This is a genomic window from Thalassoglobus sp. JC818 (assembly GCF_040717535.1).
Taxonomy (GTDB): domain Bacteria; phylum Planctomycetota; class Planctomycetia; order Planctomycetales; family Planctomycetaceae; genus Thalassoglobus.
The window spans coordinates 1-57,671 of record NZ_JBFEFI010000009.1 but is presented as its reverse complement, the minus strand read 5'-3'; the positions used below and the strand labels follow the sequence as shown (position 1 = coordinate 57,671).

Annotated in this window: 42 protein-coding genes and 1 tRNA gene (1 of these 43 running past the window's edge); 26 read left to right on the top strand and 17 right to left on the bottom strand. The window is 52.8% G+C overall.

All coding sequences use genetic code 11. The annotated features are described in order from the left end of the window. The 12 genes from AB1L42_RS20395 to AB1L42_RS20340 all read left to right on the top strand — a co-directional run. A protein-coding gene (locus AB1L42_RS20395; RefSeq protein WP_367060631.1) for a hypothetical protein crosses the window boundary here: on the top strand, positions 1–1,054 show its 3' portion. 5 nt of this gene lie to the left of the window's left edge; the window shows 1,054 of its 1,059 coding nt (coding positions 6–1,059); the start codon falls outside the window, past its left edge; the stop codon is at positions 1,052–1,054. Positions 1,055–1,221: 167 nt separating this feature from the next. Further along, the gene (locus tag AB1L42_RS20390; protein ID WP_367060628.1) at positions 1,222–2,418 is read left to right on the top strand and encodes an NPCBM/NEW2 domain-containing protein; all 1,197 of its coding nucleotides are present in this window, start codon (positions 1,222–1,224) and stop codon (positions 2,416–2,418) included. Further along, entirely contained in the window at positions 2,415–4,193 is a 1,779-nt protein-coding gene (locus tag AB1L42_RS20385) for a trypsin-like peptidase domain-containing protein (protein ID WP_367060625.1), read from the top strand. The genes AB1L42_RS20390 and AB1L42_RS20385 overlap by 4 nt, the downstream gene beginning before the upstream one ends. Beyond that, positions 4,190–5,218 (top strand): trypsin-like peptidase domain-containing protein, encoded by a 1,029-nt coding sequence (locus AB1L42_RS20380; protein ID WP_367060622.1) that lies wholly within the window; start codon positions 4,190–4,192, stop codon positions 5,216–5,218. Before AB1L42_RS20385 ends, AB1L42_RS20380 begins: the two co-directional genes overlap by 4 nt. Beyond that, positions 5,218–7,212 carry a PDZ domain-containing protein gene (locus tag AB1L42_RS20375; protein ID WP_367060619.1) on the top strand — a complete coding sequence of 665 codons (1,995 nt, stop codon included), beginning with the start codon at positions 5,218–5,220 and terminating at the stop codon, positions 7,210–7,212. Before AB1L42_RS20380 ends, AB1L42_RS20375 begins: the two co-directional genes overlap by 1 nt. A gap of 75 nt (positions 7,213–7,287) precedes the next feature. After that, positions 7,288–7,557 carry a (2Fe-2S)-binding protein gene (locus tag AB1L42_RS20370; protein ID WP_367060803.1) on the top strand — a complete coding sequence of 90 codons (270 nt, stop codon included), beginning with the start codon at positions 7,288–7,290 and terminating at the stop codon, positions 7,555–7,557. A 115-nt stretch (positions 7,558–7,672) separates the two neighbouring features. Further along, complete coding sequence (locus AB1L42_RS20365; protein ID WP_367060616.1) at positions 7,673–8,332, top strand: alpha/beta fold hydrolase; 660 nt, start codon at positions 7,673–7,675, stop codon at positions 8,330–8,332. A gap of 397 nt (positions 8,333–8,729) precedes the next feature. Next, positions 8,730–9,530 (top strand): OmpA family protein, encoded by an 801-nt coding sequence (locus AB1L42_RS20360; RefSeq protein WP_367060613.1) that lies wholly within the window; start codon positions 8,730–8,732, stop codon positions 9,528–9,530. 18 nt (positions 9,531–9,548) lie between these two features. Further along, positions 9,549–10,271, top strand: coding sequence for a hypothetical protein (locus AB1L42_RS20355; RefSeq protein WP_367060610.1), 723 nt, complete (start codon positions 9,549–9,551; stop codon positions 10,269–10,271). 247 nt (positions 10,272–10,518) lie between these two features. Continuing rightward, positions 10,519–12,201, top strand: coding sequence for a hypothetical protein (locus AB1L42_RS20350; RefSeq protein ID WP_367060607.1), 1,683 nt, complete (start codon positions 10,519–10,521; stop codon positions 12,199–12,201). Next, the gene (locus AB1L42_RS20345) at positions 12,198–13,214 is read left to right on the top strand and encodes a bile acid:sodium symporter (RefSeq protein WP_367060604.1); all 1,017 of its coding nucleotides are present in this window, start codon (positions 12,198–12,200) and stop codon (positions 13,212–13,214) included. Before AB1L42_RS20350 ends, AB1L42_RS20345 begins: the two co-directional genes overlap by 4 nt. Positions 13,215–13,585: 371 nt before the next feature. Next, positions 13,586–16,477: a hypothetical protein gene (locus AB1L42_RS20340; protein WP_367060601.1), complete on the top strand. Its 2,892-nt coding sequence runs from the start codon at positions 13,586–13,588 to the stop codon at positions 16,475–16,477. A gap of 45 nt (positions 16,478–16,522) precedes the next feature. On the opposite strand, the gene AB1L42_RS20335 is transcribed toward AB1L42_RS20340, so the two are convergent. Both AB1L42_RS20335 and AB1L42_RS20330 read right to left on the bottom strand, forming a co-directional pair. Further along, positions 16,523–17,359: an RNA polymerase sigma factor RpoD/SigA gene (locus tag AB1L42_RS20335; protein WP_146509820.1), complete on the bottom strand. Its 837-nt coding sequence runs from the start codon at positions 17,357–17,359 to the stop codon at positions 16,523–16,525. A 376-nt stretch (positions 17,360–17,735) separates the two neighbouring features. Continuing rightward, positions 17,736–19,592, bottom strand: a complete 1,857-nt coding sequence (locus AB1L42_RS20330; RefSeq protein ID WP_367060598.1) for a 30S ribosomal protein S1 — start codon at positions 19,590–19,592, stop codon at positions 17,736–17,738. Positions 19,593–20,008: 416 nt separating this feature from the next. On the opposite strand from AB1L42_RS20330, the gene AB1L42_RS20325 reads away from it, so the two are divergent. Together AB1L42_RS20325 and AB1L42_RS20320 are read left to right on the top strand one after the other, a co-directional pair. Beyond that, positions 20,009–21,193: a hypothetical protein gene (locus AB1L42_RS20325; RefSeq protein WP_367060595.1), complete on the top strand. Its 1,185-nt coding sequence runs from the start codon at positions 20,009–20,011 to the stop codon at positions 21,191–21,193. 69 nt (positions 21,194–21,262) lie between these two features. Continuing rightward, entirely contained in the window at positions 21,263–22,327 is a 1,065-nt protein-coding gene (locus AB1L42_RS20320; protein WP_367060592.1) for an acyl-CoA dehydrogenase family protein, read from the top strand. Between the two features lie 49 nt (positions 22,328–22,376). Here the strand turns inward: AB1L42_RS20320 and AB1L42_RS20315 are convergent, their stop codons facing one another. From AB1L42_RS20315 to AB1L42_RS20290, 6 genes are all read right to left on the bottom strand, one after another. Further along, a complete protein-coding gene (locus AB1L42_RS20315) occupies positions 22,377–24,512 on the bottom strand; it encodes a DUF1553 domain-containing protein (protein WP_367060590.1) in 2,136 nt (711 codons plus the stop codon). Next, positions 24,509–25,063 (bottom strand): sigma-70 family RNA polymerase sigma factor, encoded by a 555-nt coding sequence (locus AB1L42_RS20310; protein WP_367060800.1) that lies wholly within the window; start codon positions 25,061–25,063, stop codon positions 24,509–24,511. The genes AB1L42_RS20315 and AB1L42_RS20310 overlap by 4 nt, the downstream gene beginning before the upstream one ends. Positions 25,064–25,135: 72 nt before the next feature. Further along, entirely contained in the window at positions 25,136–26,428 is a 1,293-nt protein-coding gene (locus tag AB1L42_RS20305) for a DUF1501 domain-containing protein (RefSeq protein ID WP_367060587.1), read from the bottom strand. A gap of 239 nt (positions 26,429–26,667) precedes the next feature. Continuing rightward, positions 26,668–28,311, bottom strand: a complete 1,644-nt coding sequence (locus tag AB1L42_RS20300) for a DUF1549 and DUF1553 domain-containing protein (RefSeq protein WP_367060584.1) — start codon at positions 28,309–28,311, stop codon at positions 26,668–26,670. A gap of 211 nt (positions 28,312–28,522) precedes the next feature. Beyond that, positions 28,523–28,906, bottom strand: coding sequence for a DNA polymerase ligase N-terminal domain-containing protein (locus AB1L42_RS20295; RefSeq protein WP_367060581.1), 384 nt, complete (start codon positions 28,904–28,906; stop codon positions 28,523–28,525). Positions 28,907–29,134: 228 nt separating this feature from the next. Next, positions 29,135–30,520: a Gfo/Idh/MocA family oxidoreductase gene (locus AB1L42_RS20290; protein WP_367060578.1), complete on the bottom strand. Its 1,386-nt coding sequence runs from the start codon at positions 30,518–30,520 to the stop codon at positions 29,135–29,137. Between the two features lie 244 nt (positions 30,521–30,764). Here AB1L42_RS20290 and AB1L42_RS20285 point away from each other — a divergent pair, with 244 nt between their 5' ends. The 5 genes from AB1L42_RS20285 to AB1L42_RS20265 all read left to right on the top strand — a co-directional run bounded on the left by AB1L42_RS20285 (position 30,765) and on the right by AB1L42_RS20265 (position 37,493). Further along, the gene (locus AB1L42_RS20285) at positions 30,765–32,324 is read left to right on the top strand and encodes a PDZ domain-containing protein (RefSeq protein ID WP_367060575.1); all 1,560 of its coding nucleotides are present in this window, start codon (positions 30,765–30,767) and stop codon (positions 32,322–32,324) included. Further along, positions 32,321–33,925, top strand: a complete 1,605-nt coding sequence (locus AB1L42_RS20280) for a sulfatase (protein ID WP_367060572.1) — start codon at positions 32,321–32,323, stop codon at positions 33,923–33,925. The genes AB1L42_RS20285 and AB1L42_RS20280 overlap by 4 nt, the downstream gene beginning before the upstream one ends. 93 nt (positions 33,926–34,018) lie before the next feature. Then, a complete protein-coding gene (alaS, locus tag AB1L42_RS20275) occupies positions 34,019–36,646 on the top strand; it encodes an alanine--tRNA ligase (protein WP_367060569.1) in 2,628 nt (875 codons plus the stop codon). After that, the gene (locus tag AB1L42_RS20270) at positions 36,646–36,954 is read left to right on the top strand and encodes a Rieske (2Fe-2S) protein (protein ID WP_367060566.1); all 309 of its coding nucleotides are present in this window, start codon (positions 36,646–36,648) and stop codon (positions 36,952–36,954) included. The genes alaS and AB1L42_RS20270 overlap by 1 nt, the downstream gene beginning before the upstream one ends. Next, positions 36,951–37,493: a phosphatidylglycerophosphatase A gene (locus AB1L42_RS20265; protein ID WP_367060563.1), complete on the top strand. Its 543-nt coding sequence runs from the start codon at positions 36,951–36,953 to the stop codon at positions 37,491–37,493. Before AB1L42_RS20270 ends, AB1L42_RS20265 begins: the two co-directional genes overlap by 4 nt. On the opposite strand, the gene AB1L42_RS20260 is transcribed toward AB1L42_RS20265, so the two are convergent. After that, the gene (locus tag AB1L42_RS20260) at positions 37,465–37,962 is read right to left on the bottom strand and encodes a hypothetical protein (RefSeq protein WP_367060560.1); all 498 of its coding nucleotides are present in this window, start codon (positions 37,960–37,962) and stop codon (positions 37,465–37,467) included. The genes AB1L42_RS20265 and AB1L42_RS20260 overlap by 29 nt on opposite strands. A 564-nt stretch (positions 37,963–38,526) precedes the next feature. Here AB1L42_RS20260 and aroA point away from each other — a divergent pair. The 4 genes from aroA (at position 38,527) to AB1L42_RS20240 (ending at position 44,610) form a co-directional block, all read left to right on the top strand. Next, positions 38,527–39,810: a 3-phosphoshikimate 1-carboxyvinyltransferase gene (gene aroA, locus AB1L42_RS20255; protein WP_367060557.1), complete on the top strand. Its 1,284-nt coding sequence runs from the start codon at positions 38,527–38,529 to the stop codon at positions 39,808–39,810. Further along, positions 39,807–41,264 carry a transcription antitermination factor NusB gene (locus AB1L42_RS20250; RefSeq protein WP_367060554.1) on the top strand — a complete coding sequence of 486 codons (1,458 nt, stop codon included), beginning with the start codon at positions 39,807–39,809 and terminating at the stop codon, positions 41,262–41,264. The genes aroA and AB1L42_RS20250 overlap by 4 nt, the downstream gene beginning before the upstream one ends. Positions 41,265–41,575: 311 nt before the next feature. Further along, positions 41,576–44,320, top strand: a complete 2,745-nt coding sequence (acnA, locus tag AB1L42_RS20245) for an aconitate hydratase AcnA (RefSeq protein ID WP_367060551.1) — start codon at positions 41,576–41,578, stop codon at positions 44,318–44,320. 219 nt (positions 44,321–44,539) lie between these two features. Then, positions 44,540–44,610, top strand: a tRNA-Gln gene (locus AB1L42_RS20240). A gap of 1,638 nt (positions 44,611–46,248) precedes the next feature. On the opposite strand, the gene AB1L42_RS20235 is transcribed toward AB1L42_RS20240, so the two are convergent. Continuing rightward, positions 46,249–46,602 (bottom strand): hypothetical protein, encoded by a 354-nt coding sequence (locus tag AB1L42_RS20235; RefSeq protein WP_367060548.1) that lies wholly within the window; start codon positions 46,600–46,602, stop codon positions 46,249–46,251. Positions 46,603–46,844: 242 nt separating this feature from the next. On the opposite strand from AB1L42_RS20235, the gene AB1L42_RS20230 reads away from it, so the two are divergent. After that, positions 46,845–48,629, top strand: a complete 1,785-nt coding sequence (locus AB1L42_RS20230; protein WP_367060545.1) for a sulfotransferase — start codon at positions 46,845–46,847, stop codon at positions 48,627–48,629. Between the two features lie 45 nt (positions 48,630–48,674). Here AB1L42_RS20230 and AB1L42_RS20225 read toward each other — a convergent pair whose 3' ends face one another. From AB1L42_RS20225 to AB1L42_RS20205, 5 genes are all read right to left on the bottom strand, one after another. After that, positions 48,675–49,442 (bottom strand): hypothetical protein, encoded by a 768-nt coding sequence (locus AB1L42_RS20225; RefSeq protein ID WP_367060542.1) that lies wholly within the window; start codon positions 49,440–49,442, stop codon positions 48,675–48,677. A 41-nt stretch (positions 49,443–49,483) separates the two neighbouring features. Beyond that, positions 49,484–49,759 (bottom strand): hypothetical protein, encoded by a 276-nt coding sequence (locus AB1L42_RS20220; protein WP_367060539.1) that lies wholly within the window; start codon positions 49,757–49,759, stop codon positions 49,484–49,486. A 139-nt stretch (positions 49,760–49,898) separates the two neighbouring features. Then, complete coding sequence (locus tag AB1L42_RS20215; RefSeq protein WP_367060536.1) at positions 49,899–51,263, bottom strand: hypothetical protein; 1,365 nt, start codon at positions 51,261–51,263, stop codon at positions 49,899–49,901. 206 nt (positions 51,264–51,469) lie between these two features. Continuing rightward, positions 51,470–52,201: an FkbM family methyltransferase gene (locus AB1L42_RS20210; protein WP_367060533.1), complete on the bottom strand. Its 732-nt coding sequence runs from the start codon at positions 52,199–52,201 to the stop codon at positions 51,470–51,472. Positions 52,202–52,206: 5 nt separating this feature from the next. Then, entirely contained in the window at positions 52,207–52,596 is a 390-nt protein-coding gene (locus AB1L42_RS20205) for a DUF6165 family protein (RefSeq protein WP_367060530.1), read from the bottom strand. A gap of 243 nt (positions 52,597–52,839) precedes the next feature. Between AB1L42_RS20205 and AB1L42_RS20200 the strand changes: the two genes are divergently transcribed. Then, positions 52,840–53,622 carry an FkbM family methyltransferase gene (locus AB1L42_RS20200; protein ID WP_367060528.1) on the top strand — a complete coding sequence of 261 codons (783 nt, stop codon included), beginning with the start codon at positions 52,840–52,842 and terminating at the stop codon, positions 53,620–53,622. Between the two features lie 129 nt (positions 53,623–53,751). After that, complete coding sequence (locus tag AB1L42_RS20195; RefSeq protein WP_367060525.1) at positions 53,752–54,933, top strand: nucleotide disphospho-sugar-binding domain-containing protein; 1,182 nt, start codon at positions 53,752–53,754, stop codon at positions 54,931–54,933. A 533-nt stretch (positions 54,934–55,466) separates the two neighbouring features. Here the strand turns inward: AB1L42_RS20195 and AB1L42_RS20190 are convergent. Further along, positions 55,467–56,225 carry an SDR family oxidoreductase gene (locus AB1L42_RS20190; RefSeq protein ID WP_367060522.1) on the bottom strand — a complete coding sequence of 253 codons (759 nt, stop codon included), beginning with the start codon at positions 56,223–56,225 and terminating at the stop codon, positions 55,467–55,469. Positions 56,226–57,305: 1,080 nt separating this feature from the next. Continuing rightward, positions 57,306–57,671 (bottom strand): TolC family protein (locus AB1L42_RS20185; protein WP_367060519.1); only part of this gene is annotated, 366 nt, incomplete at its 5' end.

The following is a 57,671-nucleotide window of genomic DNA, read 5'->3' as shown; positions in this document are numbered from 1 at the left end:
ACGACGTATTACAAATTATGTCTTCCTGTGCGGGTTCGGCCTTGTCGCCGTTCTGTCACAGTCGAAAGCCTGTCTCGCGGCCAGCGATCAGGTCTATTCCTCTCCGAGCGTCGAAGAGCTCCAGCTGGGAGTCAATGAATGGCTGACTCAGCGGGGATTGGAACGATCACCAGCTGTCGATGCAGTTCAACCTTTCTGGGAATTCTCGGGGACCCCCTCACCGGAGCAGAAGTTCGATGCTCTGATGCGTACGTTCTATCTCGCCGATGACCAGACACGAAAGATCGTGGACCAGTGTCAGTCATTCACCTTCGGACCGGAATTGCTTCGACTGCAAGCTGTGCCGTCTGATGTGACTGCCGCTGAACCGCTTTACAGCCACAACGTCAACTACTTCCTGGCGCGGCATCTTTCACTGCTCACGGCGTATTCCGAAGCTGTCGAGTTGTTCAAAACGATCGACCTCAATTACGTCGTCGATCCAGCCGGATGCCTGTTCTACCGCTCGGTCTGTGAACATCATTTGTTGCTCAGAAACGAAGGTCTCGATTCTCTCGAGAAACTTCTTGAAAGTACGGAGAGCATTCCGGTGCGTTATCAGGAGTTGGGAGAACTCATGAGAAACGACCTGCAGTCCGTCAAAGAAAAATCCCTCGGCGAAGTCGCAAGACAAATGCGGGACGTCGAACGTCGGTTGAATCTCGGTCGAACTGGGGAAGATGTTCAGGAAGTTGAAGAACGAATCATCGCGACGCTGGATGAGCTGATCAAGAAAATGGAACAGCAACAACAGCAGCAATCTCAATCTTCAGCTGGCTCTTCGAATTCATCAGCCCCTGAGAACGGAGCTGATGACACCTACCTTGGCGGAATTCAAGGAGAAGGTCTGACCGACAAAAAAGACATCGGCAACAAAGACAACTGGGGTGATTTGCCTCCGAAGGCACGTGAGGCAGCTCGCAATATGCTCGACCGTCAGTTCCCATCTCACTATCGCCAGGCTGTCGAACAGTACTTGAAGAAGCTGGCCGATCGACCAGCTCCGAGTCCGTAATCGGCGACTTACATAGTTCGTCGATGGCAAACGCTGCGAGTCAGAGTCTCTCGATCCGGTCGGGAACCGGATCGGTTGACACCGCGACAATTGAACTTCGTTTGCCTATACTTTCTCGAAGGAAGAGATGTCACCTCTCATCATTTCCAACGTGAAAGGACAATGGATTGAATACGGCGCTGCAACTGCTTGTAATGGCTGTTCTCTCGGGCGAACCTGCGACAGCGACAACGTTGGATGGGGAATCCATTCGAGGTGAGGTTCTCACACTCAATGATGAGCAACTCGTCATTCAGTCCGATGATGGTCGCTCGGAAATTGCGATCGACCAGTTAATGCTCGTGCAATTCGAACGCCCCGCAGAAGCGGTCGAAACGACTGATCGGTCGGTCGTTCTCGTCGATGGTTCGTCGATTCAATTCGAGACCGTGACAAGTGAACCGCAGGCGATGACCGTGAGTTCAAAAGTTCTCGGTGAACATGAACTGTCGACCGAGCAGGTCTCTCGAGTCCGATGGAGCCCGGTCGATGATCAAATCGCAGAGAGTTGGGCAGACCTGCAGACGCGAGGCTCTCGCGACGACTTGCTCGTTTTCCGCAAAGGTGATGTCCTCGATTACGTCGGAGGTACGGTCACACGGATCACCGACAAAGGGGTCACTGTTTCCGTAAAAGGTCGCGAACTGACTGCACCGCTCGAACGAGTCTTCGCGGTCATCTATTCCGGACGCGAGACGAAGAGTGGCTCAAGTGCAGGAGCATTGAAAACGACATCCGGAGATGTTTTGCAATTGAAGAGCTTGACGTTGAGTGAAGACGTCATGGAAGTGAAGACTGACTGGCTGGATTCGTTGACGATCCCGTCTGCTTCGGTCAACGAAATCGATTACGCTGGCGGTAGAATTCGGTTCCTGGCAGATCTCCCTTTTGACGAGTCAGCTTCTCAAAGTCCCGATACAGAATTTCCAGTCGTTTGGTTCACGGCGAAGAATTTCCCAGCCGGGTCAGGTGGACGTCGTCCGCTGCTGATTGGCGAGGAAAGATTCTCACGCGGACTGTGGATGCACTCCGGGGCGGTTGTTCGTTTTCGCCTCAATCGTCAATTCAGTGAACTTCGAACAACTGCCGGATTCGATTTGAACCACGCTGGCAACATGCCTCGGTTTGATCCCAAGGTGAAGCTCGTCATTGAAGGGGATGGAAGCCAACTCTACGAACATGCTTTCAATTGGGATGACCCTCCGGAGAAAGTACGAGTCGATCTTCAAGGTGTTCGTGAACTCGTGATTCGCGTGGAATCCAACGGTTCAGCTCAAGGAATCCTCGAACACTTTGCACTCGGTGATGCACAGGTGATTAAGTGAGAGATTGCAGCGCTCGTGAATTCAGACGAACGATTCTCGGATGCCTGATCGTCTTCGGTGTGGGCGTCCTTTTCACTCCGAAGATCTGTCCAGCGGCGGGGCTGACTGTTTCCGAAGCAGTCCTGCAGGCGGAACAGCAACGGATCGAAACGATCAGCCGTATTGCTCCAGCTGTCGTTGCCATCTTCGATCCCAGTGGGCAGGGTGGAGGCTCTGGTGTTCTGATCGACGAAACAGGATTTGCGATCACCAATTTCCACGTTGTTCAGGGACTCGGCGGGTTCATGAAGTGTGGACTGAACGACGGGAAAGTCTACGACGCTGTGCTCGTGGGAATTGATCCGACCGGCGATGTCGCGATGATTCAGCTGTTGGGCCGCGACGACTTTCCTCATGCGAAAGTTGGCGACAGTGACAAAGTGAAGATGGGCGACTGGACACTCGCTCTCGGGAATCCATTTCTCTTGGCGGATGATTTTCAGCCGACTGTGACTTACGGGATGGTCAGCGGAGTTCATCGCTATCAATATCCCGCAGGGACTTTTCTGGAGTACACCGACTGCATTCAGGTCGATGCTTCTATCAACCCGGGAAATTCAGGAGGCCCGCTGTTCAACGCTGACGGAGAACTGATCGGGATCAACGGGCGGATTTCCGTTGAGAAGCGAGGCCGCGTGAACGTTGGGGCAGGGTATGCAATCTCGATCAATCAGGTCATGAACTTTCTGGATCATCTTAAGAGCGGCCGCATCGTTGACCACGCCACGCTGGGAGCCACAGTCACGAGCTTGTCCGATGGAGCAGTTGTCGTCTCCAACATTCTCGAGACATCTGACGCTTATCTCAGCGGCCTTCGCCGCGACGATGAGTTGATTTCCTTCGCCGGTCGACCAGTACGAAGTGTGAATCAGTTCAAAAACATTCTCGGAATCTATCCAAAGGGATGGCAAGTTCCGTTGTCGTATCAGCGAGACGGAAAGAGAACGAACATCGTCGTTCGATTGGCCGGGCTCCATCGACGTGCGGAACTCGTTCCGGGTGGGCCAGTTGAACCGGGTCCAGACGAGCCGGACGAAAAACCGCCGATCCCGATTCCAATGCCTCACGGGATGGAGCCTAAGGTTCCCGAAATCCCCGACGAATACAAAGAGCTGTACGAGGACAGACCGGGATACGCGAATTACTACTTCAATCAGGTTCGCACAGACGAATTACTCAACGCGCTCGAACAACAGTTCGGAGATTCGTCTCGGCAACGACTGAACTGGATGTGGGCTGGAAACGTCAATGGCGAGACACCTGTGCAATTCCGGTTCTTGACGGACGTTGTGGCAGCCAAATTGGGAGAGGAGTTCGCTGTCCAGAATCTCGACGAAGATCCTCAGCCGGTGCCGGAAGCAACGGGTGGCCTGCTGACAGCACTACATCATTTCAAGAACCTTCTCCAAGATCCCGACGACTATTTCACAGAATTCTACTATGTCGGAAGCGAACCGCTCGATGGAACCGGCGAACGAGTGGATGTGTTGATTTCGACCAAAGGTCTGGTGACGTCACGCTGGTATTTTAACAGAGATGATCTGCGTCTGGTGGGGTTCGATACATCCATCGATGAAGATCATCAGCCGTGCGAAGTTCGGTTCGGAGAGATGACTGAAATCGCCGGAAAACCCGTCCCCGAAACGATTCATGTTCGTCATGCTCGAAGCGATTGGGGAACAATCGAGTTAGAGACATTCGAAGCGATCGCGCCAGAAGCGGAGGGGGATCAATGATTGTATCGCGACACTCATTCCTCTATTCGATTGTCTTGATGCTCATGCTCTTGGCAGTTGGACCGACGAGCAACGCGGAGTCGTTCTCGAACGCAATCGATCAGGTTCAGCCGAAAGTCGTCAAGCTTTACGGAGCGGGGGGACTCAAGAATCTGGCGAACTACGGCACGGGAGTTCTCGTCAGTCCCGATGGACACATTGCGACCGTCTGGAACCACTTGCTCGACTCGGATGTGGTGACGGTGGTTCTTCACGATGGACGACGGTTCTTCGGAAAGGTGATCGGAACGGATTCGAAAGTTGATCTCGCCATCATCAAGATCGAAGCTGAGGAACTTCCGTTCTTCAACATTTCGGACACTTCGGAAGTCGGTCCCGGTGCGCTGATTCTGGCATTCAGCAATGTGTTCAAGGTCGCCACCGGAGACGAACCGGTCTCCGTGATGCAGGGCGTCGTTTCTGCCAAGACAAAACTGGCTGCGCGACGCGGACGCTACCAAGCTTCTTACGATGGGGATGTCTATCTCGTTGATGCGGTCACAAATAATCCGGGGGCAGCAGGAGGCGTGCTGACGACCGCAGATGGAAAACTTCTGGGAATGCTCGGTCGTGAACTGAAGGGGACCAGCAACACCTGGCTCAACTACGCGATCCCATTTTCCGTGCTGGAGAAATCGGTCAACGACATCGTCGCTGGTCGTTTCAGTCGCACAGATGAACTTCTGGCAGCTGCGGACGAAACAGAATCCGCCGGCTTTCAGGCGATCGACTTTGGATTTCTTCTCGTTCCAGATGTTGTTGCTCGCACGCCCGCGTACGTCGATTCGGTCATTGAAGAGACAGAGGCAGACAAAATGGGGCTGCAACCTGATGATCTGATCGTCTTCGCGAATGGTGAGCTGGTGCATTCGATTCAGACATTGCAGGGAGTCTTTCAACGATTGTTGCCGGGCGACGATTTGCAGCTGATTGTTCGACGCAATAATGAACTTGTGACTTTCACCTTCGAAGTTCCTCGAAAGTAATGATGTCGAATTCGAAACGATGTTCCGTCAGCCGCAGCCCAAAGCATTTGACTCCATTTGGTCTCATGTTCCTGGCTGTGATGTTGCTCGTGCCAGCTTCCACCTCTTTCGGTCAGGGAGTTGCGAGAGAAGAGCAACTGGCGATTCAGCAGGCGATGGCCTATGTCAATCCGTCGATCGTGAGAATCGAAACTGTCGGCGGAGTGGACCTCGTTGGTGACCTGCTCGTGGGGACCGGCCCGACGAGTGGAGTCGTCATTCATGAAGATGGCTACATTATCACCAGTCGATTCAACTTCGTCGCCGATCCTGCGTCGGTGCTGGTGACGACTGCTGATGGAGAACGTTACGCGGCTGAAGTCGTCGCGACCGATTTCTCGAAGATGCTGACCTTGCTGAAAATTGATCGAACCGGTCTTCAACCGCTGCAGTCGGTTCCGGTCGACGAGATGCGTGTCGGTCAACGTGCGATTGCGTTGGGACGAACTTTCGACCCTGAGTTCCCGAATGTCTCTGTCGGAATTATCAGCGCTCTGAAGCGGATTCGAGGCAAAGCTCTGCAGACTGATGCCAAGACTTCTCCGGTCAACTACGGAGGGGCCTTGATCAATCTGAAGGGGGAATGCCTGGGAATTATCGTTCCACTGTCGAGTCAGCGCGATGAGGAAACCGCCGGTGTGGAACTCTACGACAGCGGGATCGGCTTTGCGATTCCTCTGGCCGATATTGAGCGCGTGATCGATCGCATGATTCAAGGCGAAGATCTGCACGCTGGACTGCTGGGAATCGGATTTGAAGCAGAGGGACCTGTCTCTGGCGAAGCTGAAATTGTTCGAGTTCGCCCTCGCTCGCCTGCTGACTCCGCTGGACTCGTCAAAGGCGATGTCGTCACAGAAATCGACGGTGTTCCGATTCGACGCGTGAACGATTTAAAGCAGGTCCTCGGAAACCGTTACGCCGGTGAGACCGTCAGTGTAACGATTCGCAGAGCTGATGATTCCATTCAGACTATGGTCACTCTCACCGATCAACTTGTCGCTTATCAGTTTCCCTCACTCGGAATCCTTCCTGCTCGATCGACCGATCCGTCTCGATCTGGCGTTGGTGTTCGATTCGTGTTTCCGGAGAGCGCCGCTGCGAAAGCGGGGCTGCAAGCTGGCGATATTATCACTGGTTTTCAGTCTGAGACTGTCGAGTCAAGAAGTGACGTTTCCTCGCTCTTGTCCAAGTTTGAAGTTGGCGACACCATCGAATTGAATGTCAGTCGTGATTCAGATTCCGTTGATCTATCGATCACGCTAGATGAGTTCCCCGATGGTGACAACCTTCCAAACATTCCTCCTCCGGTCATGGCACCCGGAAACCGACCCGAAGAGATTCAGGTGGGGCGATTTAATCAAAAACTTCCCGGATCTGATCGCCAGTTTTGGGTGCTTGTCCCTCAGGACTACCAACCGAATCAACCTCAGGGGCTGTTGTTATGGACGCATCCTGCTGGGGACACCATGGAAGCGGAAGTTGTGCGTTCCTGGCGAGATCTGGCGAGCGAGCGTGGACTGATTTTGGTGGGGGTGAGAGCCGAAGACGTCAGCGGCTTTTCTCAGACAGACGAAGAATACGCGAAAGATGTCGTGGAATGGGTCACGGAGAATTATGCGATCGATCCGGCTCGCGTGGCGGTGATGGGAGCAGACGACTCGGGTCCGTTTGCGACTCAACTCGCATTCAAGTATCGCGAACTCTTTCGGGGGCTTCTGGCCATTGATGCTCCTCTCCGGTTTCCTCCACCTGATAGCAATCCGGAGGCGCGACTTTTGATTGGTTTCGTTGTGGGCCCGGAATCTCGCAATAGCGAGCAGGTCATGAAATCGGTTGAGATTCTTCGCGAACGCGAGTTCCCCACCACTCTCATCGAGAACACCGAGCCGGAGATGTTCTCGTTCGATGTGGTTGACTTAATGGCCCAGTGGCTCGATGCACTGGACCGTCTATAAATGGATGATTGACCCGGATGCAATCGCATTTGCGATCTCAGGGAGATCGTTCGATTGTTCCACAAAGGGGGAAATGTGAAGCTTGATGATCCGATTTGTCTGTGTTTCCACGTCTCGAAACGCAAGATTCTGAATTTCATGAGAATCGCCAAGCCTCGCCGAGCCAGTCAGCTCAGCGAGTGCGGAGGTGCTGGGACGGGATGCGGCTGGTGTGTCGCTTACCTGAAACGCAACTTCAAGGATTTTCAGGCAGGCGTTTCCGAGGACGATGTTGATTCCACCGAGTACGCAGTTGGACGACAAAAGCATCTCGCGGATCGAAAGAAAACTCCTCCCACTGCGTGAATCTGATTGAAACTCGCAGCGAGGCTGAATTCGAGCCGACTGAGAAGCACGTTCCTCGTGTCGGATTGCCAGTGAAAAAATGCTGCGTTGGTGGATGGTTCAGGAATTGACGCGAATGCCTTCAACGGTTGCTGAAAAGACGGACTCAAAAAACCGAGAGCTCTCACACACCACAAGTGCGGTGCTGCTTCTCCCCGGAGTTCTGGTTCCCACTTGGGTGATGCGTCCATTCAGGAAGATGTTTCTGGAATCGGGGTATCACGCTGAAATCGGCGACTACCAGTCTTTCGGGAAAGATCTCGATTCGATCACTCGTGATGTTTCGGTTATCTGTGAACGCTTTCAGGAATCACTTCCAGACGGTGTGACCTTCGATCTGGTCGGTCACAGCCTCGGAGGAGTCCTCAGCCGCACGGTTTGTTTGACGAACAAGTTCGAGCGTCTGCGCCGGGTCGTGATGCTGGCTCCTCCAAACCGCGGTTCTCATGTTGCATCCCGTATTGGCCCGTGGGTGCGTCGACTTGTTCCCGTCATCGACGACATCGCTGATCGCGCGGACAGCTCTGTGAATCAATGGCCGCTGAAAATGACCGTCCCCACCGGTGTGATTGGTGCAGAGCCGGATTACGTCGTCAAAGATGAGTCTCTCCATCTCGAAGACGAGAGCGATTTCATCTCGCTGCCGGGGCCCCATTCGTCCCTGATCTTTCGTCGGGCTGCTTTCGAGCAAACCGTGCACTTCCTGGAATGTGGTTGCTTCCACCGTGAATCTTGAATGAAGCGGCGGCGCGCAACTGAAGTCAAAGTCTGAAAGAAGTCTTCGAGTGGCAGGATCCGCAGCTATCCGGCGTATCCTGCCGATCGTTGCAAGCCTTACAGGGTACTGTCTGCCCTGAATGCTTGCGGGTTGTAAGTCTTTGTTGTGATGTAGTTTGCGTTCTGTGCGTCGAGCCTGCTGGACGGTGCTGTCGGCGATTTGGTTTGTGGACTTGAAGGAAAAGGACTTCTCGCTCTGAGATTTTCCTCGTACAACCTAGCCCTCCAACGGCAGCATTCGCCTGTCCGAAATTCCCTCCAATTGACCTCACGAGCATCCTCTCCACCGATTCGGCAATGACTGCTGAAACGGGGCACCGGTTGCCTCACTGACATCCCAAGACAGGAGTCGTTCGATGTCGCAAGACATTCGAAAACTGTGTCTCATCTTCAGTCTGTTCAGCTTTGTTGGCTGTCACGGATATGCCCCAGCATGGCAGGTGCGACAAGCCCAACTACGCACTTACGAGATGTATCACGCCCGCCAGCACCTGGCGACTGAGCTTGCCGGGGCGCAGCAGTCGCTCGGACACATGGCGATGGAAAAGCAGCAGCTTGAGCAAAGCCTCGCCGCTGCCAACCAGCGGATCGATAATCTCGCGATGGAGCGAACTCGTCTTCAGGAGCAGTACAAGACGCTGCTGACAAATCTGCCTGAAGAGAGTCCTCTCAGCGGAGCAGCCAGCCGTCGCCTTCAGGAACTTGCCCAACGGTACTCCGAGTTCGAATTCGATCCTGCCACAGGGATCAGTCGATTCACGGGAGACCTCCTGTTCGCCACCGGCAGCGATCAGATTCAATCGGGTGGATCGAATGTGCTCAACGAGTTTGCCGCGATCATGAACTCTTCGGATACCCGCGACTTCAACATCGTTGTTGTGGGGCACACTGACGATCAACCTGTCAGCAAGCCGTCCACTCGAGCACGACACGAAACGAACTGGGAACTCTCAGCACACCGGGCAACAGCGGTCGTGAAGACGCTTGCCAAAAATGGACTGGCTGAGCCAAGAATGTCGATTGCCGGATACAGCATGTACCAGCCAACAGCTCCGAACTCTGACGAGTCGGGTCGACAACAAAATCGCCGCGTCGAAATCTTTATCGTTGCTCCAGACACCTCCATTGCATCAAATGGCGGCTCACCGATGAAGTAAGTCTTGCGAAGGGTGACGATGCTCAACGACTGGTTTCAGGATATCAACTGCGAGATGTCCTGGGCGACGTTTCAGAAGCTCCCGCGTCACCCCGCCTTCCGCTACGAATACCTATCGGGGCGGTGCCGTGTGACTCCTCGTCCGCAGTATTATCATGCACGGCTTCCTCTGGAGTCGTGGGAACCGATCTCGAAGGACATTGTTGAACGCGAGGCCGTCGTTGTCAAACCTCTCAGTGAAGTAACCTGCGACGACTTGCACGATTCATTCATTCAAGCCTTCGCTCGTACAGTTCCGTTCCATCAGCTGAGCGAAGCCGAGCGTCAGCGAGCTGCTGCCGAGTTGATCGAAAGAACATTCTCAGGTTCAGACGGACCGTTTCACCGCGATTCATCTCATGTGCTGCGCGATCGGCATTCCCGAGATATTCTCGGCGCAAGCCTGATCACTCTTTTGCCATCTGAGGATCTGGAACACTTCGATCATCCGGGCTGGCGAACGTCTCCTCCGACCGATGCTGCAGAAACGGACTGGGGATTTCCTCATTTGACCTGGATCTTCGTCGCATCTAGCCGGCAACGACGAGGCTTGTCCAGTTGCCTCTTGGACGCCACAGTCTCCGCTTTGAAAGATCGCGGAGACAAAACGCTCCTCAGCACGTTCTTGCTCGGTCACGATCAAAGCTTGCTTTGGCACTGGAAAATGGGCTTCCAACTGATGAGCCACGTCTCCTCGGCGTAGAATCTCTTCCTGCATTAACCGAGTGTGCCTGAGTCGTTTCCTTGAGATCAACGATGTTTTGTCGTTTGTGAGCATCTGAAACTTTTCCCGTCGCGATGAATCGGGAGATGAGTCCGCTGGGAGATCTTGAATTCGATGTTTCGCACATGATTCTGGCCGAAGCACAAGAGATTTTCTCGAAACGCCTCTATAATTCCGGTTCATTCTCCCTTTTTCTCGGAATTCCGGATCATTCAGGATTCGTCACATGGTTGACTCCAACAGGTCGGTTTTCAGCAGTCTCCCGGTACGAATTGTCGGAAGTCTTGCAGCGATCGGAGTGATTGCTGCACTCATGCTGAAGCCAAAAGACAAAATTGAAAACGGTAAGCCCTCGTCGGAAGTTGATCCGATCGATGTGGTTGAAGAAAACGCCGACAGCCGATGCGACAAAGAGCTCTCGCGAATTCTGTCTGCTCTTCAGCCCGGTCGACGTTCGGTCACGATGACGTCTCAAGATCTGGCTGCCGAACTCAATCGATGGTTTCAGACGTGCGGAATAGCTGAAGACATCGTGTTGACGGAGGATGCGGACCTGCAGAAAAAATTGATGTCCGCAGAGGGTTACGAAATCGCTGAATCGGACCGGTATCTTCCAATCGATATCGATCACGTCCGGCTGGCGATGTTGCTCAAGAAGATTGCGGATCACGTTTGCGTCAATGCGACAACAGATCCTGAGCGAGCTTTGGTGCTGTTTGAATTTGTGACGCGGTATGTCAGCCTGATCCCCGAAGAGTTGCAGTCGTCGATCGATTTTCCGTCGACTCCGTATGAATCGCTTCTGATTGGTTACTCAGATGCTGCGGGTCGAGCCTGGGCGTTCTCTGCGTTGCTGCAACAACTGCGACTCGACTCGGTCGTCCTCGTTCCGGCAGATGAAGCAAAGTCAGATCAGTGGCTCGTCGGTGTCAACATTCCGCAGGTCGGTCTGCAATTGTTCGACCCTCGTCTCGGCTTGCCGATTCCCGGTCCGAACGACTCGAAAGCGAATCCTTTCCCCACATCTGCCGCGACACTTGCACAAGTGCTGGAAGACGACTCGCTTCTGAGACAACTCGATTCCGATAAGCAACCATATCCGCTGGTTTCAGCTGATCTGAAAGACATTCGCGTCAAATTGATTGGAAGCCCGATTCTGTGGTCGCAGAGAATGGCGGAACTTCAGTGGGCGCTTCCCGCTGACTCGATCGTCGATCTCTATGATGGCCTTGGAGCGAATCGACTCCGCGAACCGGGTGCTTTCGATCGAATTGTTTCAGTCGGGAAAAAACATGTTCATTGGACTGAGGATCAGATCGAAGTCTGGGATGCTCCGACTCAGCAATTGATTGCCGTTTCCGAAGCCCAGCGAGATGAGAATTCTCCGTATGCCAAGATCTTCGATGTGTTCGCAGGCCCGCAGGTCATGACGTCGAGTCAGAATTCTCCCACACCAGTTCTGAAACCTCTTGAGTATCCGCTGCACGTTGTCCGCCTGGAATTACTCGATGGCGAATACGGCCCAGCCCTTCAGCATATCGGCCGAATTTTGACTTCCTATCGAACGAATTCTACGCCCGAGAATGACGACGCCATTGCATTCGCTGCGATGTGGACCGGGATAGCTCAGACGGAGACGAAAAACTTCACAGCTGCTCGTAACACATTCGATCGCTTCGCGACTACGATTCGGTCTCCTCAATCGCCTGCAATCCTTCTGGATGTGCTCGACCAGACTGCAACGGACTGGAAAGCATATCTGTTCGTCGAAATGAAAGACTTTAAGGAAGCGGCGAATGTGTTGAGTTCAAAGCCAGACACAGCAAGTCCGCTGCGTGATGCTTATCTGGAGCGTCGATGGAATCAACTGGCCGAAAGCGGCGACTCCGGTTCGGCCGATACGGAATGAAGTCTTATTTAAAGCAACGCTGGTTTCTCGTCGCGCTCACGCTCTCAATTCCGATCGGAATTGGTTTGGGACTCGGAATTCCTGCTGCGAAGTTGGATGGATTTTCAAAGAATGTAGCTGGCGGACTCAGCCGAGTTCTGGTGGCGGTCGTGCTGTTTTTGATGTCTGTCACTCTCGACACTCGGAAGCTGACGGCTGCGCTCCGCTCGCCTGCTCCGACGATCTGGGCATCCGTCGTGAACTACGGATTTCTTCCGCTCTGCGCGATTCCGCTCGCGTGGTTTCAGTGGACGGATGATTTTGCGGTCGGTCTCCTCATTGCTGCGAGCGTTCCCAGCACGATGGCTTCCGCATCTGTCTGGACGCGAAAAGCGAACGGGAATGATGCTGTCTCCCTCTTGGTTACGATTTTGACCAATGGACTTTGTTTTCTCGCGACGCCGTTCTGGCTGGCTCAGACACTCGGGGACACAATCTCTCTCGACGTTCGAGATATGATCGAACGACTGTTCGTGACAGCTGTGATTCCGATCGGAGTGGGGCAGTTTATTCGCGGTCGACAATCGATTCGTGAGGCAGCTGACCGATGGAAGACTCCGATCGGCGTTGTCGCTCAGTCACTGATTCTGGTTCTCATCTTCTGGTCGTCAGTTCAGGGTGGTTCTCGTCTGCAGGGGAGTGAATCGTCTGAGCTCGGTGTCGGTGCTGTTGCTGTTGCCTGGTTGTCATGTATCGTATTGCACTGCGCCAGCCTTGTGGTCGTTTTTGTTGGAGGACGAGTCGCTCGATTCGATCGGCCAGATGTCGTCGCCACTGTCTTCTCAGGCAGTCAGAAAACTCTCGCGATCGGAATCTACATCGCGATGGATCTGCTCTCGCAGCGCAACCTCCCCTTCGCCGCTTTCCCGATTCTTATGTTCCACGTCTCTCAGCTGTTTCTGGATACTCTTCTGATCGATCCTCTCGGAAGATGGGTCAATCGTGGCCAGCAATATTCCACTTCAGCAGATTGAGGCGACAAGGCTTTTCCGGAATCGAACAGCTCGTTCACCGGTACAGTCTGAGAGTGTTCGCGACTTGGAATTGCTTCCTACGACGAGGCTGCCGGTCGAAGTTCTTTCCGGTGTTTTCTATGAACTCGGGAAAAGTTGTAAAATCCGCGTGAGTCTTTCTATCGCACTTCGCCCTCCATGGTAGAGGCACATCGTGCGCCGAGGCTTCCTGATTTGTATGTGTTGCTGTTCGTATGAGCGAACACTGCAGCCATTCGATGAAGGCGGTTTGGACGCGTGCTGAAAGGTCATACGCCTGCTCAAGATAAGACAAATCGACCCTTTGTGGTCCGATGCAAACGGTATCCCCTTCACTACTCGGAGTGCTCCGCATGAGTCGCTATTTCACTTTCGGGCTGTCGCTTGTCGTGTTCACCGGCATGCTTCGGTCGGCATCTGCGCAGCCTCTCCCGTTTGATGCGAAAGCGGAAACGTATCAGTCAGAAGATGGAGAGATTCGAGCGTTCGTTCTTCGGCTGGAGCAGCCTTTCCTTGCTGATCAATTTGAGAAGAGCAACACGCTTCGCCTGGAACCGCTCAATGGCAACGCGGACCTCGTCTATCCCAAAGAAGCGAAGTTCACGCAAAAACATGCGGAGTTTTACGGTCGCTTGCAAGGTGAAGGGGTAGCGAAACTACAGCTTTCGTATGAGGTGATTACAGAAGACCTCGCAGGCCAGCCAAGCTTGAATGTGCGAACAACTGAGATCGAAATCTCGGTCCCGACAAGCGAAGGGGGAGATCCTTCGATCTATCCGGAATGGGCACGAATGCAGAATCGTCATTTCGCGGAACTCCTTCGATACTATCCGGAGACGTCCTTCTTTGAGTACGTCCTCCTGCAATCCAAGGATCGTTACGGCGTTGATCCTCCTCCACTTCCGAATGCACAAAGACATCGAACATCGCAAGTTGAAACGGGCCTCTACCACACTTTCAGCGGTGGGCTTGGGCTGCAGCAGTCGTTACAGTGGGAAGTTCTGCGGGGAAACAACGCCCCCGGCGACCTCAACGTCCATATCCAACAACTGCAACCACCAGCATTGCAGTCGTTGGATTACGAACAACTCCTGAAACAGAAAACTGAAGAAGGCTCCGAGCCGTACATTCATTCTTTGGCCCATGCAGTCCCCGACGATCAGTACTTCATTCAGTTTCCAACGATGGAGGCTGCGAATCGCCTGATTGATTTAAGTGTTGAATGGGGAGACAGCTTGCTGCAGATGTTGACTGTCACTGCACGGGATCATCACCTCCGAGAGAAATACGAGCGACAGCTTTGCTTGAAACGAGACGCATTCCCGGAACTCTTCGCCGACAAAGTCATTGGAGAAGTGGCTTTTACCGGGTCGGACTTTTTCTTTGCAGAGGGAACAGACCTCTCTGTTCTGGTTCGGGTACTCAATCCTGAAGCCTTCGAAGCAGCGACGGATGCATGGCTTACGGAGGCAAAGGAGAATTATCCAGACCTACAGGTTCGAAGCGTAAACTACCGAGGGCATCGGATCTCCGCTCGATATACACCAGATCGTGGAGTGAGTTCGTTCCTGCTGATGAAAGATGATGTCGCGATCATTTCCAACAGCCCGGTCGTAATGCGGAAGATCATCGATACGCTATTAGGCGAGAGGCCAAGTCTGAAAGATGCAGCCGACTATCGATATTGCATGACGCTCTTGCCCCCCGGAACTGAGGGTCAGGATGCTTACCTGTTTCTGTCCGAGTCGTTGCTCAAGTATTTGGTCGGCCCGAAGTTCAAAGTTGCGCAGAAGCGTCGACTTCAGGCCTTCAACAATCTGGTGATGCTGAACAACGCTTCTCTGCTTTACAGAATGGAATCGGGGCGGTCGCCGGAATCGCTCAGCGAACTCGCTCAGGGAAACTTCTACGATCCAGAAAAGGTCGTCGATCCAGTCGGCGGGGCATATGACTGGGATGCCGATCGTGATACCGCGACCAGCTCCGTCTTCAATCGAATTAAGTATCTCACGCCGATTGTCGAGCTCGACGTCCTGCAAGTCTCGAATCAGGAGCGGCAGGAGTACGCTCGCTACAAGTCACGCTACGAAGCTCTCTGGCGTGAAGTCTTCGATCCGATCGCGATGCGACTTTCGCTGACAGATCGCAAAGTTCAGGTCGAGACATTGATTCTGCCATTTGCAAACAGTTCATTGTACGGACAATTGCAGTCGATGGTGGAAGGCTCGCCGCAGATGATGGAAACGGGACAATTCGCCAGTTCCGCCGTTGGATCGTTGCAACTCTTGCCTGGTCGCAAGCGTGTTGGCCAGATGATGAAAGTTGTTCCGGGAGTGCAGGAAGTTCTGGAGTCAGATCCAACACTGACGGATCTGAGCTGGCTCGGCGATCGCGTTGCGATTCACTACTTCGACGACAGCATGATCTTCGAAGTTGATCCGTTCAAGCTGAAGCGGACTGATCAGCTGTTCGGCATTGGCGTACCAGAACAGACAGCGATTTCAGCGGTTCTGGCAGCGACCAGTCTTCCGGTAGCTGTCGTGATTGACGTGGAAGACGTCGACAAAGCTGGTCGACTGCTCGATCAGCTAGGCTCAGAGATTGTTCTGAAAGGAGAACCGATCGCTGGCCTCTCGACGGAGTTCGATGCCTATCAACTTCCTGACTATGACGGACACCACGTTTACGTTTTGTCTTATCAGCTTTACGCCGTCAAAGTTCGGCTTTATGTCTCGCTGACCAACAATCAATTGGTCGCAGCCACGACGCTGGACGGTTTGCAGAAATCGATCGACGCGATCGCTGCTCAAGTGGAAGCCGATCCACAGCCAGGACATGCGGAATTGCGAATCAATTTCGCTGCCATGAATGAGATGGAAACTGACCTGCAGTTGTACTGGAACGAGAAGTTACGACAGGCAGCTTATCGGAACGTGATGCCGATCTATCTGCTCGTGAAGCTTTACGACGTTCCGATTGACGAAGTGAACTCGCTGGCGGATTCCAAATACGGCGTCACATATTTCTGCCCGGGCGGCGGCGAATATCGGTTCGATGAGACCCGTGATCAGATTTACTCGTCCGTTTACGGAAATCGACAGGGAGCCCGACAACCGTTGGTAATGCCGGAGCAAACCCCGTTTTCCGAGTTTTACGGATCGCTCGAGAGTCTTTCCGCCCGACTCAAGTTCCAAGACAACAGCTTGATTGGAACGATTGTGATCGAACGAAAACTCGATGAATAGATCTGATTGCAGTGGACGGAAATAGTGCAGCAGCGTCCGTGGCAATCACTCGCCGAGCAGACCTTTGTTCAATCGTCGGAGTGCTTCAGATTCGATTTGACGAACACGTTCACGAGTCAGTCCGAGAGCTTCTCCGATTTCTTTGAGCGTCCGCGGTTCTCCATCTTCGAGTCCGAAGCGAAGCTTGAGAATTGTTGACTCGCGGTCATCCATGTCATCCAGCATTTGAAAGACATGCTTGAGATTGTCGTCCCCGATCAATTCGTCCTCGGGACCGAGAAATCGCTCGTCCGGAATGAGATCGCCCATGGAAACGTTACCGTCTCCATCGTCGCTTTGCGGAGTTGAGTTATAGAGCTGGATGGCCTTCTTGACGATCTTCAGCTTCTTCGGAGGCAGTTCCAGCTCTCGTGCGACTTCTTCCGGGGTGGGAGTTCGTCCCAGCTGATCTTGGAGCTTCGCTGATGCTCTCCGCCACTTGGAAAGCAACTCAACCATATAGGCAGGGATACGAATCGTTTTCGCCGAGTTAATGAGAGCCCGTTTGATCGATTGTTTGATCCAGTAACTCGCGTAAGTGCTGAAGCGAGTGTTCATGTCCGGATCGAAACCTTCAACGGCCCGCAACAGCCCGAGGTTTCCTTCTTCGATCAAATCTTGCAGAGGCAGGCCCTTGCCCGAATACCCACGTGCAATGTTGACGACGAGACGAAGGTTGGCGCGGACCATTCGGTCACGTGCGAGCATATCTCCATTCGAGATCCGGTAGCTCAACTCTTTCTCTTCGTTAGCGGTCAACAGTGCTGTTTCGTTGATCTCGCGAAGGTACGTTTCCAGAGGGTTTTGGACATTGGAAGTTCGACGGCGAGAGATTTTTTGCATTGGTCAACTACAGGTCAAAAGACACCGGGGAACTGGGAGACATTTTGGAATCCTTCCGCAGTCCCAACTCGTCATCGCATCCGTCCTGGACGATCAGAACTGTTTCCTGTCACCGTGTTCGACGTCTATGCAATCCCTGCGAGTCTTCTGCCGATCGACCGGCAACCTGGAAACAACAGCTTGGACAGGAGTTCTAATCGAACATCGGATCGGCGAGTACTGCCGCTCCATACTGCCTTCAGACAAATGACATAAGGAGGGGGAAGCTCATCGGTTGGCGCAAAAATAACGGCCTCCCAGTTATGACTGGAAGGCCGTCTGTAGCAACTTCGCGCGTTTCACGAATCAATCGGTCCACCTGGGGTGGATGTTCCGATTACTCCTGTGGTGCGGAAGATTCGTCTTCTGAGTTCTGCTCGGCTGAATCGTCTTCCTGAGCAGACTTGAGCGAGAAGAGAGGTCCTGAAGAGTCTCCCATTCCCCCTTTGAGCTCCTTCGATCCTGGCTCACCTGAAGCGGAGGAAGCACCGCCATCTTCGGGTTCGATTTCAGCATCGAGTTTCATGCTGAGGCCGATTTTTCGATCGCCGGTATCGACTCGCAGAATCTTGACTTCGATTTCGTCTCCAACTTTGACAACGTCTTCGACAGTCTTCTCTTCGTCTCCGCCTGTCACTTCAGAAACGTGCAGCAGACCTTCAAGTTCTTCTTCGAGTTCAACGAACACGCCGAAGTTCGTGATCTTGGTGACGGTTCCTTTGACGATCGATCCAGGCTGGTATTGATCTGGGATACGTGCTTCCCATGGATCGTCGCTCATCTGCTTCAGGCCGAGAGCGATTCGTTTCCGCTCTTCGTCCACCGAAACAACGATACACTCGATTTCGTCGCCCTTCTTGAGCATTTCGCTGGCGTGCGAAATCTTGCGAGTCCAGGACATGTCGCTGACGTGCAACAGGCCGTCGACCCCTTCTTCGAGCTCGATGAATGCACCGTAGTTGGTGAGGTTGCGAACCACACCCTTGACCGATTTCCCTTCTGGGTACTTCTCGGTGACGTTGTCCCAAGGATTCGGCTGGGTTTGCTTCATGCCCAGCGAGATTTCCTGTTTGTCGGTGTTGATGCCGAGCACAACCACTTCGACTTCCTGGCCGATGCTGACCATTTCGTTTGGATGGTTGAGACGCTTCGTCCAGGACATTTCACTGATGTGAACAAGTCCTTCGATTCCATCTTCGAGTTTGACGAAGGCACCGTAAGTCATCACGTTGACAACTTCGCCGTTGACGCGAGAACCGACTGGGTACTTGGTCTCGACGTTTTCCCATGGGCTTGGGAACTTCTGCTTCAGGCCGAGAGCAATCTTTTCTTTTTCACGATCCACGTTGAGGATCATGACTTCGATTTCGTCGTCGATCTGAACCATCTCGGTTGGATGGTTGATACGACCCCAGCTCATGTCGGTGATGTGCAGCAGGCCGTCGATTCCGCCGAGGTCCACGAACGCACCGAAGTCGGCGATGTTCTTGACGACACCCTTGCGGATCTGACCATCTTCGATTTCGGCGAGCAGCTTGCGCTTCATTTCGGCGCGTTGCTCTTCGATCAGACGACGACGTGAGACGACGATGTTTTTGCGAGCATCGTCGACTTTGAGGATCATGCACTCAATTTCGTTACCGACAAATTCGCCGATGTCTTGAGGACGGCGAATGTCGACCTGGCTGGCTGGCAGGAACACGTTCACACCGCGAGCACCGGTGGCTGAGAGTGTTTCGCCGATGTTGACCAGCAGACCACCTTTGATCTTCCGGACAACCATCCCGATGATTGTGTCGCCTTCTGAGTAGCGAGAAACGACCCAGTCCCAGTCTTTCTGGCGATCGGCTTTTCGTTTTGAGAGAAGAACGAGCCCGAAATCGTCTTCGATCTCTTCGAGAAGAACTTCAATGGTGTCGCCGACGTTCGGCTTGTCTTCGTCTTCCGCCCATTCATAGAGCGGAACCATGCCCTCGCTCTTGTATCCAATATCGACGAGAACCTCGTCGCCTTCCACGCTCAGAACTTTACCATGGACGATCTCGTTGACGTCGAACGGACTCGAAGTCTTATCATAGATTCGGTCCATCTTCTCGTCTTCTTCGATGAGCCACTCCCCGAGCTCACCGCCGAGAGCTGCATCCAGCTCTGCATCATCTACTTGAAATTCACGAATGAGGTTACGATCGACCATACTTTAACCTGGGATCCTGCAAACCGCGAACAAAACACACAACCCACCTTGACCAGACGGCCCAACGGAGAAGCCACGCATCTTGTTGTTCTAAGGGTTTTGAAAGGGCGACAGCTCGCCGCGACTCGAATCCAACACAGACTGAATCGCTATCAAGTGTCCAACTGAGCAGCGACCGCGACATGACAACTGCGTCTTGTCTCAAAACGGAAACACCGCTGAAAATTGCGAATCGGGGAGCTTATCATAAGAATAGCTATCGACGCCAGCACGATTTGCAATAATCTGAATGGAGCCTAAGACTTAGGCTGAAGTCCAGACACTCCCGCCCGAACACAACCCGACTGCATGATGCAGGGCCTTTCAGATGCATTCGGTCGATTCAATTCCGAACACGAGAAAAACTGCTCCAATCCATGCAAAACTCCCCATTTGACCAACTTGATCTCCTGAACCCGACCTCCGATAGCGAACACTATCTGAAGCGGCTCGAAGAACTTGTTCGAGAGAGTGGTGATCTTCACAAAGTTTTCGATGTCAAGATGTTGCGGAAGAAGTTCTCGCTCGGATTACCGCTTTCCCGGCCGACTTCCCTGCAGGATGTTCCAGAGCCGTTACGGAAGGAAGTCGAAGAGACTTACGTTGAATCTGCCCGGGAGGTGGGGCAAGCGTTTCTGGAGAAAGGGGAGATTGGATCAGCCTGGATGTACTTTCAGGTCATTCGAGAACCAGGACCAGTCGCAGAAGCGATTGATGCGTTGCCTGATCAGATTGAGGACTACGACAAACAGGAAGAGATCGTCCGCATCGGGCTTTACGAAGGGGTGAATCCGCCCAAGGCAGTCAAAATCATGCTGAACGGGCAGGGAACCTGCAGCACGATTACCGCTCTCGAACAGGGGATGCAGACTCTCTCTCAGGAGTATCGACAAGAGTGTGCGAAAGTCCTTGTGAGGAGCCTCTACTCCGATCTGACGGAATCGGTTCGAAATCACGTACAGCAAAAAGTTCCGATGCTTCCCCCTGGAGAGTCACTCAAGTCCCTGCTCGTCGGACGCGACTGGATTCTGGAAGGTGGGAACTATCATATCGATGTTTCACACTTGAATGCCGTCGTTCGGTTTGCCCGGTCAATTGAAGCTCCCGCCGAAGAACTCAAACTCGCAGATGAACTGGCTCTCTACGGATCAAAGCTCGATCCGTCGCTGCAATACGGAGGCGAGCCACCGTTCGAGGACTTCTATCCCGCCCATCAGCAATTCTTTAACGTCCTATTGGATCGCAACCGTGAGGAGGGGCTCCAGTACTTTCGCGACAAACTCACAGCAGAACCTGATGAGCAGGACCGCCCGATTCTCGCTTACGTTCTCGTCGATCTGTTGATCCGCAGCGGTGAACTCGAAGAAGCAGTCACTGTTTCAGCCAAGTATCTTGCACAGCTGAACGAGGAAGTCAGCATCTCGTTCGACGAGTTGTGCGTTGATGCCAAACGTTTTGACGTTTTGAAGGAAACACGCCGCGAACAGGGTGATCTCGTCGGCTACGCGTCTGCTTGTCTCAGAGATCAACAACCAACTGAAAGTGCGGCAAACAAAGACTGACGAGCGAGCCGCAGCGAAACCCTGAATGTGGTCTGAGCGATCAGAGCTGAGAATTTCAGAAGACGAATCATGACCAAGACCGACTTACTCGAACGCCTCGCGAACTCCGCCGTCGATGTCGACCGTTGTGGGAAATGGCCTCACGAGCAGATCGATTGGCTGAATGAAGCTGGCGTGATGAAGTCGGTTATTCCTGCAGAGTACGGGGGTAATGAACTCGATTCAGAAGCGATGACTCACGAGTATCACGACTTGGCGAAAGCGTGTCTCACAACCTGCTTTATCCTCACTCAGAGAAACGGAGCGTGCCAGCGGATCGCGAGTTCCCCATTTCCGGAAGTTCGAGAAGCACTGCTCCCGTCACTCGTCAGCGGTCAGCATTTTGCGACTGTTGGAATCTCGCACTTAACAACATCACGGCAGTACTTGAAGACTCCGCCGGTTCAGGTTGAGATGTCGAACGATGAAGTGACACTCAACGGACAAATTCCGTGGGTGACCGGAGCTTCTGCCGCAGACTGGATTGTCACCGGGGGAACTTGCAGTGATGGCCAACAAGTCCTCGTAGCCGTCCCTGCGAATCATGAAGGTGTCGAGGTTCAGCCGTTCGTGCAGCTCATGGCCCTCACAGCTTCAGAAACGACTTCCGTCAAGCTGGAGAATGTCACAGTTCCGAGGTCGCTATTGATAGCAGGTCCGACGGAATCGGTTCTCTCGTCCGGATCCGGCGGGGCCGGATCGGTTACGACTTCAACACTAGCACTCGGCGTGATCTCCCGAATGGTCGAGGTGATTGAAGATCAAAGCTCTCGTCGTGAAGAACTGGTCGAAACGGCCGAATTGCTGAAGGGTGAGTACAGCGTCTTGAAGAAAGACTTGTTCGCTCTAGTGAGTCCTTCTGACAGGGATCAACCAGCGAACGCAACGGCCGAGATTCGTCGCCGGTGTAACTCACTGGTGCTTCGAATGACGCAAGCAGCTCTGACGATGACGAAAGGGGCTGGCTACGTAAAAGGGCATCCCGTGGAGCTGGCGATCCGTGAAGCGATGTTCTTCCTCGTCTGGTCCTGCCCGGCGAATGTTGCACAGGGAGTTCTGAACGAACTCACCTGCCGCGAGGTCAGCTTTTCATAGTGAAGACGAAGTCCACTCGCGGACTTGTGGCGAGGAACTTCAAAGACGGTTATCGGTTTACAGAGAATTCACTCGAGTTGAGGTAAGCCCAGTAGAGATCTCGCAGGCTCTCGCCAACAGCCACTTTCGCTGGCACATTCTGAGATGTACGCAAACGAATCTGATTTCGCAGCGTCTTTCGAATCGCTTCAAGTTCCGGTTCAGTCGGATACCGAGACAAAGCTGCGAGGCACAACTCATTGATTCTGTCGGTCTCAGACTTTTTCGGATCGACGACAATGTCTCGCAAGACACGGCTCTGATTGAGATCTGTGGCCTGCTGAACTAGATCTCCATTGATCATCATGAGCGTGTGTGTGATTGACCCGTCAAAGGTTGTCGACTCGCTATTCTCTTCGTTGTCCATGGCAATAAAGAACTGCTGCAACCAGTTCTCTCGCTTTTCGAAAGCGTCTCCGCGAGAGGTTAATTCCTCCGATGGAACACCTGCAGCGATCATTAACGAATTGAAGAGCTGTTCAGCGCTAAATGGCTTGGCATACATTCGGCTGAAGTACGGAATTCCGCCTGCTTCCGGCTCATCAATAGTGCTCTCTTCACTCGCACCGGAAGAAAGCTGATAAGCGTCGGAGAGGCAAATCCAGCGCATCAGTCGTCGCACGTCATAACCCGTTTCCTCGAAAGCCTGTCCCAAGCTGGAGAGCAACTCAGGATGACTGACATTGCTGTGCGGACCCATGTCGTCAACTTCTTGAGTGAAAGCAAATCCGAAGAGTTGCTGCCATGTTCGGTTTACAAACGCAACAGCTAGCTGTGGATTCTGCTCACTTGCGAAGAGGTTTGCGAAGCGTCTACGAAGCGAAACGGATTCTTCAGGGGCTACGTCTTCCCCAGCAAACCGGGGATACGCAACTTGCATCACACCTTGCAATGATTCGTAGTAAGCTGGCTCGAGTTCCGGAGAGACTTCATCCGTTAGAACTCGCTTTCGAACTTTTTCACCACTCTTTTCGTCAGTGACGAGAGTGTTTTGAACTTCCGTTTGTTGGAAGAAGGCGTTGATCTCCCAGAACCGATTCTGACCCCACTCGGCGACAATCGGATGTCGGTGACACTGCGTACATTGCAGTTGCTCACAGAGAAAGATTCTTGCAGTGATTGCGGTCGCTGGGACTGCTTCGTTGTTGAGATGTGCCAGCAAATAGTTTGCAGGTCCGGATTCCTCCGCCGAACCGGTTGCTGTCAGCAGTTCATGAACGGTTTGAGTCCAAGCTCGATTCTCACCGAATTGACGTTCGAGAAACGCAAACAGCTCTTCGCGATCAATTTCTCGCTCGCGCGATCTGCCGACGAGAAGATTCGTCCAGATGGAAGCAAAGTTGTACGAAAACTCCCGGCTGGCGAGCAGAGAGTCAACGAGGTCAGTTCGCTTGTCAGGACTTGAGTCAGTAAGAAATGATTTCACTTCAGCGGGCGTCGGAATTCGGCCAGCGAGGTCGACGAAGACACGCCGGACCCAGTCTTCGTCCGAAGCTCGCGGAGCGGGGTTGAGACCGACGTCACTCCAGCTCGATGCAAGTTGTTGATTGATGAATTCAACCACTGCCTGGTCATCGGCGAAATTCGTCACAGCCGATGGCTGGACTTGAGGCTGATGAGAGTTGTTGACTAAGGTCTCATCGTGTGGCTGAGGTGGCGACCGGTCGGGCAGATGAACCTCGACGATCGAATCGTCCGTTGAGTTGTCCTCGTTGGATGTCGTCTGATCGGGAATCGGATCGTTGTTCTCAACGAGTACGGGAGAGTCTGCGAGACGTTTTCCCGAAACGCGAAGCCAGATTCCTGTCGCTGCCAGCAGAACCAGCACTGACGCAGCGATGGTCGTCATGCGACGCGGAGCCCATTCTCTTTGACGATCTTGTCGACGGTTTTTTTGTGGATGAACAGCTGGCTGAGAGGTAGTAGTTTCTAATTCGTCTGACTCTGGAATTGTCAGGGAGTGTCCACGTCCGGCAGCATCCCAATAGAGGTTGCCATGAAGCTCAAGGTGTTTCAGGTAGAACTGCAGACATTCCGGATCGCTGAGAACGATAGCTTCAAGCCGCGCATAGTCTTCCTGAGTGGCGTAGTCTTCAATGACCGCCTCAGTCAGCTTGAGCAGTTCGTGTCGGATGTGAGTTCTCATGTGGTGACTTCAGCAGCGACCTTTCTTTGAACGCATTCGAGAAGGGCTTTTCGTATTCTTCCGAGAGACTGATAAACAGAATTTGCAGGTCTCCCGAGAGCTTCTGCAAGTTCTTTTCCGGAGTTTCCGGGCTGATATCGCAGTTCAATCAATTCGCGATCCTGGTCGGAGAGCTTCTTCAAGCAATCTTCCAGTGCGCGTTGACGCATCGCAAATTCCTCCGATGTCGTGGAGACCTGCTGTGCGACGGTATTGATGAATTCATCAGAGAACATCAACTTTTCGCGACTCTTCCGCTGTCGCCACTTCATCACTTCAAAGTGAGCAATCTGCCGCGCCCAAGCGAGGAAGTTCGTCCCGGTCTCAAACTGAGACGACTTCGCCCAGATAATCAGATTGGTATCCTGAAGGACTTCTTCCGCAGCTTGAACCTTCCCCAGTTGGGAGAGGATCGACAGATACAATGGCCTCTGTGCCTGAGTGAAGAGCTGGATGAACTCTTCACCAGGGAAGTCAGGTTTCAACGGAGATGCGTCAGGGCTTGTTGTCATATTCAAGAATGGGGGAGCCGTTCCCGGCCCCCCCGATCTGTCACCGCGGCCCCGGTGATTGCTGGGAGTCGATTATCCGATCAGACCCTGGATCGGTTGTCCTCCGTTCACAATCTTCATCGGACGACCTCGCTTGGAGGTGTGGACCGTGTCGAGTGGAATTCGCAGAGCGTGAGCAACAGTCGCCCAAAGGTCTCCGGGAAGGTAACTCTCACTGATAACACGTAGTCCGTCAGCGTCGGTTTCACCAATCGCACGTCCACCGGCGAGTCCACCGCCACCGACCAAGGCTGACCAGCTGGTTGCCCAGTGATCACGACCGACATTCTGGTTGATCCGCGGAGTTCGTCCGAACTCACCCATGACGACGATACAGGTATCGTCCAGCATTCCCCGCTGTTTCAGATCGCGGACAAGTCCGGCGAGTCCGGTATCGAGCATTGGGAGTCGCTGTGTACGAAGTGTGTTGAAGACATCGTTGTGGAGGTCCCAACCGCCCGGGAACTGCACTTCGACGAATGGAACGCCAGTTTGAACAAGTCGACGGGCCATGATCAGCGTGTTGCCGAATTCATGGTTTCCGTACATCTGTCGAACTTCGGCAGGCTCATCGTCTGCTTTGAAAGCTCGCATCTGCTCAGAGGTCATCAGGTTGACCGCTTTGGTATAGACATCTTTGTGTGCCTGACCGATGTCTCCGCGATCGGAGCGAATGAATCCATCTTCGATGGTTCCGAGCATCTGCAGACGCTGGCGGAGTCGCTGTTGATCCATGCCGTCCATGCCGGCGTTCTGGATTTGACCGCGGCGATCAACGACGAATGGAGCGTGAGTCATTCCGAGGAATCCCGGGCTCATGCTGCCGCCACCGATAGAAACAAACGATGGGATTTCGAGTTCTTTCCGCTTGCTGCCCAGTTCGTAGCTGACCACCGATCCGAATGTCGGATGGACAACGGTTGGGTTCGGAACGAATGAGGTGTGCATGTAGTATCGACCGCGTTCATGATCCGCTTCGCGAGTGCTCAGCGAACGGACAACGCTCATGCTGTCCATTTCTTTGGCGATCTCAGGCAAGTGCTCGCAGATTTCGAAGTCACCGCGTGTCGAAATCGGACGGAACTCTCCACCGTTCTTAGAACCTGGTTTCAGGTCCCACATGTCGATGGTCGGTGCTCCCCCTTGCAGCCAGACGAGAATACAGGCCTTCTGATTCTTCTGGATCTGGGCAGCATTGGCTTCCAGCGTGGAGAGGAAGTGAGCCGCTCCCAAGGCGCTGGCCCCACCCAGTGCCATGTGGTTCATGAAGTGCCGTCGGGTCATTCCGGCGTGAGTCGTTCGATCTTTATGGGTTTGTTGAATCATCTTGTCACCTTTGTCACTCATCCTCGGGTGAGGAGTTGTTTGTCACGCGTCCTCGAGTTGAGGAGGTTTCAGTGGCTGTTACTGCTGTGATCACGAAACACAAGGAAGCGTGATCGAATGTTCGGTTTCTGGTCCTCGTAGGCTGTATCCGCCTGGGCTCAATGCTGGGGAAGCATTGGTTTTCAGTGACGATGTCACCGAAAATCTTGGAATGTTTCCGGGGGGCATCGTAAAACCATTTAATGGTTGACGATAAACTCGTTCGAGTTGAGTAATGCCCAGTAGAGATCCTGATAGGCCGTTAAAGGATCGCGACTGAGTTGCATCAGTTTCTTGATTTGGGTGGTTTCGTTTCGGCTGGGCATACGTCCCAAAGCCGAGACAAACAGAGCCTGAATTCGGGCTGAGTCATTTCGAAAACTGCTGTTGCTGAGAACGGAATGCAGATAGCTCCCTTTCTCGGCATCAATCGCTTTTTGCACCAGTGGGCCATTCATCATAAGCAGGGCTTGCGGAATACTTCCGCTGAAGAGTGTGGGTTCGTCTTCTTCATTCCCTCCAAAGATGCGCAGGTAATCCTGCATCCATCGCATACGCTGCTGTTCTGATTGCTCATAATTTCCCGCACCGCTGGCGTGAGCATTCGTTGCGACGAGAAGCGAATCATACAACTGCTCAGCCGTCATCGTTTTGACATACATATGACTGAACAGCGGAACCTCACCAGCGGCGGGGTTATCGAATTCGTTCGCTTCTCCAAACTGGCTGGTTAAATTGTATGCGTTAGTGTTGCAGATCCAGCGGACTAATTGTTTGACGTCGTATCCGCTTTTGACGAATTCCTCGCTGAGACGATCGAGAAGTTCGGGATGGCTGGGAACATTATGGGGACCCATGTCGTCGACAGGTCGTGTGAATCCGTATCCCATAAAGTGGGCCCAGGTTCGGTTCACCATGGCTCGGGCGACGGTCTGTGATTCGTCGTCGTAGGCCATCATTTTTCCGAGCTCTTCGCGGCGATTGATTCCGCGTTCCTCGAAGGTTTCGCCGAGGTAGTTCGGAAACGCAACCTGCACGAGGCCATTCCGCATTTCGTAGTAAACCGGTCCATCGAAATCCCGATACGACAGTTCAGAGTAGTCGTCGACCATCTGTCCCGAAGCAGCGTCGTAGCGCTCGTGGTCAATTCGGCGAGTCTGTCGTAAGAAGCTGTTGAACTCCCAGAACTGATTTTGCTTCCAGTCGTTGAATGGGTGATCGTGACACTGTGTACACTGAACCTGCATTCCGAGCAGGACGCGTGTCAGCTTTGCGGTGGCTTCAACGTGATAGTCTTCGCTGTTTGCGTTTCCTTGAAGCTGTGCGAGGATGAAGTTAACTGCACCGTTTTCTTCGAAGTGTCCCTCAGCTGTGACGAGGTCGTAAACGATCTCGTTCCAGGGGCGATTTCGTGCGAAACTCTCTCGCAGGAACTTCTGCATTCCCGGACGACTGGTGCCGTCGGGGGTGTTTCTACCGATGAGCAGATTCGTCCAGACTCCGGTAAAGTTGCGGACGTAATCGGGATGAGCCAATAGCTCATCAACTTTCACTGAGCGTTTTGTCTCAGATGTGTCGTTAAGAAATGCGTCGACTTCTTCCGCTGAGGGAATTCGTCCGATGATGTCGAGGTACACCCGTCGAAGCCACTCGGCTTCGGAAGCGACTTCGCTCGGCTCAACTTCGTTGTCTTCCCAAGTCTGAGTGATCTGATCATTAATAAACTGGATCAGCGGGTCCGAAGAACCCGTTGAGAATTCGGTTTCTGCTGAGCAAATGCGAGGCAGGGACAACGCTCCGGCAAGCGCTGTGAACATGATGATGTTGTTGATTTTCGGCAACATTTCCCTCTCTCCGCGATGACGACTTTGCCCGGCAGCAATCAGTCTCTTCTGGCAGCGTCTTATGATTCAGAATTGGTGAAGAACAATTTCACCTCTTCTTTTTTCTTACCTCATTCCAGAAAGATATGTTCGTTTCGATTTCCGGAATGCAGTGAACTCAAATTGCCGACGGACGTTTGTTGTTGCGTTTAAGTTGTTATTTAGCAGTGAGTTATCGGTTTGCCTCGTGTGAAGTCCCGGTCTTGCCGAATACGACGACGAAATGGGATTCCGACGAAGAATCAGAGGTTTTCCTGATTCGAACAGGGCCGGAAATCTGCTTTCCAGCGATCTTCAAGTCGAAGTCATCACCCATTTTATGGAAATCGAGGAGTTCACCGCGATCCCAATTAGAGACTTCGCCACGTCCGCCGCTGACAGGACCCTCGTAGTCGAGATAGACGAGGCGGTGAGGAGGAAGCTGTTCCGCAGCGATTTCGACTTCGTATGCCGGCTCGATTGCAAGTCTCCAGGTCAAGAGAATGTTGCCGGACTCAACGAGGAAGTCCCAGTGGAGAAAGGGCCAGTCGTGACGCAAAATTGCAAATCTCGCCATGTCGCCGGTCGATCACTTCCTTCAGCTATCAGGACATTGTTGAAGACGTCAGAACGTCAGTCGAATGAATCAAACGTCAATCTTTGATCGCGGAGATCTGTGATTCTTGCGTTCGTGTCACGTCTGGAAAAGAGAAAAACCTGACCGGAATGGCCAGGTTTTTCTGTCATCATCGATGATGCTCAAGTGCTCTGAGTGTCTGCTCAGATGCAGATTTCAACGAGTCAATTATACGGACACGTTGATTTCGTAGCCTTTTCGTTGTTCACGCTGTTGCATCTGTTGAGCGGTCGAGTCGTTTGTCACGTTCTGTGATTCGGTATCCCATTCGAGGGTTTTGTCGAGTCGAATCGCGATGTTGGCCAGGTGACAGGTCGTCATGGCGCTGTGATGCGTCCAAACGTCGGAAATCGGTTTTTCGCGAGATTGAACGCAATCGAAGAAGTTCTGCATGTGGCTGGTCGGTTGTTTTCCGCCGTAGACCTGCGCGATGGCATCTTCGGGGAGAGGATTCTCCTGAAGGTCTTCGAAGGGCTTGCCCTTGATTCGGGATCGCGAGACGTGGAAGCGGCCTTTTGTTCCTTCGAACAGAATTCCGTTGCCGTCAGGCGAGTTGTTGACGATGTGCATCTCAACACCGTTTTTGAAGACGACTTTGACGTCGAAATCTGTGGCGGCGTTGTAACGGTCGTCCATCTGAGGCATGCCGTCTTTGAACGGAACTGGATGCACGCTCATGATCGGTTCGACGCTCACAGGACCTTGACCAGGACCGTTCTGGTCGATGGCCCATTGTGCGATATCGACGTGGTGGGCGCCCCAGTCGGTCATTTTTCCGCCAGAGTATTCGTACCACCAACGGAATTCATAGTGGCAGCGAGATTTGCCCCAGCGTCCATCCTCTTTGAAGCGGAAGTCGACAACAGGTGCCTGGCCGAGCCATTTTTCCCAGTTGAGACCCTGAGGTACGTCGGCGACCGGAATTGGTCCGCTGTCGCTGGAACCGCCGATGTTGCAGGTGACCTTTTTGACGTCACCGATGCGTCCGTCGCGGATCATGGCGATCGCGGTCAGGAACCGCTGTCCCATTTCGGTACGCTGTTGAGTTCCGACCTGGAAAACTCGATTCGTCTCTTCGAGAACCTTGATGATCTGTTTTCCTTCGTGAATTGTGAGTGTCAGCGGTTTCTCACAATAAACGTCTTTGCCAGCCTGCAAGGCTTCGATGGCGATTTTGGAGTGCCAGTGGTCTGGAGTGACGATGGTGACGATGTCGATGTCGTCCCGTTCCAGGATCTTCTGGTAGTCTTCGTAGACATCAACTTGAGTCGGACGTCCGTTCTTCTTGTGGATGTCCTGGACTTTTTTCTTGCCAGCTTCAGCGTGGTTGGCGTCGACATCGGCCACAGCCAGGCAGTCTGCGAAGTTAAACGAAGCAGGTCCGACTGCATTCCATCGACTTCCGGTTCCGATGCAACCGACGGTCAATCGTTCATTCGGGCTGTTGGAGGACTGAGCCGTTGCGGTATTCGTGGAAAACCAGAGTGGAAGCGTAGTTCCCGCTGCTGCGAGCGATGTGGTTTTCAGGAAATCTCGACGTGACGTCTGCGGCATGAATGGAGTCTCCTTCGCCGTTCTGTTCTGATGGAATCAGATCTTGATTAAGATTTGGATCAAATTTGCGATTACTGAATCGATCCACAGCTTAACGTATCCAACGTGCTGGATGCAAAAACAGCGGACAGAAAACTTCTGGAAAGCGAACTGGCGAGATTGTGGCGACTCGTCTTGGTATTTTCTCAGCGATCGCAACAATCAGGCAATCGTTTCCTATTGATCCGATCATTCAAGGCCCGCCGTGAGACGTCCCGCTGGAGCTTCAAACAGCTTTTTGATTCTGTGCTCGACGCTGCTGTTCTGTCAGACGGTGTGCGCCGCCGGAGATGATGACTCGACCAACAAGACTGGCCGAGATTCTTCTGAGGCTGCCAGCGTGAGTGCTCTGACTGAGTTCGAAGATGCCGTTCAGGAAGTCTTCGCGAACCACAAGTCGGCTGTTGTGGCTGTCGTTGTTCAGTCCGGAAGTTCTCAGAAGCAACAGGAGGGCGAGGAGAACGATCCGTCCGGGACTCAGCCTCGCTTCCAGCCGATTCCTGCACGGATGGGGATCGGTGTTGTTCTGAGCGTGGACGGTCAACAGCTTTCTGTGCTGACCAACGCTCATCTTTTGGAACCGATCATTGAGCGTCGTCATCCGTCGACGAAGTTGTCGCTGCTCTCTTCCGAGGGGGAAATTTCCGATGTGAGCGTGGTCGCTTCTGATCCTCGCAGCGACTTGGCGATTGTGACAGGCACAATTGAAGGCGCTCTTCCCGAGCGAGTTCGACTCGCCTCCGGGAAGTCACTCAAGGTCGGTTCAGTCTGTGTGGCGATTGGAGATCCGTTGCGAATCCGAGATGGGGAGAGCCCGAAGCTGTCTTTGACGGTTTGTCAAAGCTTGGGAGGTCGGCTCAGCCCTGTCGTCTTAACGGACATTTCCGAAAGGTCGATTCACGATCTGGGCACACTGGCAGATGTCGATCTGGGAAAGAGTTTTCAGTGGAGCGGAACTCCGCTCTTCACACTCGATGGGGAACTCGCTGGCCTAATGACGGCACAATCGCTTCCACAACAAAGAGATTCCCGGTCTGCGATGGCGATTCCGATCGGTGAATTTCGGGGTGTCATCGAAAGTCTGCTTAACGGCTATGAGGTCGATTACGGCTTCCTCGGCATTCATCCAGGCGATGCGACCGAAAGTCTGATGCGTGAACTCGGTCCGACAATTCCCAATCAGACGGCAGCCATTATTAACCGGGTTTCGCCCGAATCGCCCGCTGAGCGTGGTGGATTGCAGGTTCAGGATGTTGTCTTGCAAGTGAACGGGCAACCAGTGACGAGCGGGGATGATCTCGTCCGGCTTATAGGATTGGTGGGTGCGGGAAATCAGGCGGACCTGATTGTCTACCGGCCCAATGGAATCGGCATTCTGACGCTCAGCATGATCCTCGGAAAGTGGCCTGCTTTGAACAATCTGCCGATTGTGGCCACTCAAGATCGCGTCCCGGTCTGGCGAGGAATCAGGATCGATTATCCAACAGCTCGGCGAAGCTTTCTGCCTGATCGGTTTTTGTCGCAATTCCCGCGAGGAGTCGTGATTACCAGCATCGAGGATGGAAGTCCTGCTGCGGAAGCGGGATTGCAAGTGGGCCAGTTCGTTGTCAAGTTGGGGGGCCAACAGGTAGAAACACCCGAAGATTTCGAAAAGTTCATACGCGACGCCCGAGGTGAGACGAGGCTCGAACTTTCCGATGGGCAGGAATTTGTCCTCGGCGAATCTGTTTCACCTCCAAAACCGCTCGATGGGAACGAAAGATGATTCAGCGCGCTCAAATTTTATTCACCTTACTGTTCGGAGTATTTCTGAGCGTTTCCGTTTGCGCGGACGATCGTCCGAACATTGTGTTCGCTTTCGCAGATGACCTTGGCAAATATGCCAGCGTTTATGCAGAGCTTGAACCGGGCGGTTTGAGTGATGTCGTTACGACGCCGAACATCGATCGCGTCGCTCAGGAAGGTGTTCTGTTTCAGAATGCGTTCGTGAACGCTCCTTCCTGTACTCCCTGTCGAAGCTCACTGCTCTCCGGGCAGTACTTCTGGCGGACTGGACGGGGGGCGATTCTGCAGGAAGCTGTCTGGGACGAGTCGATTCCGACGTATCCACTTCTTCTGGAGCAGAACGGATATCACATCGGTCATTCAAACAAAGTCTGGAGTCCCGGGACCGTGGCCAATGCTCCCTACGGTGCGAAACGCACGGCGTACAACGGAAACGGAAACAAGTTCAACGGGTTCTCTCAGTACGTTTCGAAACGAGACGACACCGAAGCTGCAAAACAGGAGCTTTATGATGAAGTTCGTGGAAACTTCGCCGACTTCCTGAATGATCGGGAAGGGGATGAACCATATTGCTACTGGTTTGGACCGACGAACTGCCATCGGAAGTGGGTTCAAGGCTCCGGCAAGAAGCTGTGGGGAATTGATCCTGATGATCTCAAAGGGAAGATTCCGCCGTTTCTGCCCGACGTCCCAGTCATTCGCGAAGACGTCGCTGATTATCTTGGAGAAGCAATGGCCTTCGATGCTGGCCTCGGAGTGCTGCTTGATGAATTGGAAAAACGCGGCGAACTCGAAAACACAATCGTCGTCGTTTCGGGGGATCACGGCTTCCCGGGGATGCCTCGCGGAAAGTGCAATCTGTATGATTTCGGAGTTCACGTTCCGCTGATGATTCGCTGGGGAAAAGAAGTGCCAGCGAACCGTGTCGTCGAAGATTTTGTCTGCCTACCGGATCTCGCTCCAACATTCCTTGAAGCAGCTGGCGTCACTCCTCCGGAAGTGATGACAGGTCGAAGTTTGGTTCCGGTCTTGAAGTCCAATGAATCAGGGCAGGTTGATCCGACGCGGGATTCGGTGATTGTCGGTCGAGAGCGACATGTGGCTGATGTTCGAGAGAACGCCTTGCCGTATCCGCAGCGAGCGATTCGGACGCGCGACTATCTGTATATTCGCAACTTCAAACCGGAACGCTGGCCGATGGGTGACGGTCCGGGATACGGAGTCGCAGACTCAGAACTGCCAACGTACGATCAGCTCGCCAACAATACAATGATCGCATTTGGGGACCTTGATGCGAGTCCGTCGAAGGCGTGGTTGACCGTTCGATTGAACGAGCCGGAAATGAAGCCGTTTCTTGATTTCGCTTATGGTCTGCGGCCTGAGGAAGAGTTGTACGATCTGCGAGACGATCCGTTTCAGATGCACAACCTGGCCGGAAATGACGATGATCAAGAGATTAAACAACAACTTTCGGATCGGTTGATGACCGTTTTGAAAGAAACCGGCGACCCACGCGTAACCGGTGACGGTTCGACCTTTGACAATCCACCGTATACAGACAGAGTCCGAGGCAAGCGTTGAGCTGCGAAGAGTGCCTGTCTGCAACCTGACATAGAAAAGATTCGGTAATTCGTCGCGTTGACGAAACCCGAGAAACGATTGCGCTGCAAAATTATGAAGACGAACGAACTCCGCGAAGCCTACCTGAAGTATTTCGAGTCCAAGAACTGCGTCCGCCGTCCGAGTGATGTTCTCGTCCCTCAGGATGATCCCACGGTTCTCTTTACCCCGGCGGGGATGAACCAGTTCAAGAATCAATTTTTGGGGATTGGTCCGCTCGATTACACACGCGCAACGACATGCCAAAAGTGTTTGCGGACCGGAGACATCGGGAACGTTGGCGTCACAGCGTATCACCACACGTTCTTTGAGATGTTGGGGAACTTTTCGTTTGGTGACTATTTCAAACGAGAAGCAATTCACTGGGCGTGGGAGTTTTTGACGGACTCCAACTGGCTCGGACTGAAACCCGAACGATTGACGGTCACTGTCTATCTCGACGACGAAGAAGCGGCTGGCATCTGGCACAAAGAAGTCGGGCTGCCTCTCGATCGCATCACACGCGAAGATGAACGCGAAAACTTCTGGCCGGCAGAAGCTCCTTCACAAGGTCCCGATGGAGTTTGTGGCCCCTGCAGCGAGATCTACTATCACCCGCCCGGTGGTGGCAAAGAAGTCGAAATCTGGAACTTGGTGTTCACCCAGTTCAATCGAGTTGGTGATCCGCCGGACAATCTTCGTCCTCTTCCCAAGAAGAACATCGACACCGGAATGGGGCTGGAGCGAACAGCTGCCGTTCTCCAAGGTGTCGAGAGCAACTACGAGATCGATATTCTCCGCCCGCTCTGTGAGAACGTTGGAGAAATCCTCGAGACTCCGTATCAGTTCGATGGCAAAGCCGGTCGCGCCATTCGTCGGATTACCGACCACGCCCGCGCATGTACTTTCGCCATCCATGAAGGGGTGTCACCCGGAAGCAAAGAAGAGTCGTACATCATTCGTCTCTTGCTCCGCAGGGCATTCCTCGAAGGGTATCTACTCGGACAGAAACAGCCGTTCGTCTATCAGGTTGTTCCGGCAATTGTCGACATGATGGCGCAGCCTTATCCGGAGTTGAAAAAGACACTGGCGAACGTGCAGGATACGATTCGGGCTGAGGAAGAGAACTTTCTCGGAACAATCGAGCGGGGTCTCGGTAAGTTCGAAAAACTCGTCGAAGTCGCGAAGTCTTCGAATCGAAAATCGCTCCCAGGTAAAGAAGTTTTCGATCTTCACCAAACTGATGGATTCATCCTCGATCTCACGTCCTCGCTCGCAGCTGATCAGGGACTCTCGATCGATATGGAAGGGTTCCGGGCTGCTGAAACCAAACACAAGACCGACAGCGGAAAAGGCATTTCGTGGGGTGTAATGGCTGCCGGTCCGCTCGATGAATTGCAGAAGTCGCAGGGAGAAACCAAGTTTCTGGCTTATGAAGGTGTCACCTCTGAAGCGGTCGTTGTGGGGCTCATTCAGAATGGAGAGACCGTCGAGTCTGTCAGCCATGTCGATTTGCCAGTGGACGTTATTCTCAATCAGAGTCCTTTCTATGCGGAGTCTGGTGGGCAGGTCGGTGATGTCGGCGTGCTCCGTAGCGAACGCGGTGAAATCGAGATTCTGGACACGCAAAAACATGCTGGCTTAATCGTGCACCGAGGCCGACTGACGTCGGGCGAAGTACATCTCAACGATTCAGTGACGGCGGAAGTCGATGCGGTGAAACGAGCCGGTATTCGTCGTGCTCACTCGGCGACACACTTGCTGCATCACGCTTTGCATCAGGTGCTCGGTGACCATGCAACGCAACGAGGATCGAAAGTCGAGGACGATCACCTTCGGTTCGACTTCTCGCATGGAGCAGCCGTCAGCCCCGACGAATTGCTGAAGATCGAAGACATCGTCAACGAGCGTATTTCGGAAGGCGTTCCCGTTTCGACGAACTTCATGGATCTCAAAGACGCAAAGAAGCTGGGCGCGATGGCTCTGTTCGGGGAGAAATATCCCGATCGTGTACGCGTCGTCCAAATGGGTGACTTCAGCCGCGAATTGTGCGGAGGAACGCACCTCGACAACACCGGTCAGGTCGGACTCTGTCGAATTGAATCTGAAGAAAATGTCGCTGCCGGTGTGCGTCGAATCGTCGCTTCCACCGGGAAGAAAGCGATTCAGCGAATTCGCAATCAGGAAGGTCTCCTGAAGGAAGTCGCAACGCAGCTCAAAACTCCGCAATTCCAGGAATTGCCTCGGAAGGTCTCTCAGCTACAGGACGAGTTGAAAACTCTCAAGCAGCAACTCGATCAGTACACGAAAGCTTCGGTGGCTGGCTCAGTCGACGATATGCTGAAGAACGCCGAACAGGTCGGAGAGGCACGAGTCATTTGTGAAACGTTGCAAGGCGTCGACCGGGAAACACTTCGCGAATACGCCGATCAACTGCGAAAACAATCGGGCTCAGTGGCCATTCTGCTTGGTGCTGATATCGACGGAAAAGTTGCGCTGCTGGCAGCTGTCAGCAAAGACCTTGTCAAAAAGGGAGTCAAAGCGGGCGACTGTATCCGCGAAGCTGCCAAGGTTGTGGGCGGCGGTGGCGGCGGTCGACCGGATCTCGCCGAAGCTGGCGGAAAAGACACAACGAAGATTGCCGATGCTCTCGAACGCGGAAAAGCTGTTTACTCTGAAATGATCGCGAAAGGGGCTTCGTAATGGGGCAATGGGTTCCAATTGCCAAAACAGACGAAGTTGCAACCGGCACCAGTAAAGAATGTGTCGTCGAAGGTCGGATTGTCGCCTTGTTCTCAACGGAAGATGGCTATTATGCCATTGATGGGATCTGCGCTCATGCGGGTGGTCCCATCGCTGAGGGGGCGCTCAACGGATGTGTCGTGACCTGTCCGTGGCACGGGTGGCAATACGAGATCACCACTGGCGAGCATTGTTTGAATCCCCAAATTCGACTGCAGACCTTTCCCGTGAAGGTGGAAGGCGATTCTGTACTGGTGGAAATTTCGTGAACGAAAATCATTCGGGTGAGGACGTTTCTCATCGACCTCACACCAAGCGGAAAGACAAGACCCTGCTGGAACGGGTGCTGTTCATTCTGTCGATCGGTCTTGGAGTGGGAGCCGTACCAATTGCCCCGGGAACGGTGGGAAGTCTTCTCGGGCCGATTCTCGTTTGGGGCCTTCAGTCAATCAGTGAGAGCCCACTCTTTATGATTGGCGTCGGCGTAGTGATGATTCTGATTGGCCTGCCGATTTGTGCAGCCGGGATTCGTCATTACGGTTTCAAAGACCCGAAGCATGTTGTCTTTGACGAGATTGCTGCATTTCCCTTCGTGTTCGCTTTCGTCCCGTTGAACTGGAAAACAGCAGTGCTCGGATTCGTGATGTTTCGAGCGTTCGACATCGTGAAGCCGTGGCCGATTGGTGTCTTTGAGAGATTGCCCGGCGAGTGGGGAGTCATGCTGGATGACATTGTCGCCGGAATTTTTGCAGGGATTCTGCTGACTCTGTGTTGGAACGCTAGCGGACCGTTGGCGTTTCTTCACTGACAACCTGCACTGGGGTGACGCGGATGAACCGCATGCAGACGTCGCCGACGTTTGTGCTGTGAAGTGACGATTCCACAGTCGTTGAGACCTGACCCCGAATTCGCAGCCAGCCGACTCCGCCGTGCGGGTCGACAATCATGTAGTCGCCGCTGGCCATCCCGATGGGAAGCTGTCTGATATGAGAGCTGACATCGGCGGGTGAGAGTGTGAGGCCGTCGGTTTCGACGGAAATCGTGAGGACAATCTCCGCTTCCATAGTTGGAATGTCTTCCAGAGGTGGGAGCGAAGTGACCAGTTCAGTCATCGATGTCATCGAAGAGTCGTCCCCGATGAGAGTCGACCCTGAATGCATCGGCTCCTTCTGCGCCATGATCTCCTGCGGTCTGTCGTTCGCCCACAAACCGGCGAAAAGCAGCGAGAATGTGACCAACAGGACCACTCGCAGGGCTGATTGAGATGCTTCCACCATGATTCCGATCCGTACCTAGAGCAAGTTGCTCTTTCCTGTGCACTCGCTTGTGCTGTTTCGTCATGTAAACGGCTGTGTTCGCTCGTGCGAGAGAGTGCAAACCAAATCTGAAGGTGCTCTATCGACGACAAGACTTCGATTGTTCCGCTGATCGAAGCTGACAGTTGTCCTTATCGACTCGCGAGATAGTGGGTTTTGGGAAAACTGGGGAAGAACTTTCGTTCGGGGCAACTCTTCCGCGAAAGTGGATGGCTCAAGGCGCTTTCATGGGGATTAACGATTAGACCATTTGCATCGTTTCTCTGAGCTCGACCGAACACGATCCTTTCAGTGATGACCGTGATTTTTCGAGGCAATCGCTTCGACTTTGAAAAGTCGGACGCGACTGTTCGTTGGCGTCATTTCAATACGGTTTCATGCGTTTCTCGAAATCGCTCTTCGGTCATCCGAGGGTGGTATTGGGTTCCTAAACTCATTATGAAGTGGAGCAGAGCGATCCGCGTGCTTGCGCGGCCAGTCTGCCCCTGATCTCACGTCGTCTTTTTCTTTGCTGAATCTTGTTGTATGCCATCATTCGTTGAAATGACCCCGGTTTCCGGTCCCGTCCGGGGTTCCATCCGACCTCCTGGATCGAAAAGCCTATCCAACCGGGCGATGATCGTCGCTGCCCTAGCTTCCGGATCGAGTCGCTTGACTGGCGTTCTAGACAGTGTTGACACCCGAGTCATGGCGACTGCACTTCAGCAACTTGGAATTGAGACCAACGCCGATTTCGAAGAGAAGGTGATCGAGGTTTCCGGGGCGGGAGGAATGGTTCCGGAGAAAGCGGCCGACCTGTGGTGTGAAAACAGCGGGACGAGCATTCGCTTTCTGACCGCTTTCTGCTCGATCGGGAACGGTGAATACCGGCTCGACGGAAACGAGCGCATGCGAGAACGACCGATCGCTCCGCTGATCGACTCGCTCGTGCAGGCGGGGATTGACGCTAAGTGCGAGCTGAGCAACGGTTGCCCGCCGGTGATTCTTCGTACTTCCGGGCTATCCACTAACAGGCTCGAAGTGGCAGCTTCGATGTCCAGCCAGTACCTCAGCGGGCTCTTAATGATCTCGCCTGCTGCGAAGAATAATCTCGTACTATCCGTCGCTGGGGAACTCGTTTCGCGGCCTTACATCGACATGACGCTCGCGTTGATGCGTTCCTTCGGAGCGGTTGTTAGCGAGCCGACTCCCGGAGAGTTTCATATTCAGGCGAGTGGGTATGTCGGTCAGGATTACGATATCGAACCGGATGCTTCCGCAGCGAGTTATTTCTTCGCAGTCGCTGCGATTACCGGCGGTTTAGTGACTGTCGAAGGCTTGCATCGAGACGCATTACAGGGAGACGTTCGCTTCGTCGACGCTTTGGTGGAGATGGGATGCGAAGCAGAGTGGGGAGAAAATTCCATTACTCTGACAGGCCGAGAACTTCGCGGCATCGACATCGACATGAACGAGATCAGTGACACCGCTCAGACGTTGGCCTGTGTGGCCCCCTTCGCCTCTGGACCGACGCGCATTCGAAACATTGCACACAATCGACTCAAGGAAACCGACCGCATCACCGCAGTTGTCCACGAACTGAAACGAGCAGGAATCGCAGCTGAAGAACATGAAGACGGCATGACAATTTCTCCCAGCCTCCCTCAGCCTTGTACGATTCAGACCTACGACGATCACCGGATGGCGATGAGTTTCGCTCTGTTGGGATTGAAAGCACCCGGAATTCGGATCGCCGACCCGGAATGCACTTCGAAGACGTATCCGGAGTACTTCGAGGATCTTGAGTCACTCTGTGAGGGCTCACGATGAACCGTCCACCACGCCGCCGATCGTCTCAGTCCGGAAACCGTCCGCCGAACAAGAGAAAAACCATTCCTCCAAATGCACGATGGTTTGCGTTTCGTGCTCTTCAGGCATTCCACGAACGTCAAGTTTTCGTCAATCGCGTTCTCAACGATCAGTTCAAGGAAGGCAGAATCGATTCACGTGATCGAAAAATGGCGACTGAGCTGACATGTGAAGCAGTCCGGCGATTACAGACGATCGATACCATTCTCTCTTCATTCGTGAGTCGCCGACGCGAAGACGTCGAAGACGACTTGTGGATTCTCTTGCAGCTCGGCTGTTTGCAGCTTGTCTATCTGCCGCATTACCCATCCCATGCAGCAGTTCACGAAACCGTAGAGCTGTGTCGGCGCATCGATCGTCCGCGGGCTGCCGGGTTTTTGAATGGTGTTTTGCGGTCCATCGAACGCAGCATCGTCAGTCGAAATTCGGTTGACGAAATCGATCTCGCGCAGCTCAGCGCGTCCGAACTTCCGATCTTGCGACACAAGGCAGATCAAGCAAACTACGAGGTGGTCAAGTTCGACGGCAATCTCTTCTGGTCTCCGTCTGTTGATTCACTTTCCTACATCAGTGATGTTGGCAGCTTACCCCAATGGCTGATTCAACGATTCCCTGCCGAGTCCGATGGTCAACGTCTGCAACTGGCTTTGTGGTTGACCACACCCGGGAGGATGTGGATGAGAGTCAATCCCCTGCAAACAGATCGCGAGAAAACGCTCGAGGTTTTGGAAGCAGCAGAGGTAAAAGCCCGACCGGGACGACTTGCGGAATCGATTCAAATCGACGGGCATGTTGCGATTATCGATCTACCGGGATACGACGACGGCTGGTTCAGCGTCCAGGACATCTCAGCCATGTCAGTCACCGATCTCCTGGACCCGCAACCGGGGGAAACGATTCTCGATTTGTGTGCTGCCCCCGGCGGAAAATCGACGCACATGGCAGAGAGAATTGGAGATCGCGGTCGGATCATCGCTTGCGATACCGGAGCGAACCGGTTGCGAATGATCAACGAAAATGCCCGTCGGCTCCAACTCACGTGCATCGAAACTCATCTGATCAAAGAAGAGGAAACGTCACTTCCAGTGACAGATGTGGATGCTGCTGTTGTCGACGTTCCCTGTTCGAATACTGGAGTGCTGGGAAAGCGACCCGAAGCACGCTGGCGACTGCTTCCCGGAGACTTTCAATCGCTTGTTCCGCTTCAGCGAAGACTTCTGATGCAGGCGATCGATCAAACGAAATCGGGCGGACGAATAGTCTATTCCACTTGCAGTATCGATCCAGAAGAAAACGAGCAAGTGGTTCAAGCTGTGATCGATCAGCGTTCCGACGTGAAGCTGATTCGAGAACAAAAGCACGTTCCGGGACAGCCTTCGGACGGGGGATATCAAGCTCTGTTGATCCGAGATTGATTGTCAATCTTTCACCAAAGTCTGAATATCACACGGAACGGTGCCGCAATCCTTCTCCGCCTGAACTGGCTTTGGTACGCTTTGCAGCACGGAAAAAATATGAGTGCTCACTGTCGTGAGAAGATTTGCGATGTCAGTCGGCTTCTGATGACAGATACAAAAAATTAGTGTCGAGGGTTCAGAAAAGTGTGAGTGACTTTTCTGACGCACTTGGCCGAACGGTTTCGCTCTCGTACGAAGCAACATTGGCTGGTGCGGGATTGCATATTCGTTCGACCGATGCTCACGAATAGCCTGGGAGAAGAAAAGCGATGAGTTCAGGGAATCCATTCAACGCCGAAGCAACCCTGTCCACGAAGTCTGGCGATTACAAGTATTTCCAGCTTCAGACTCTCGCCGAACAGGGGCTGGCGAATCTCGATCGTCTTCCGTATTCCATTCGAGTCTTGCTCGAAGCAGCACTTCGAAACTGCGATGGCTTCATCGTGACAGAAGACGATGTCAAAAACATCGCCGCCTGGAGCCCGCAAAACCCGAACCCTCTCGAAATCCCATTCAACCCGGGCCGAGTCGTCTTGCAAGACTTCACCGGCGTGCCGGCGGTTGTCGACCTCGCTGCTCTGCGTGAAGCAATGGTTCGCATGGGCGGCGATCCCAAGAAAATCAATCCGCTCGTGCAGTGCGATCTCGTGATCGATCACAGTGTTCAGGTTGATAAATTTGCGACTCAACTGGCGTTGCAGTTTAACGTCGACAAAGAGTTCGAACGTAACTTCGAGCGCTACCAGTTCCTGAAATGGGGACAGCAGGCGTTTCAGAACTTCCGAGTGATTCCCCCAGCGACAGGGATCGTTCATCAGGTGAACCTCGAATACCTCGCCGGCGTTGCACTCGAGAACAACGGTGTCGTCTATCCGGATTCGCTTGTCGGAACGGACTCGCACACCACAATGATCAATGGCTTGGGAGTCGTTGGATGGGGAGTCGGCGGAATCGAAGCAGAAGCTGTGATGCTCGGACAGCCCATTTACATGCTGCTGCCTGAAGTTGTCGGCTTCGAACTTTCAGGTGAACTTCCTGAAGGAGCGACAGCAACAGACCTCGTGTTGACAGTCACACAAATGCTGCGTGCTCACGGTGTGGTTGGAAAATTTGTGGAGTTCTTCGGGCCGGGACTGACGAGCATGTCGCTTCCGGATCGTGCCACGATCGCCAACATGGCTCCGGAATACGGAGCGACCATGGGATTCTTCCCGGTCGACGACGAAACTCTCCGCTACATGCAACGCACCGGTCGATCGGACGATCAGGTCGAACTCGTCGAGAAGTACTACAAAGCTCAGGGAATGTTCCGTACGGATGCTTCCCCGAATCCAGAATTCACGACGACCCTCAGTCTCGACATGGGAACGATTGAACCGTCTCTCGCCGGGCCGAAGCGTCCTCAAGACCGCATCCTGCTGTCCGGAATGCAGAGTCAATGGGAGCAGGATCTCAGTGCCACATTCGGCAAGCTGACACCTGCTGCCAATTCAACCCCAGAGACCATGGTCGCAGAAGGTGGAGCAGCAGTCGCTGTGGCGGAAGATCCCGGTTTCAATGGTGTTCCCGTTGAGTACGAAGGAAACAGCTTCGAACTGAAGCACGGGGCTGTTGTCATTGCCGCGATCACAAGCTGTACAAACACCAGCAATCCATCCGTCATGATCGGAGCTGGATTGCTCGCTCGAAATGCGGTGAGAAAAGGACTGAAGAGTCAACCTTGGGTGAAGACCAGCCTCGCCCCTGGAAGCCGGGTTGTGACCGACTATCTCGATCAGGCGAAGCTCGACGAACCACTCAATCAGCTTGGATTCAACCTCGTCGGTTACGGATGCACCACCTGCATCGGAAACAGTGGACCGCTGCCAGATCCGATCGCGGAAGCAATCACAAAAGGCGATCTGGTGGCCTGCTCGGTGTTGTCCGGCAATCGAAACTTCGAAGGTCGCGTCAATCCGCACGTGAAAGCGAACTATCTCGCCAGTCCGCCGCTCGTCGTCGCATATGCAATCGCAGGTACAACCGATATCGATCTGCTCACCGATCCGATTGGTCAGGATCAGGACGGCAATGACGTCTACCTCAAAGACATCTGGCCATCACAGAAGGAAATTGCGGACACCATCGCCGCTTCCATCTCTCCTGAGACTTTCCAGCGCGAATACTCACAGGCGAGTGACGGTCCAAAAGAGTGGCAATCGATCGAAGGTGCTGTTGGCGATCTTTATGAATGGGATCCGAAGAGCACTTACGTTCAGGAGCCTCCATTCTTCGTCGATATGCCGGAACAGGCTCCTCCGATCACATCGATCGAATCGGCACGTTGCCTCGTTTCAGTTGGGGATTCAACGACCACCGACCACATCAGCCCGGCCGGAGCCATCAAAGCTGATTCGCCAGCCGGTCGATTCCTTCAGGAGAATGGAATCGCTCCGACCGACTTCAACAGCTACGGAAGTCGTCGCGGAAATGACCGCGTGATGACGCGCGGAACCTTCGCCAATATTCGCCTGCGAAATCAACTTGCCCCAGGCACCGAAGGCGGCGTGACAACCTACCTGCCGACCGGCGAGCAGATGTCGATCTTTGAAGCCTCGATGAAGTATCAGGATTCCGGAACTCCGTTGATCGCTCTAGCAGGTAAAGAATACGGAACCGGTTCATCCCGCGACTGGGCGGCCAAAGGAACCCAGCAACTCGGAATTCGTGCAGTCATCGCGGAGAGCTTCGAAAGAATTCACCGCTCGAACCTGATCGGAATGGGCGTTCTGCCGCTCCAGTTCCGAGAAGGCGAAAGCCGCGAAGCCTTCGATCTCGACGGGACCGAAACCTTCGACATCGCTCTCGACGATTCCCTGAAACCGCAGCAAGCGATCGAAGTCACTGCCCGAAAAGCCAACGGAGACGAAGTGCACTTCATCACCACGTGCCGCATCGACACTCCAGTCGAAGTCGAGTACTACCGCAACGGCGGGATTCTGCACAAAGTCCTCCGGGACCTTGCCAAGTCATAACCACCGCCCCAAACGGTGATGAAGTTGCCGGGTGCCAGCAGGCCAATGACTTGCTCGCAACCGGCAATTCCGGAGACAGTCAGCGAACCCTCGGGTGAATGATCCTCTCTCAACAGAATCGAGAGAGTGATCGCTCGTCCGACCATCGCTGCCGCATCAAGAATATGCCCGGAAAACTGACTCGACTCAGTCTCCAATTGTCTCTATCATTCCGACAACAGCCCGATGGTGTAACGGTAGCACGAAAGATTCTGATTCTTTTAGTCTAGGTTCAAATCCTAGTCGGGCTATTCTCTAAGTTCTTGCTGAGGCGATGTTTACGTCTACTTGCCGTGCGGCAATGCAGCGACTGACTACCCGGTCCTACCCGTTTAGTCTGAAAGGCTGCTTTTATGCCCCGGAAACGTGTTCCAGCTTACACTCTTCATCGTGCCAAGCGAGAGTTCGGATTTCTGGCAAGGATATCTACCTCAGAACCTAAGGCACTGAGGAGTCTCACGAGAAATACTCACAGATCCTCGCTGAGTGGAGTCGCTCAAACAGTGCGCCCGTACAGGACATCGATGTGGGGACGTTGACCCGACCCTTTCACGAACTCTAGAAGTCACCTAGCGGCCTGAAGATCTTCTGGGTGTTGTAAATTCGCATCCGAGGATTACGAAGCTTGCGACCATCCTGCGGCGGACTAACGCGGCCTTCCCTCTGGGGGCAGATCGAGCCAATCTCTCGTGTTGCGATCGCTTGAGAAGCTTTTCGCTGTCGGATGCGATGTTATGAATGACACGCTCGGGTCCGTTGATGTTGCGGGGGCAGGTTGTGCAGTGATTGTTCAATTAAAATGAATCGTTGTGGTTGGTCATCGGTGTCAATGGAATGGGAATTCCATTCGCATTGACCCAGATCATCTCTTCGAAGCCTTTCGACGACGTGTTGGATCGATTCTTGGCCTTGTTCTTTACCTGATGAAAACGTTCCGTCAGAAAATGTCTCGGATAGTTTAATCGGCTTGCGGGGGGAGGTCAGCTCGAGTGAACTTTGCCACACTTTCGTCGGCAGGACCGTTTTTTATCCATTCGAGAGATCTTCGATGACGGGTTACTTTGGAAGGATAGTCATTTATGAATCATCCCATCGGGCCCAGGGCGTCAGCCCCCACGAAATAACATCCAAGCAGTCGATTGAATGGTTTTCTCGAAGGCCTCCTTTGGAAGTGGGCGGAGTCCTGCGAGACAGATCCGAGATGAGATCTTGTTGTCGAACACTTTAAGTGATTGTGCGATCGGTCCTCGACGCTGAAGCTAAGGACGCCCGTTTCCGTCTGGGCCGCTAAACCATTGTCAATTCCATGAGAGAGTCTCCTTTGTGAACTTGTCTTCATGCATCTTGAAGACCGATTAGTCCAACAAATTGACGTTTTGAGACTGCTTATCGAGGAGTTCATCCGCCTAGTCGGGTTACAGTCGGTATGTATGATGCAATTATGCAACATTTCCGCAGATCCACCGGGCGGGGCTGTGCCGACAGAGTATTCGATCAGATTTCCATGATCTGTGCCGTTGTTCTGTGGTCTACTTGAACACAGGGAAAACCCTGAATTGCACTCGCGCCAGACTCAACAGGAGCATGCTCAGGCAAATCCAAGAACCTTCAACCGGGGCCAAGAGATGAAGCAGTTCGTCGATCGTTGCGGGAACACAAATGGCTCGAACGCCGTTCCCCGTACAGCAAATCGCCGTCAGTTTCACAGGACCAGTTTTATCACTGCTGGATGGGCCGTTCCGGCCAACGAAGTCGGAGTCGAAGCATCCTCCGCTGGTGTTCGAATCTGGTCGGTTGATGTTGCGAAGACTGGGCTTCTGGTTAAGACGACCGAAGAATTCCTGACCTCGCATCTGCTCCTGGAACTGCTGCTTCCGGAGTTTGCAGGCTCACTGGTCCTGGGCAGAATCGTCCGGCGTGAGACTCAATGTGTCCAGCATCTGAACGGGCGACAGAAGACGTTTCATCTCCTCGGGATCGAGATTTGCCAACAGCTCCCCTGGAGAGCTCTTGCTAGACCATTTCCAAGAGGCTCGGTTCGAACGCATGACATCGACCACATAGCCATCAGTCGGCAAAGTCCACCAGCGGTCACTCAACGTCTGATACATCAAGTACGCGACAGGTTGTCCCTGATTCGACCCGAAACCATCGTCCGGTCCCTGCTGATCACCCTGTTCCTGTTGGGGGCAGTGCTTGGCGTCCGATCGATGTGGGAGTGATCTTTGCGGTCGATCGCTCATCTCTTCCGTTCAATGCGGTACTGGGCCCACATCTTCTGCTGTGGTTGACAAATGGTTTGGGCTACGTAAGCGTTGAAGTCTCTCGCTCGGATGAGAACTGCAAGTGTTTCGCATGGCGTGCTTTGAACTCGTGAGTGAATTGCGTTGCGGCGATTGTTTTGAATAATTCACTCTGTGGCGATGGTTCTTTTCTCTGGAATAATTGGGAGAGTGCGTCTCAAGCTAGGGGAGCTTGCCTAGGTATGGATCGAGTTGACACCATCGAGCAGGTGCGTTGCGAGATTGACGCTGGAAATCTGGACGAGGCGGAGACGCTGTGTCTGAAGGATCTTGTGGAGCAGGGACAGACGGCGGACGTCTTGTATCTCTTGGCTCAGATTTCATCGCTTCAGGGAAAGACTCGCGATGCTGTTAGCTGTATGGAATCAGTTGTTCGCGATCAACCTAGGAATGGAATTTATCGGGCACATCTCGCTGAAGCATTGCGGCTGGCGGGTGACTTGCAACGGGCCATTGAAGTCGCTCGTTGTGCTGTTGAAATTGCTCCTGAGGAGCCGGATGCTCACAACTGTCTCGGCCTTGCTCTCTTCGCCGCAGAGAAAACAGACGAGGCGATCGATGCCTTTACTGAAGCAACTCGCCTGTCTCCAGAGACGTCCGGATACTGGAACAATCTTGGGACAGCTCTTCGCAAAGTTCGATCTTTCACAGAGGCAATTGACGCTTTGAAGACCGCAAGTCGGCTCGAGCCTGAGAATGCCGATGTGCTCTCGAATCTGGTGAATGTGTTGCTTGACGATGGGCGTCATTCCGAAGCTGTTGAGATCTTCAACGACTTGTTACAGATTGAGTGTATGAGCGAACATCTCTGCGCTCTTGGCCAGGTCTACGACGAATTGGGCCAATCAGACGAAGCAGAAGAGTGTTTTCGAGCTGCGCAAGTCATTGATCCCGCAGCCGTCTCGTCGGCAGTTAACCTCGCGTTCTATCACAAGACTGGCGCTACAGATCAGGATCTCGCATCCTTATGGAATCAGCTTGACGATCCTGGCTTGACCGAAAGCCAGAAAGCGACTTTGCGATTCGCACTTGCCCATCTCTACGATGACCGCGGGAAGTACGAAGAAGCTGCGAATCAATTGCGGCATGCCAACGCGGTTCAAAAGCAGTGGAACGATTCACAAGATCGCGGCTACCAGCCAGGATTACATCAGGAATCGATTAATCGAATTATTGAAACCTTCAGTTCAACCTTCTTCGAGTCACGGATAAGTTGGGGCAGCGAGTCGGCGAAACCTGTCTTCGTTGTAGGCTTGCCTCGTTCAGGGACAACATTAACAAGGCAAATCCTTGCAGCACATCCACTTGTGCATGCGGTGGGTGAACTTAAACTCGCTTCGGACAGTTTTAAAAATCTGCCAGTGCGTTTACAGAGTTCTCTGGCTCCCGCAGAATGCGTCCATTTGATCACAGAAACTGACGTTTCCGAAATTGCTGAAGATTATCTTGCTGAGTTAAGGCGTCGAAACGTTGATGCTCATCGCTTGGTCGACAAAATGACCGATAACTACATCTTGATCGGATGGTTGGCACTGCTGTTCCCCAATTCCCGATTCATTCGTTGTGTGCGCGATCCTCGCGATATCGCCGTGTCATGCTTAATCACAGCGTTTGCGAATGTGACATGGAAAAATGACGACGACCATCTGGTCGATCGGTTTGAACAGTATCGTCGACTGGTCAACCACTGGAACGACGTCCTTCCAGGTAGAATTCTTGACGTTGTCTACGAAGAGACTGTTGCTGCTCCAGAACAACAGGCACGCCGTTTGATCGATTGGATCGGTCTTCCCTGGGACGACGCCTGTCTGGACCATACTCAAGCAGGTGGCGTGATCATCACAGCAAGTCTCTTTCAGGCCCGCCAACCGATGTATCAAAGCAGTGTCGAGAGGTGGAAGAACTACCAGCCCTATCTGGGAGAACTGTTCGACCGTATTCGACGCATCGAAACTGTTTACAACTGATTATGCGAGATTCACTATTGACCATAGTGAATGGCGATTAAGTCTTCATCGATCGACTGGTTCAACAAGTTTCTGAGGACGACGTTTTTCGGCAGCTTCAAAGAGAGAAAACGTCTGGTTGACGAAGTTCACAGCGCCCGTTACCAGGTTTAGATACTCCTCGAGTTCTGGTGTGCGCTTCGCCTCAACCAATTGAATTGTGCGATCCTGTGGAGTCGTTTCGAACAACACATAGAAGAGGGGATCTCCACGTCGCAGGATCACTGGCTGATCGACATCGTGCCACTCGAATGCCCACATCAACGGACGCGGCCAAATGTTGATTGGGAATCGTCCTCCCAGCATTGTTCCCGGCAGTTGTGGCGTCTTGTGATGTAGAAAAGGGCCCAACTGCGACATGTAGACTGGTTCATCAGAGATGAACAGGTACGGCAGCTTCAGTTGCAGCATTGGACGATCCGGAAACCTCCATTCATCCTCCGCCACTACGACAAGAATTTCGTCTAGTTGTCTCACTGCAGACGACGCATTCAGTCCATCCCTGACTGACGGATATCCTTCATCTGTTCGTTCGAACTCCAATTGCAGGTCGAATGGGCAGCTGACCTGAAACATCCGACTCTCCAAGCCAATGATTGCCGGACAGTTGCAGGCCGATTTCGCATGGATCGACTTTGGAGCGTCCGTGCGAACGCGTTTTGGAGGCTCAAAGATCACACCATGGCTTGTATCATTCAACAGCCAACCGATCTGCACCGGACGATGGTTGTCTTGGCCACCAGGAGGAGATTCAATCCTGACCTCAAATCGCATGCTTCAACATTCGCTAGCTTTAGAATCCAGTTTCAGAGCAATCATCGAATTTGAGATCGCATCCAGGCTGGGGCGGGCTTCCAGGCCTTGGTCGTTGCATCGAGGTATAGCCGCGTTTTGACGTTGTACATGACCGTCATTGGCTTGCGTGTGGTCGGATGGATCACTGTGACAGATTGAGGCCCATCCAATGGTGTCACTTTGTTTTTGCCAAGTCCACCCGCGTAAACTGTTTCCATGTTCGGAAACTGGCTGTGCAGCTTCCCCGGCTGCCGGTTTCGATTGGAAGAACTTGTTCCACCGTAGATTGTACTCACATCGGACCCCGCAAATTAGAAATGTGTTCTACAGTCTGAGCATCTTCATGCTACCGGTCACACATCAGACAGTCAATTTGTAAAGACCAAACCAAGCAATTTGTCTTTCTCATCAACTCTCTACAGTATGCGGTGTGGCTTAGATGGAACGCTGTTTTGCGACGAATCTCAACAGTTCATGACGAACGGTTTCGAATACAGATCGCCAGTCACCGGGTTTCGTTTGCCGAAAGAGATGCATGCTCGGGTACCACTCCGAAACGCCTTCTGCGTCGAAATACCAGTATGGCGAGTGGTCCACCAGATTCCAGACAGGTGCACCCATCGAGCCTGCAAGGTGTGCAACGGCAGTATCCGTCATGATGATCAAATCCATTGATTCAACGAGCGCCGCTGTCTCGGAAAAATCTCCATCGGCCGCTACTTCGATGAGGTGACCATATCCGAGTTGTCGCAGATCCTCGTGCTGAGGTCCTTTCTGCAGACTGAAGAATCTGGTCCCTGGGACTGTCAGTAGGGGAAGGAAGGACTTCAATGGAGCTGAGCGATGATGATTGTTGGTGTATGTTTTGCTGCCCGACCAGATGATCCCGACCTTGACTTTGTCGACGTGTCGATTCATCTGATCCACTAGTCGAGGATTGAGATTGCGACTCACAGCGAGGCGAGCTGGCTGATACATCGCCGGATCGCTCACATTCAAGCAGACCGGAAGTGAGAGAATCGGGCAGAACAGGTCGAAATCTTCATGGGGTGTGTCCAAGTCGACCAAATTGTCGATACCCTCCAGTTCCTCAAATAGATTCTTAAGAGCTTTTGGAGTTTGGAGTGAAATCTTTCCTCCCAATCTCTGAACATGTGGCAGAAATCTTGCTGCCCAGATTTGGTCTCCAAAGCCACCTTCAGATGTGACAAGTAAGTGTTTTCCTTCCAGCGGTTCTCCCTTCCATCCTGGTAGAGTCGCTGGTTCGTTGTATGTCTCATCGAGGTTATGTCGCTGATCAAAGTCGCTCCACCCCTGCTGGAGACGCCCTTCTGCAAGATGGATCAGGGCACGTTGCAACTTTGCCCTGGCATCGAGCGACTCTGGTATCTGTTCGTCTAGAAAGTCTAAGGCTGCTGATCGGTTTCGCGTTACACGAAGAAGAAATGTGTATTGGTTTATAAGACACTTGTCAGTTGGATCTCGACGCAGCGCCTGGTCGATCGTTGCAATTGCCTCCTGATGCTGATGGTTGTCAAACTGAAGGGTGCTGAGTCGAATCGATTGATCGACGTCGAGCGGCATGACATCCGCAGTTTGAAGTAACATTGCGATCTCGGCGAATTGATTATCGAGAAGTCCATGAACTTGTGCGAGCAAGATCATCGCGTCTGGACGTTCTGGTTCTAGCCTCAATATTGAATCCAGTACCGTGCGAGCTGATTCCAGTTCTTCATTGTCGACGTGTTGCGCGGCCAGGGAGAAGAGATCGTCTGTGCGATTTTGAGGGGAGTAATTCATTGTTCCTCGACGTTCAACGCGTGTATTTAAGTCGCTCAATGAGATTATTTAGACGTCGCACCAAGTGTTGTCTTGATTGAACTGATCCTGCCACCACTCTGTTGACGATTGAACTTTTCTCAATCCGTATGTCGGAAAATCTCTTTCAACTGGGATGTTCAACAGGTTGATGCTTCGGTATCGAACGAGCGCATCTTCACTCGCTGTCACGTCGGCTGAAACGAGTTCGCAAACTCTCGGTAAGTGCCATATGAGTCGTATCCGAGTGCCTCAAGCGTGGCGAGCAACGGCCTCGACAACTCACGTTGATCGTTTTCCAGGTACAGAATAGGGCGGAAACGCGAAAGTGTCTCGGCAGCCCCGAGGAGGATATCTCGCTCCATGCCTTGGACATCCGCCTTCACAAAATCACAACGGTTCAGGTGAAGCGAGTCAATTGTCATCAAAGCGACAGTCTGGCCTGATCCATTGAGTCTCAGGGAAGTGTCTCCAAAGTTGTTTGGTCGAGAAACATCTTTCACTTCAATGATTCGAATCTCACAGGTCGCTCCAAGCGCGCGATGATCCGCGATGACATTGTGGACTTCATTCGCCTCGAGGTTTCTGCACAACAGGTCAAAAGAATCAGAGTTTGGCTCGAATGCGTAAGCTGTCCCGGATTGACCAACCGAATTCGCCAATGGAATCGTCAGCGAACCGATCCCTGCGCCAGCTTCAACCACCGTATCTCCGCGGTCGACAATCGAGCGAAACAGTCGAATCTCTCCCGGCGAGTAGTGACCATGGCAATCCAAAGCACGTCCGATGACGAGATCATTTGGACGGTAGTGCATCCACGCCTCTTCACATCGTTTTAAAAGCACTCCATGAGGATACGCGAGGCTTCGATCGTCCATGGCTTTGGGTGTTGACGGATCGCTTTTTATATCGTCCCTCACTATTGTCATGGATCCTTGGAATACACTTTGATCTCGGTTCTCTTCCAACCAAGCAATTCGTCCACATCTCGTTTAAGTTGCGACCGCTCGTCGTTCAGCCGATATACACTTCTTGCGAGTTCAATGAATTCCGATTCGAACAGCTTCGCCTGTTCCAAGTTTCGCAACGAGTCTTCCACATTCCAGAGTCTGCCATTTACGGAAGATAGTTTTTGAGCCAGCTCGGCGAACGCATTCGAAGTTGGCAACGAATCTCGAAGTTTGACAAGTTGCTCGATCTGCTCAGAGAGAAGAGTTCGTGCGACATCATCACAAGTATGATGATGTTTGAGCTCCAGTATCGAGATCCGGTCGAGTAGCTCGCCCGGGCTGATTTCGATCGTTAGTCTTGTCATGTCGAACAAGTGTCGTTGTGATTGATCTGATAGACTCAGCGCAAAAGCAGTCGTCAACGTGAGAGTCTACCAGATGAAACAAGAAGTGCGGACTCAAGCCGCGGAATTTTCCAACAGGAAGCGTCCATCTGTTTACCGAATTCGAATCCGAAGGAAATCGGCCCCGACTCCGTGCTGAGAGGAGAGTGAAACTCCTTCCATGCAATTCATAATCCTGTTGCTCGACGTCGATGAGGTGCCTTGATGAATTATGAAGCACGTATCGATGCCAGCTTCAAGCAGCTCAACGAGGTGCGGATAGAACTGGAAGATGAACTTCAATCGGCCACAGGTCCGGAACGTGGACATCTGCAGCAATTGCTCTGGAACTGCAAGCGCCAAGCATTCAATCCTCTATACTTGAGCCAAGCGGGCCAGGATTCTTTCATCGACCAGTCTCTTATGAAGCAAAAGGAAGGTGGTGTCTTCGTTGATGTGGGTGGGTATGACGGGTATACCGGATCGAATTCATTCTTCTTCGAAACATTCCGAAACTGGTCCGGCATTCTCATTGAACCTGTGTGCTCTTACTTTCACATCGCTCAGAGGATTCGAAAGTGCGAGTGCCTCAACGTTTGTGTATCGGATAATGAAGGAGAGGAGTTATTCATCCATGTTGTGGACGGATACACTCAGATGAGCGGTCTGGCGGATACCTACAGTCAGAGCGTACTCAAGTTGGTTCGCGATCACCCAGAGCACAAAGAAAAAGTGATTCAGGTCCCGACAAGATCGTTGGAGTCGATCCTGCGTGAACGCGATCTCTTCCACATTGACTGTTTGTTTGTGGATGTTGAAGGAGCAGAAGGAAGTCTCCTGACTCAGTTTCCCTTTGATGACTTTCAAATCGATGTTTGTTGCATTGAAAACAACTTAGGGGATGCGGAGATCCCGAAGTTGATGGCTCAGTCCGGATACGAGTGTGTAGAATTCCTCGGTGCCGATGAAGTCTACGTGGCGACAGGCAGGGTGACTGAGATTCTTTAATAGTTGAGTGCTTTCTTCGTCATGGATTCAGTATTCGAGTTAGAGTCTTTGAAGTTTGGCGAGATTCAGGCGAGTCACAACAAACGTTAAGCTACAGCAAGATTACAATAATAAACCTTGATCGCAGAGATGACCCAGAGCAAGAAGATTCTGTTAGGTTGGGATTTAGGTGCCGGTATCGGCTACACCTTGCAACTTCGAGACATCGCCAATTCGTTGGCGAAGTCAGGCCACTCACCGACCCTGGCTCTACGTTCAATCGAGACAGCTCATCAATACCTGCGAGACTGCGATTTCCCAGTGCTGCAGGCACCTTATCTAATCGGTCGGCTGACTCGATCTGCTCAACGCGACGGATTTTTCCCGACGAGTTTCACAGACCTAATGGCATGCAATGGATTCGGGTCCGAAGACCATCTCTACAGCATGCTGCGTGGTTGGCGAGATCTGATCGACCTCGTCAAGCCAGATTTAATCGTCGGTCGATACTGCCCTCTGCTAACACTGGCCGCTTACGGTCGAATTCCAGTTGTTCTCTTCGGAGCAGGGTATTCAACACCTCCGGTTCATGAAGATGACTTTCCTGTGCTCTGGCCGGAAATCGAGCCGTATGCGAATTCGTCCGATGTTTTGGGAGTGATTGAGCGTGTTCAGAGACGATTTAGTTCGGCCGTTCCGCAAAAACTAACCGATGCCTACCGTGGCGAGCGGAGAGTCATTGCGACTCTCCCTCAACTTGATCCGTATCGCTCTTGCCGAATCGAGCCGTGCTTCGGTCCATTCGATCCAGCTCCGCCTCCGGTGTTAGCACACAAGAAAAACTTCTACGCCTATTTCTCTGGGGCAGGGGAGTTGCCTTTTAAAGTCGGTGATGCACTCATGCAATCTGATCTTCAGGGAACAGTCTATATTCGCGACAGTAATGGATTCGAATTCAACGGCCAGAATCCTCGAATCCAATCTTTGACTTCCGCTCCAAAGCTGAGTGAGATTGTGCGAGATTCGGCAGTGGTCATTCATCACGGTGGTTTGGGAACAACACAAGCTGCTCTACTGGCGGGCAGACCACAAATACTGCTCCCGCAAGTCACCGACCAATTCTTGTCAGCCAATGGTCTTAAAGATGAATGTTTTGTTGCTCAGCTCAGTGGAGTCGAAAATGCAGCGACTATCGCCAACGTCGCAGAAGTCTTGATGACCGACAAAGAAGTCCAATCCGCAGCGATGGAGACAGCGATTTCACTTCGAGGTGAGGGACTTCACAATTCAAAGGAACGAGTTTTGTCGGCCTGTCTTGAACTCTTGTGTTGAAACGGTTCGCCCCGATGAATCCAGTCTCAGCAGAGAAGACTCTCGAGTGACTAAGAGTGTGAGACAAAGCAAATCGTTCGCTATCAGTTTGGAATGTTTCGAATTTGATCGAAAACTGCGATCTTCCAATCACCCAAGTGCGACCGAAGTCTATAGTCGCACTCAACTCGAGTCGCTCAGCCTTGAGTGCGCAAAACGTGTTTGGACTATTCGAAGTGCTGATCGCTATCATCAAGGACCAAATGATCGTTAGATAGATTTCTACAATGGATCTGGGACTCTCGATGGGAAGATTGAATGTCCCCAAAGCGTATGGGCACTCTTAAGGGCTATCGTCGCGCAGCGCGACTCGGTGAGGATAGATGTTCGACAAGATTCCCTTGGCATTTCGATTCCTTGACCTTGCGGGAAAGTATACGACGGCAAATGAACTAGAGTGCGCCTCAGAGTGTGAGGCACTCGATTTGTTATGGTACTCATAAATTACAAGATCTGGCCCGCATGCAGCACTAGACTAGGCCTCTGTTGATCTCTTACCCAAGGCTGAAAGAGTCCAATGATTGCCCTGTCATACTCTTGGGAGCATCGCAAAGTAAGTAAAGGACTGCAGCGGCAACAGACTCAGCTGAATCCATCGGTGGGAACTCTTCTTCCGGCATCAATCTTGCCATGAACTGCTTTTGCCCGGGTGATTCCACCAACCCTGGAGACACTGCATTCACTCGGATGCCGAATGCCGCTGCCTGCAGAGCAGAATTCTGCGTTAGTGCAATCACTGCATGTTTGGCTTCTGCATAACCTCCGCAGAAGCCTCGGATTTGTCTACCCATCCGCGAGCCAATGTTAATGATGTCCCCATGATTTTGTTCAATCATGTAGGGAATGATGGCTTTCATGCACAAGAAAACGCTTTTTAAATTCGCTTCAATCAATCTGTCCCAACTCGATTCCGGTACCTCCCAGACTCCTCGAGACTGCTCGAATTCGCCAGAATTGTCACACACCGCTGGCAGAATTCCTCCTGCGTTGTTCACCAAGACATCAATGCGACCAAATTCGTTGTGTGTACGAGTCGCAAGTTGCTCAACATGATCAGCCCGTGTCACATCTGCAGCAACGGCAACACCTCGTCGACCCAGTCTTCCAATCTCACTTGCGACGAGGTCAATTTCAGCTTGTGTACGCGCCGAAATGACAACATCAGCCCCTTCGTTTGCTAAAGCAAGTGCGATGGACCGACCGATCCCTCTTCCACCGCCGGTTACAATTGCCGATTTACCCTCGAGCTTCATTCTTGTTTCCTCAGAATCTTTTCAAATGAATCACAGGGATCTGAAGATGCATTTCACCGGCCATGGTCGAGAGCTATGTTGGAAGAGGCGGCTCAATTCGAGTTGAACTGATTACAGCCAAACCAGCCCAGTTCGAGAACGATCGCACATCACCTCAAGAATAACGCCTCATCAGCAAACGAAGCAACTTGGCGAGGGGTTTCCTTGGATTTAATCTAAGAGGAGATCATACATTCGGAGGTTCAGCGAGTGACCGAACAAAAACTTCAATTGAGACTGAATCATCACTTTGGAGTCATCGGAAAAGATGTCCTAGACTGCGTTTCAAACTCACCTAACGTGTAGTGAGAAACAAGCCCAGGGGACCAATTCTTCGAAGAGGTGAGCATGGTGTCTCAGTTGAACGAGGAGTCGTCGCCAGTTTCCGAGCTAGCTGATGATCCGGTCGAGTTTCAATTCGCGGCTTTGTCGTAAAGCAGCCGCTCAGGCCAAGCTTTAGTCTCCCCACTTCATCGAATGCCTGAATTGCATGGACTTCAGGAAACTGTGTTGGGGTGGTGAAGGCCGTGATGAGGGGCCCTGGGCTTCGGTCATCAGTATCAGCTTGGTGCCTTTTCTTTGTTTGGTTGTACCAACGTCAAGGCTTTTTTTGCAGGCGAAAAGGTGCGGTCGCCCATTGCCTGCGGCCAGTTGGGCAACTGTGTGCGGTCCATGTGCTTAAACAGTCTTTATCAAACTTTGACGATGAGGCCTGCTTCTGTCCAATCAAGCTGATGACGCCAACGAGTACAAAGATACGGGTATTGTATCTGGCAAATATCTCTAGGGTGCATTTGTTTGGGAGGATGCAGAGAATCCCCTCCAAGCAGGCTCGAGCATCGACCCAGAGGTGTTCTCCCTGCGGGGACCGATCGTCGTCTTCGAACAGGTCTTTGATGAGATTCCACGGGGAATCCGTGACAGAAGCGTTTGAGCCCCTCCTGGACCCTGTCTTGTTGGGCCGCCGTCGTCACGGCCACATCGTCAGGTTTACTGTCGTGTGAGTCCCTCCTTCGATCCTACCGGGGGCAGAAACGACCGCTAGAAGCCTCTTCCAAGAGCTTGGTAGGCGTTGACGATTGCGGCGAGTTGTTGCTGTTTGATTTCAATCAACATCATTTTCGCTTCCATCATTTCACGCTGGGCGAGCAAGACTTCTACGTATTCGGCTCGTGCGTTTTGGAATAGCTTTGTGGCGACATCAACAGACGTTTCCAGAGCTTGGAGCTGTTCTCTCTTAACTTCGATGCTTTCGCGATAGTTCTGGATCTTGCTCATGTGATTGACCACTTCAATATGAGCATTGAGGACGGTGCGCTGGTAGTTGTAGATACTCTGAAGCTGGGCGGCGTTGGCTGTACGGTAGTCTGCCTGAATGGCTCGCTTGTTGATCAATGGTCCCACTAG

What these genes read in the sequence shown, in the direction of transcription:
- alaS (WP_367060569.1), top strand. Translation starts at nt 34,019, where the DNA reads ATGAAGACGAACGAACTCCGCGAAGCCTACCTGAAGTATTTCGAGTCC.
- AB1L42_RS20375 (WP_367060619.1), top strand. Translation starts at nt 5,218, where the DNA reads ATGATGTCGAATTCGAAACGATGTTCCGTCAGCCGCAGCCCAAAGCAT.
- AB1L42_RS20300 (WP_367060584.1), bottom strand. Translation starts at nt 28,311, where the DNA reads ATGTTGCCGAAAATCAACAACATCATCATGTTCACAGCGCTTGCCGGA.
- AB1L42_RS20350 (WP_367060607.1), top strand. Translation starts at nt 10,519, where the DNA reads ATGGTTGACTCCAACAGGTCGGTTTTCAGCAGTCTCCCGGTACGAATT.
- AB1L42_RS20250 (WP_367060554.1), top strand. Translation starts at nt 39,807, where the DNA reads ATGAACCGTCCACCACGCCGCCGATCGTCTCAGTCCGGAAACCGTCCG.
- AB1L42_RS20365 (WP_367060616.1), top strand. Translation starts at nt 7,673, where the DNA reads ATGCCTTCAACGGTTGCTGAAAAGACGGACTCAAAAAACCGAGAGCTC.
- AB1L42_RS20200 (WP_367060528.1), top strand. Translation starts at nt 52,840, where the DNA reads ATGAATTATGAAGCACGTATCGATGCCAGCTTCAAGCAGCTCAACGAG.
- AB1L42_RS20205 (WP_367060530.1), bottom strand. Translation starts at nt 52,596, where the DNA reads ATGACAAGACTAACGATCGAAATCAGCCCGGGCGAGCTACTCGACCGG.
- AB1L42_RS20380 (WP_367060622.1), top strand. Translation starts at nt 4,190, where the DNA reads ATGATTGTATCGCGACACTCATTCCTCTATTCGATTGTCTTGATGCTC.
- AB1L42_RS20315 (WP_367060590.1), bottom strand. Translation starts at nt 24,512, where the DNA reads ATGAGAACTCACATCCGACACGAACTGCTCAAGCTGACTGAGGCGGTC.
- AB1L42_RS20295 (WP_367060581.1), bottom strand. Translation starts at nt 28,906, where the DNA reads ATGGCGAGATTTGCAATTTTGCGTCACGACTGGCCCTTTCTCCACTGG.
- AB1L42_RS20235 (WP_367060548.1), bottom strand. Translation starts at nt 46,602, where the DNA reads ATGAGCGATCGACCGCAAAGATCACTCCCACATCGATCGGACGCCAAG.
- AB1L42_RS20335 (WP_146509820.1), bottom strand. Translation starts at nt 17,359, where the DNA reads ATGCAAAAAATCTCTCGCCGTCGAACTTCCAATGTCCAAAACCCTCTG.
- AB1L42_RS20260 (WP_367060560.1), bottom strand. Translation starts at nt 37,962, where the DNA reads ATGGTGGAAGCATCTCAATCAGCCCTGCGAGTGGTCCTGTTGGTCACA.
- acnA (WP_367060551.1), top strand. Translation starts at nt 41,576, where the DNA reads ATGAGTTCAGGGAATCCATTCAACGCCGAAGCAACCCTGTCCACGAAG.
- AB1L42_RS20225 (WP_367060542.1), bottom strand. Translation starts at nt 49,442, where the DNA reads ATGCGATTTGAGGTCAGGATTGAATCTCCTCCTGGTGGCCAAGACAAC.
- AB1L42_RS20355 (WP_367060610.1), top strand. Translation starts at nt 9,549, where the DNA reads ATGCTCAACGACTGGTTTCAGGATATCAACTGCGAGATGTCCTGGGCG.
- AB1L42_RS20330 (WP_367060598.1), bottom strand. Translation starts at nt 19,592, where the DNA reads ATGGTCGATCGTAACCTCATTCGTGAATTTCAAGTAGATGATGCAGAG.
- AB1L42_RS20270 (WP_367060566.1), top strand. Translation starts at nt 36,646, where the DNA reads ATGGGGCAATGGGTTCCAATTGCCAAAACAGACGAAGTTGCAACCGGC.
- AB1L42_RS20305 (WP_367060587.1), bottom strand. Translation starts at nt 26,428, where the DNA reads ATGATTCAACAAACCCATAAAGATCGAACGACTCACGCCGGAATGACC.
- AB1L42_RS20360 (WP_367060613.1), top strand. Translation starts at nt 8,730, where the DNA reads ATGTCGCAAGACATTCGAAAACTGTGTCTCATCTTCAGTCTGTTCAGC.
- AB1L42_RS20290 (WP_367060578.1), bottom strand. Translation starts at nt 30,520, where the DNA reads ATGCCGCAGACGTCACGTCGAGATTTCCTGAAAACCACATCGCTCGCA.
- AB1L42_RS20280 (WP_367060572.1), top strand. Translation starts at nt 32,321, where the DNA reads ATGATTCAGCGCGCTCAAATTTTATTCACCTTACTGTTCGGAGTATTT.
- AB1L42_RS20340 (WP_367060601.1), top strand. Translation starts at nt 13,586, where the DNA reads ATGAGTCGCTATTTCACTTTCGGGCTGTCGCTTGTCGTGTTCACCGGC.
- AB1L42_RS20325 (WP_367060595.1), top strand. Translation starts at nt 20,009, where the DNA reads ATGCAAAACTCCCCATTTGACCAACTTGATCTCCTGAACCCGACCTCC.
- AB1L42_RS20190 (WP_367060522.1), bottom strand. Translation starts at nt 56,225, where the DNA reads ATGAAGCTCGAGGGTAAATCGGCAATTGTAACCGGCGGTGGAAGAGGG.
- AB1L42_RS20320 (WP_367060592.1), top strand. Translation starts at nt 21,263, where the DNA reads ATGACCAAGACCGACTTACTCGAACGCCTCGCGAACTCCGCCGTCGAT.
- aroA (WP_367060557.1), top strand. Translation starts at nt 38,527, where the DNA reads ATGCCATCATTCGTTGAAATGACCCCGGTTTCCGGTCCCGTCCGGGGT.
- AB1L42_RS20230 (WP_367060545.1), top strand. Translation starts at nt 46,845, where the DNA reads ATGGATCGAGTTGACACCATCGAGCAGGTGCGTTGCGAGATTGACGCT.
- AB1L42_RS20215 (WP_367060536.1), bottom strand. Translation starts at nt 51,263, where the DNA reads ATGAATTACTCCCCTCAAAATCGCACAGACGATCTCTTCTCCCTGGCC.
- AB1L42_RS20310 (WP_367060800.1), bottom strand. Translation starts at nt 25,063, where the DNA reads ATGACAACAAGCCCTGACGCATCTCCGTTGAAACCTGACTTCCCTGGT.
- AB1L42_RS20345 (WP_367060604.1), top strand. Translation starts at nt 12,198, where the DNA reads ATGAAGTCTTATTTAAAGCAACGCTGGTTTCTCGTCGCGCTCACGCTC.
- AB1L42_RS20195 (WP_367060525.1), top strand. Translation starts at nt 53,752, where the DNA reads ATGACCCAGAGCAAGAAGATTCTGTTAGGTTGGGATTTAGGTGCCGGT.